The following is a 41,009-nucleotide window of genomic DNA, read 5'->3' on the forward strand; positions in this document are numbered from 1 at the left end:
GCGCCGTTGCTGTTGTTGAGGCCGAGGATCTCCAGGCACTTGTTGTTCATCGCGCTGCGCAGGCTGACGGTGGTGGCCTGAGTTCCCACCGGGCCGGCCAACGCGGCCGACGGCGCGACGGCCGCGGCCCCGACCGTCAAAGCGGCGGCGGCGATCAGCGTGGCGATCAGTCGTTTGGCTGTCATGTCGCTCTCCTTCTTGGCAAGGCTGTTGCGACGACCTTGGCATCGGGGCCGGTGTCGGATCGTTGCCGATTGATTGCCGCGCTGCCAGCAGCCCTGATTTGGTATAGCCAGTGTCTGGATGGGTGGGGTGGTGTGGAGATCCGGCTGTTGGGCCCAGTCGAGGTGCTGGCAGGTGGGCAGGCTGTCGACATCGGAAAGCCGCAGCGGCGCATCGTGCTGGCGGCGCTGGCGGCCGACGCCGACCGGCTGGTCACCACGACGACGCTGATCCGCCGAGTGTGGGGAGACCATCCCAGCGCCGATCCCAGGGCCAGCCTTCGAGCACACGTCAGCAACCTTCGGCGCCTGTTCGAAAGCCAAGCGGGGCTGGGCGATCCGGCGCGGCTGGAGGGAGGTGGCGGTGGCTACGTGCTCCGGATCGGGCCGCAGCAGGTGGACATCTTTCAGTTCAGGCGGTTTCTGCGGGAGGCTTCGCAGCCGGGGATAGCCGTGCCGGAGCAGCTGGCGTTGCTGCGCAAGGCGCAATCGTTGTGGCGTGGCGAGCCGCTGGCGGGATTGAGCGGCGAGTGGGCGCAGGGAATCCGCGAAAGCTGGCGTCTGCAACGCCTTGAGGCGGTCCTGGCCTGGGCACGTGCCGAGATCCGCGATGGTCACCCGGCGGAACTGATCGGACCCCTGTCGGAGATCGTCGCTGATGACCCGCTCCAAGAACGTGCCGTCGCCGCCCTTATGCATGCCCTGTATGCCGCGGGCGACGAAGCTCAGGCGCTGCAACTGTTTCACACCACCAGCGACCGCCTCGCCGACAAGCTGGGCAGCTCACCCGGCACCGACCTGACCAAGGTCCATATAGGAATTCTCAAGGGCGAGCTCGAGCGGCCGGTTTCCCCGCCGACGGCGACAATCGCTCACCGCCAAAGCGCGTCGGCGTCAGAACGCGTCCCTGCGGAGCTGCCGGCGTTGACGGCCGGCTTCGTCGGCCGCGTCAGCGAGCTGGCCAGACTGGATGCGCTGCTGGGCAAGCAGACGCCGGCGACCGTGGTGATCTCCGCCGTGGCCGGCGCGGCGGGGATCGGCAAGACCACACTGGCCATCTGCTGGGCCCACCGGATCGCCGACCGTTTCCCCGACGGGCAGCTCTACATCGACCTGCGCGGGTTCGATACCGAGGAACCGCTGCAGCCCGCCGATGTCCTGGCCCAGTTTCTGGTACGCCTTGGCATTCATGACCTGCCGGTGGAGCTGCCCGCCCGCGCGGCGCGCTTTCGCACCCGTCTGGCTGGCAAGCGGATGCTGGTGGTGCTGGACAACGCGGCCAACAGCGAGCAGGTGCGCCCATTGCTGCCCGGCGCCGGTTCGTGCTGTGTGCTGGTCACCAGCCGGGACAGCTTGGCCGGGCTGGTCGCCAGCCAAGGCGCCCAGCGCATCGACCTGGACGTGCTGCCTCACGCCGAGGCCTGCCACCTGCTCACGGAGCTGATCGGCGGGCGTGCGCAGTCCTCGCCACAGGCTGTGGCCGCGTTGGCCGATCAGTGTGGATGTCTGCCGCTGGCGCTGCGGATAGCGGCCGAGCGGGCGCTCAGCAGACCCGCCATGGCGCTGGCGGATCTGGTGGCGGAACTGGGCGACGAACAGCGCCGGCTGGACCTGCTGCACGCCGATGAGCGCACCGCCATCAGCACGGTGTTTTCCTGGTCCTACCGCCAGCTCGACCCGGCGACGGCCCGCCTGTTCAGGTTGCTGGGCCTGCATCCCGGCGCGGCGATCGACACCTACGCGGCCGCGGCCCTGGCCGGTACCAACGTCCACGACACCCAGCAGATGATCGACACTTTGCGCCGGGGCTTCCTGATCCAGCCCGTGCCGCCGGACCACCTCGGTCTGCACGACCTGTTGCGCGCCTACGCCGTGCGGCTGGCCACCATCCAGGAGACGGCGAACGACATCACCGCCGCAGCGACCCGGCTGCTTGACTTCTACCTGGCAGCCGCGGCCGAGGCGATGGACCTGGCTATGCCCGGCACCCGCCGACAGCGCCCTCGAAACATGGTGCCGTCGGCGGAACTGCCTGCGTGGCTCGACGCTGACCAGGCGATGGAATGGCTGACCACGGAACGGCAAACCCTCATAGATGTCATCCTGTACGCGGCCCGTCACGGCTTCCCGCAGCACGCCACCAGATTCGGCGCTGTCATGTTCGCCTATCTGTTGTGGCGCAACGACCACCTCGCCGACGCGCTCGTGGTCTACGAAGCTGCCCTGCATTCCGCACGCCAGCTGGGCGACCGCGCCTCGGAAGCGGCTGCGCTGCTTAGCCTCGGGCGGCTGTACCACTCCCGGTGGGGACGCCTGCACGACGCGCTCGATCTGCACCGGCAAGCACAGGCGATCATGCGACAGCTCGGTGACCACCACGGCGCCGACCTGATGGCTGGATCTCTCGGGGCGGTGCACCTGTCGCTTGGACAGACCAGGGAGGCAGCCGAACATCTTCAACACGCGCACCGGGCCGCCCTCGGCAAAGGCGATCGCTGGGCCCAGGCCATTCAGCTGGTCAACATTGCCATGCTCGACCGCCTTCACGGCCGCTACAGCGCCGCGCTGATCGGCCTTCGGCGATGTGTCACCATGTTCGACGAGCTCGGCGACCGCACGATGGCTGGCGGCGCGCTCATGAATCTCGCCGAAGTCCTGTCCCTGCAAGGCTTGCACGACGAGGCGCTGCGCCAGGCCGAATACGCTCAGGCCCTGCGCAAGGGCACCTCCAGGATCGGCGAAGGCATGGCCGCGACCACGACCGCGGTGATTCTGGGCAGACTCGGCCAACACGAAAAGGCGCTACGCCATTGCGAAGATGCCCTGGCCATTCATGAGGAGCACGGTTATGTCCTCGGGCAGGCATACGCCCTCGACGGGATGGGCCGGCAATATCTGGCCACCGGCTGCGCCGAACAGGCAGTCACCCGGCATCGCCAGGCCCTCGCAATCTTCCGCGAGCGCAGCATGTGGATCGATCAGACAGCCACCCTCAACCACCTCGGCGCAGCGTTACCCGCCGCGGGGCAGCAAGCCGAAGCGCTGCAATGCCATCGAGAGGCCATCGACATGGCCCGAACCAGCGGCGACCTCTTCCAGCAAGCCAAGGGGCTGCACGGAACCGCGATGATCCTTGATCGTCTCGGGGACCAGCAACAGGCCCAGCGGCAGCTGGGCAAGGCGATAGCGATCTGCGCCCGGCTCGGCTTCCCCGACCCCCACCAAGCCATCCTGCGGTGAGCGCAGGCTACCGGCTCACGTGGCTGAAGGCCAGTGCACCGATCCTGGAAGCTCGCAGGTGTCCGGCACGTCGGCCGGGCCGCACCCTGAGCACGTTCGGTTACTGCGCGCGATACGAGGGGGAAGGAACAGCATGACACGGACGTTCAGGGCTCTGCTCGCGATGCTGGCCGTGGCGGTGGCGGCCGCTGTGTTCGTCGAGGCGCCCGCCGCACAGGCCGCGGATCCCATTTGGAGCTACAGCAACCAGGGCACCGGAAAGTGTATCGACGACACTCCGGCCGGCTTCAGGACCTACAACTGCAACGGGACTAACGCCCAGAAGTGGATCGTGCACTCCTGGAACGACGGCACCGTCCGGTTCCAGAACGTCAACACCGGCCGCTGCATCTACGACGGCAACCAAGGCTTCCGCACGTTGACCTGTAACAGCAGCACGAACCAGAGCTGGTGGGTCGTGTACTGGGCCGACAACACACGCAGGTTCCAGAACCAGGCAACCGGCTACTGCATGGAGGACAGCATCCTAGGCCTGCGCACAGTGAACTGTGACAGCAGCCAGTGGGAAAGCTGGTATCGCCTCTAGGACCTGATTGCACGATCTGTGTGGTACGGGTACCCGTACCACACAGACGCATGGTGCCACGGTTGGCTCGGCTGCCGTCCAGCGGCCAGCATGAATGCGTGCACCGGATTCTGTACGCGCCGTTCTCCCGCCGGGCCTGGCGGGAACTGGCCTACGTGTGGGCCTCGCTGCCCCTGGCCGTATTCGGGCTGGTGGGTGTGTACGGGATGTTCTCGCCGATCGTGCCGCCATCGATCGCGGTCACCCTGTGGATGGCGCGCTGGTGGGGGCGCGTTTACCGGCGTCTGGCCAGGACGGTGCTGCACATCGACATCGAGGCGCCGGAGCGTGGACCGCGCCCGGCCGAGCCGGGGCCGATCGCCTGGATTCTCGCCCAGATAGGCCACGGGGCTAGCTGGCGGGCCGCTGCCTACGCCTTTCTGCGGCTGCCTTACGGCATCCTGATGGTCGGCGTCGGCGCCGGGTTCTGGCTGTGCGCCGCGGCCGGAATTGCTAGTCCGCTGCTCGGGAACGTCATCGTCGGATACAGCCTCGCGCCAGCGTGGCTGGCCTTCGCGATCGGGTTGGTACTGCTGTTCGTTGCGCCGTGGGTGGTGCACGGATTGGTGCGGCTCGACCTGTACCTGATGGGCCGGCTGCTCGGCCGGCGGCTGCTGCGGGAACGGGTCCGCGACCTGGAGCAGACCCGGGCACTGGCCGTCGACAACGCGGCCGCGACCTTGCGTCGCATCGAGCGCGATCTGCACGACGGCGCTGGGGTCCGGTTGGTGGCGCTGGCGATGGATCTCGCGATGTTGCGCGACCGGCTCCGGCAGGAGACACCGGATCTGGCCATCGCCCGCGAGCTGGCCGAAGCCGCCCACACCCACGCCAAGGAGGCCATCGGCGAGCTGCGCGACCTGGCCCGCGGCATCCACCCGCCGGTGCTGGACCGCGGCCTGACCGAGGCGCTGCAATCCCTGGCCGCCCGCAGCCCGGTGCCGGTGGTGGTGAACGTCGCTCTGCCCCGGCGGCCGGCGCCGGCCATCGAGACGATCGCCTACTTCTGTGCCAGCGAACTGGTGGCCAATGTGGCCCGGCACAGTCAGGCTCGACAGGCCAAAGTGGACGTTGTGGAACGGGATGGAGGGTGGGAGTTGCAGGTTTCCGACGACGGCATCGGCGGGGCCGCCGCCAACGCCAATGGCGGGACGGGGCTGTCCGGGCTGGCCGACCGCGTCCGCCCGGTCGACGGCACGTTGACGGTGAGCAGCCCGGTCGGGGGGCCGACCGTGGTCACGGTCCGGCTGCCCTGGCACGCCTAGGCGGTGACCGGATGCGGATAGTGATTGCCGAGGACGCCGCCATCCTGCGCGATGGCATGACGGCGCTGCTGACGATGCGTGGCCACGCGGTCGTGGCGGTCGCCGACGCCGAGGCCCTCTTCGCGCAGATCGAGCTGGATCGGCCGGATGTGGCGGTGGTGGACATCCGCATGCCGCCTTCGTTCACCGACGAGGGGTTGCGGGCGGCGCTGCGGCTGCGCCGGCAGTTCCCGGATCTGGGCGTGCTGCTGTTCTCCCAATATGTGGAGCTGCGCTACGCGGCCGAGCTGCTGCAAGGCCTTTCCGCCCGGGTGGGTTACCTGCTCAAGGAGCGGGTGGCCGACATCGACGACTTCATTGAGGCGCTGGAGCGGATCGCGGGTGGCGGGACGGCACTCGACCCCGAGGTGGTGACGCAGCTGCTCGGAGCCACCCGACGCCGGGAGGCGCTGAACAGGCTGACCCCGCGCGAGCGCGAAGTGCTGGCGTTGATGGCGCAGGGGCGGTCCAATGCCGCGATCGCGGCCAGCCTGGTGATCACCGAGCGGGCGGTGGAAAAGCACGTGACCACCATCTTCACCAAGCTGGACCTTCCCCCGTCCGATACGGACCACCGCCGTGTTCTCGCGGTGCTGCGCTACGTCGGGCCGTGAATCGGTACCCAGAAAGGAGTCTCATTTAGTCCTGGGGCTGGGCCTTGGGGCCGGACTCCGTGCGGGCGGCGCCCACGCTCGCGGCCGTCACACACGCGATCGCCACCACCTGCAGGGGTGTGAGCCATTCGCTGAGCAGGATCGCCGCGACCAGGGCCGCGACAGCCGGTTCCAGGCTCATCAGGATGCCGAAGACCCGCGGCGGCATGGTGCGCAGCGCCACCATTTCCAGACTGTAGGGGACCACCGAACTGAGCAGGCCGACCAGCGCCCCCAGCGCCAGCAGCCGCGGGTCGAGCAGCTGTTGACCGGCCTGCGCCACCGCGAAAGGGGCGATCCCCAGCGTGGCGATGGTGCTCGCCACGGCCAGCCCTTCGACGCCGGCCCAGCGGCGTCCCGTGGCCGCGGTCGACACGATGTACAGCGCCCAGCAACCGCCGGCGACCAGCGCCAGACCGAACCCGATCGCGTCGACCTTGGTGGGGCCGACTCCGAACAGGGTGATGCCGGCCGCGGCCAGGCCCACCCACACCAGGTCGCGGGGCCGGCGGCTGCCGAACGCGGCCACCAGCAGCGGGCCCGCGAACTCGATGGTGACCGCTACCCCGAGCGGGATGCGGGCGAACGACTCGTAGAAAGCCCAGTTCATCGCGCCGAGCGCGAACCCCAGCGCCAGCACCGGCCGCCAGTCGGCGACCGTCCGGCCGCGCAGCCGGGGCCGGAAGAAGGCGAGCAGGATCAGTGAGCTGGTCGTGAGCCGGAGGAACACCATTCCCACCGGGGGAATCTCTGCGAACAGGCCTTTGGAGACCACCGCGCCGAACTGCACCGAGAGGATGCCGATCAGAACGAGCCATACCGGGGAAATGCGGGGCGTGGACACCAGGTCCACTCTAGAAGCCGGCCTCGCCTGGGTTTGACGCGGCGTCAACCGGGAAAAACTGACGTGCCGATCCGACCCTTGGGAGGACACCATGACGATCGCCGGTGCCACCCGCGCCGAGCTGGCTTCGACCCTGCGACGCCAGCGCGCCTACAGCAGTCTGGTGTGGGCGTTGCGTTTCGCCGTGCTCACCGTGACCATGTGCGTGCTCACGGCAATCATGGGTGTCGATACCCTGATCCTGATTGGCCTGATCTGCCCGATAGTTTCGCTCCTGCTGCTCCTAGCGACCATGGTGGCGGTCGTCGCGTCGCAAGCCAGGCCGCAACTGCCCGACGACTCGCTGCAGACGCAGCTGCAGCTGCCGATCAGCGTCATCGCTCTGGCCGGCCGGGACGCGGTCAGAGGCGTGCCCGGCAGCTGACCGCGGGTCAGCGCTCCTGCTCCAGCAGCTGCTCGATTTCAGCGGTGAGCCGCCTGGCCTCGGGCGTGTCCTGGCCACCCTGCCAAGCCAGCTCGCGCAGCTTCTCCTCGATCTTCGGTACCGGATGGTCGAGCTTGTTGTAGCGGTCGAACACGTCATCGTCATGCGACACACCGGTCAGGTCCTTGATGATGTGTTCCGGGACGTTGGTGATGATGTGGTTGGGTGTGCCGTCGTCATCGCGGCCCTCCGCCACCGGTACGAAGTCGATGTGCACCTGGGCCACCCCGTTGTCGCGCTGCAGCACATGCAGGGCGGGCGAAGTGCCGTCCTTGGAGATCTCCCGGTGCGCGACGGTGTGCTCCGGCGGAAAGGCCTCCTGACCCCCGAAGAAGTGCTGGAAGTCGTATCCGAAGGCGCCGGTGTCCTCGACGAACACCGCCGGATCGAGGTTGAGCGGCTCCCGCAACTCCAGCTCGATCCCGTCGGTATTGGCATTCCACGAGGACTTGATGCGCTGGACTCTGGACAGATCGATTCCGGCGTCGTGCATCCGGCGTCCCACGTCCAAAATGGAGCGAAGCCGGCCCGGCTCCATTGTGGCGATCTCGGCTGGGGTGAAAGACCTTTCCAGCAGATCCATCACGTCCGGGGTCACCCCGGCGCGATGCAGGGCCGAAAGCAGGCCGAGCGCCGCGGCGGCGGTGAGGTCGGCCTGCTGTGCCAGCTCCAGCGCGTGGTCGATGGCGCGCTGTGCGGGTGGCACCAGAGCTCTTTTGTCCTGGCCCTGCTCCGGGTCGGTTTCGGGCGCGATGACGTGGCCGAGCACCACATCGAGGCCCTGCCGGTGAGCGCTGTCCACGGCGTCGCGCAATGCTCGCTGCGCCGCGCCGAGCTCTTGCCCGAAGTTGCGCAGCGCATCCGCTGTCCGTTCCGCCTCCTGGGCGCTTCTTTCGACACTGTCGGTGAGCTCGGCGAGCTTGGCGATGGCCACATCGGCCGCGTCGCCCTGCCAGGCGTGCGGCAGCCCGTCCCAGATGTCGCGCAGCGCATCGCTATGGCGCCGATCGGTGGCAGCTTCGCGCCGCCATTGATCACTGAGCTGGAACAGCCCATCTACGTCCGCATTGGACAGATCAACGAATCGGATCATCGCGAGAACCTGTCGCTCGCCTCGTAGTTGTCGGCCGAGGCGACCAGCGCCTGACCCGCGTCACCCACCGAGGGGGTGAGGGCGGTGTGATCGGCAAGCCACTGCTTGGTGCGCCTATCCAGCGCCACGGATGCCGAGAATCCAGCCGGACCCGAGCCCAGCGCGGCGATCGGCTCGGCCATCTCGGTGGCTATGTCCATGACCAGCCGGCCTTGCTTGCGAAGCTCCGCGGGATCGACGTGCCATCCGTTCATGCCCGCCAATGTACCGGCCCGGGCCAAGGCTGCCGATCGCGCGATCGGGTGGGGCCAACCGGTCAAGCGCCCGGCGGACCGGCCGCCGGGCGCTTGGGCGAGGTGGATCAGCCGTAGGCGCGGATGATGGTTTGCTCGATCGCGCTTCCGGCGGCCCCGTCGGCCTTCACCTTCAGCGACACCGCCTGCCCCGCGGCGGGGCGGGGAAGCTGTGCGCTGAACCTTTCCGGGCCGTCCCGGCGCACGGTGACCGTTTGCCAGGTCACCCCGTCATCCAGCGAGACCGACAGGGCGAAGGACGCGATGCGTTGCGGCGACACACCATGCGCCTGCCTGACGGTGAACGACGACCGGCCGTCGACAGGATGGTTGGCCTGATCCAGGGCCAGGGCGTAATCGACCGACAGCAGCGCCAGCGGCGCATCGTCGGTGCCCTTGGGGGCCGCGGAACGGAACGTCCACGCCGTGGTGACCCGGGTGGAAACCGGCAGCGTGGCACCGGCGTCCAGGTCATAGGTCAACCGGTAGGTGCCCGCCGCGGCGGGAATCGTGAACTGGCCGGCCGATCCGGCGAACTCGCCGAGGAGCTGGCCGTCGCGGTGCAGGGTCAGGCTCTGGGTGACCTTGCCCAGACCGCCGCAGTTGAAGCGCTGGTGCTGATCGGCGAGATTGACCAGCTCGACCCGCAATTGTTCACGGGTGCGCCGGATCGGATAGGGCACGCATCCGCTGGTCGACTCGGAGGGGTCGTCGTACCAGTCGGAGTGCAATGGCTGGCGAATCCAGACCTTCTCCTGGCGGCTTCCCGGCGCATAGGTGTGCCTCGCTTCGATCGCGCCCACCGCGTAACTGACTCCGGTGTCGTAGAACGCCTCGTCGACGTACCGGTAGCCGGGGGAGAGGTAATCGATGCGGGTGGGGGGCAGGTTGCCGGTGTCCTCTTCGAGAACGAAGACGCCCGAAGGGCTTACCCCATAACGTTTGTGGTAGGTCTGGCTGCCCTGTTTGTCCAGCCGGTGGAACCGCTGATCGATACGCGACAGCTTCGCCTGCTCGGCCCGGCTGAGGGTGAACGAAAGGTTGCCCGGGATCACGTTGCCGTACCCCTGAATGAGGTCGTAGACGAAGGGGCTGGGCTGGTCGCCGGGGGCGAGCAAACTGAACGAGGCGAACAGATCGAACTTGCCCACGCTCACACCCTGAACCGGGCCGGCGAAGACGCTGTCCCGCGCCGCGTCGGCGCCCCACGCGTAGGCCCATTCCCACCACATCCAGCCGCGCCGCGCGGTCTGCTCGGTGGTGAGCCCAACCTGGTTGGCGACCGTATCGACACCCTCGACGGCCCCCTTGACCGGCTTGGCGTTGGCCGCATCGAGCAAGAGAGCGGTGTCGGTGGTGACCACCACGTCGGGGTCACCGACGATCGCCGCCGCGCCCGTACTGAAATCGATAAACGACGAGATCACGCTGTACCGCCCGGCGGGAACCCGCATCACGACCGGTCCCTCCCACGGGTCCACGTTGGTGCCGTCGTCGAACAGCGCCGGGTCGTCGAGGTTGACGATATGGGCCCAGGCGCTCATGTCGTAGCTCGAGGTCGAGCCGGGCAGTGGGGTGGCCGACAGCGTCAGGTCGACGGTCGGCGGCTCGATGAAGAAGGTCACCGGGGTGGTGGAAACCAGCGCCCCCCGCGAAGTACGGGCCGTGACCACGGCCGTGAAAGAGCCGAAGCGATCGGCGAAGCGGGCCCGATCGACCTTCAGCGTCCTGCCGTCAAAACTCACCGAGCCGGCCGGCGCCGGGCTGCCGCCACGATCGGTCGCGGTGACCTCGAAGCGAAGCCGGCCGCCGGTGTCGTTCCAGCTCAGATCCGTTTGAGCGGTACCGGTCTGGGGATGGGGCAGCACGCCCAGATGCACGATCGGCTGCGCGCTGGTGGCCCCGGTCAGAGCCCGCGCCACGTTGAGCCGGCCCGCTCCGGTGACGTAGGTGTCGGCACCGGGCAACGGGTCGACCGCGCCCACCAAAGCGCTTTTGAGCTGTGCCGGAGTCCAATCTGGATGGCGTTGCGAGAGAATCGCCGCACCGGCGGCCGCATGCGGTGCCGCCATCGACGTGCCGGACAGCGACGTGTAGCGGGAGTCGATGATCCGGCCCAGTCCCGTGCCCGCGGCGCGGGCCGCGACGACCTCCACGCCGGGCGCGACGAGCTCCGGCTTGGCCGCACGCGTGTTGATCAGCGGCCCGCGACTGGAGAACCACGCCACCTGGTCGTCGAAATCGACCGCGCCGACCGTCAGCGCGTCCGCCGCGGCGGCCGGAGAGGTGATGTAGTTGTCGACGCCCTCGTTGCCCGCCGCGATGACGAAAAGCGTGCCGTGCTGGGCGGTCAGCGCGTTGACCGCCATCGACATGGGATCGGTGCCGTCGCTGGGTTCCCACCCGCCGAGGCTCATGTTGATCACCTTGGCACGGGTGGCTGCCCACTCCATCCCAGCGATGATCTGCGATTCCGAGCCGAACCCGTCATCGTCGAGAACCTTGCCCACCACCAGTTGCGCACCGGGCGCCACGCCACGGCGCTCACCCGAGGCAGCGGCGCCGGTTCCGGCGATGATCGCGGCCACATGGGTGCCATGTCCGTGGCCGTCGGCCGCTGTGCCGCCCTCGACGGTGAAGTCGGCCCGCTCGGCGACCTGCCCGGCCAGGTCGGGGTGGGAGAAGTCGGCGCCGGTGTCGAGCACGGCGACCTTGACCCCGCTCCCGGTGAAGCCGTCCGCCCAGGCTTGCGGGGCGCTCACCTGCGGAAGGTTGGGATCCAGCTTGCCTTGCCAGGCGGTCGCCCTAACCCGCCGATCCAGCCGCACCAGCGGGCCTGCTTCCTTGCCGGCCGGCTTGGCCGAACGCTGTGCCCGCAAGCTGTTCAGAAAGTCCAGCCCGCTTCCCTTGGCCTGCTTGACGGCCACCGCGCCGATGCTGGGCAGCGCCTTGGCCGCCGAACGCGCGAGGGGAACGGCGCCGCCGCGCACGATCAGCGGAAACTCCTTGGTGCTCGCGTCGTCGTAGCCTTCTTCGATCAGTGTGGTCACGTCAAAAAGCGCCTCGTCGAGCACCGAGCCGAGCAGCGGGGCCACCTCCGCGGGCACCACCCGGGCATGGCCACGGGTGTCGCAGCTGCGCAGCTGAACCCCACTGGGTTTGGCAGGCTTCACCGAAACCTGCGGACAGCCCGACGCTGCGGTCACGACGGTCACCACATCGCCGGTCAGCAGCGTCACCGTGTACCGCTTGCCGGCCGGCAACGCCCCGCTGGAAACTGTGTTCGCCTCGGTGCCCTGCGCTTCCTGGTGGCCGAGCCCGTACACCGGCAGGGCCGTCAGCACGACAGCCAACCCGAGCAGCAGGAAGCGATGACGTTTCGATTTGCTCATCATGACCGGCGACCCTAGCCACGCGGCGGCGTCTGATGTGCCCGCAAAAATCGTATGGGTGAATCTACAACCGTGACGGTCTCAATTTCGTGTTAGAGCTATGAGGGGAGAAGTGCGGCATAGATCAGGGCATGAGCCCTGGTTGGTGGCCAGGGCTCACGTGGAGAATCGAAGCCGCTACGCCGGGGAAAGGCTCTCCGCGTAGTCGAAGAGGCTCTTGATGTCGTTGTCGAAGTAGGGGCCGTCGAACTGGCCGTTGCCCGGGTTGTCTCCGTGACTGACCACGCTGTTGATGTAGCCGATGCCGTTCTGGTCGTTGTAGTCCTGCAGCCAGGGTCCGCCGCTGGCGCCCCAGGTCATGCCGCACCACATGCGGATCTGCTGGCCGCCCGCCCACCAGGTGCCACTTTGGCAGTACTGCTGGCTTTCGCCGCCGCCCAGATTCTGCGGATAGCCAAGGGCGGTGATCAGGGCGACGTTGTAGCCCCAGTTCCAGCGCAAGCCGTTGCCGCCGACCGTGTCGACGACCTTCAGGCCCCAGTAGCCGCCGTTGAACATGATGGCGATGCCCATGTCCTCGTCCTGGCTGCTGCTGTTGATCCAGGCCGTGCGGGCCGTAAGCAGGGAAGCCGTGAAGGTGCCGAAGGGAATCGACCCGTTGCGGTAACGCGGAACGAACACCCAGTTGCTGAACCAGCCGCCGCCCGCGCCGCTGTGTACACAGTGACCTGCGGTCATGACCAGCCGGCGCTTGCCACTGTTGACGGTGCTGGCTGAGCATCCGGACGGTTGACCATTGGGGAGGGTGAAGTAAACCTTGCCGACGGTCTGTGATTCGTTGAGCTGAATGCCGAAGTCATTGGTGCCGGCCAGGGACGGCAGCGCGGGCGGGATCGCGCCGGGGCGCCCGTTGGGCTTCGGCGTAGGGCCTGTCGAGCTGGGGGTGCTGGTGGACTTCGGAAGGTCGAGGTCCACTGCGGACGCCATGCGCTCTGGCGTCCAAAAAGCAGCTACCTCCTTGGCGACGGTCTCGTTGTTGACCGCGCGCCCGTCGCTGGTACGGGCGACGGAGGTGCTGTTGCCGGCATCGGTGCCGCCGGCGAGCGCGCTGCCCGCCAGGCCCAGCGAGCCGGCGAGGGTGGCCGCGACAATAGCCGCGGCAAGTGCTGGCTTTCTCATGGGAATTTCTCCATCCCTTGGTGCGATTGGGAAATCCCATGGTGGTACGGCGACCTGCGCGCCTACCTTGCGCCAACCTTGCGGCGGCAGGGCCGCTACAGGGGCGGCTCCGCGCCCGTTTGCTCGGCCGCCATGTACTCGGCGTACCAGTCTGGCCAGTTGTCGTCGTGCTGCCCGGTGCGCTTTTCGTGTTCGCCGTGGGCGGCTGCCGCGCGGCGCATCGCGTTTGCCAAATCGTTCACGGTCGCGAATGTGGTCTCGCTGGCCTCGATCCGGCCGGGCAACCGCGTCGTGATCTCCTGCAGTAGCCAGCCGTTGCCATCCGGATCGCTGAACGTGGCAAAGGAGCCATAGCTGGCGCGGTCCGCGGCCGGCCCGTCGACGCGACCGCCTGTGCCAGGCTGAAACTGTGCACCCGGCTGCCCGGCGTGGAACACCTCACTGATCTGCACACCGCTGGCGGCCAGCTCAGCGCGCGCAGCCTCGATGTCCGAGACGACCAGGTACAGGCCTTGGGCGGAACCGGGCGCCGCCGAGGTGATGGTGGTGCCGAACCTGACTCTTGTTGGCCGCTGCGCGGGCGGGCTAATAAAGTTGCGGGCCGAACGGGCCGGCCGATCTGTCATCGGCCTCCACCGCCTCGCTGAGGTGCCGGCCGAGTTCGCTTGCCGCCAGGACCTGACCGCCGGGGCTAACCGCGTCGACCAGATCGGGCAACACCTCCGCGAGCTGCCAGGCGACCTCGTCCGGGCTGCTCTTCGCGTAAACAGCCAGATCATCGAGGACATCCGCGCCGAACGCGGCCCTCACCTGGGCAACCGTCATGGGCAGGTTGGCCACGTCATCTGATAGCCAGCTGCTGTACTGATCGGGCTCTGACGTTCCGGCAAGGTGCAGCACCACCTCGCGCAGGCGTGGCGCACCCGCCGCCGGCCCTTCCGCATGGGTGTGGGCCAAACCGAAGACCACCACCCTGACTTCGGGATCGTCCAGGAGCCGGGACAGTTTGCCGCTGACATCGGTCATGCTCGCGTTCCATCCACTTTTGCGCGGACCGTCGACTCGCGCAGATCGCCCACCGCCAAAGGTACCGCCGCACCCGCTGCGCGCCCGCCAGGTCGGCGAAATCCGCCTACCGCACAAGAGGGCGGGCTGGCGGTAGTAGGCTGGCCATGACACCCAACTCTTGGCGTGGGGAATGATGGCAGCAACCGACATTGACACGTCCGTGCCGCCCAGCGGCCCTGGCTGCGTTGAGTGTGAGCAGGCCGGCGGCTGGTGGCTTCACTTGCGCAGGTGCGCCGCGTGCGGGCATGTGGGTTGTTGCGACACCTCGCCTTCCCAGCACGCCACCGCACATTGGCGCGCCACCGGGCATTCACTGATCCGCTCGTACGAGCCCGGTGAGGACTGGTTCTGGGACTACCAATCCGAGCAGATGTCGGCCGGTCCCCGGCTGGCGTCGCCTGATCATCATCCCGTGGCGCAGGGTGTGCCCGGTCCAGCTGGCCGTGTGCCGGCCGACTGGCAAGATCATCTTCATTGACGTAGGTTGGCCCCGCCCGGATGTGGGCGGGGCCGGTTAGTTTGCGGTTATTACAGGCTGAGCGCCCAGGTGTCGATCCGGCCGACGTCCGCGGTGGCGGCGTCTTGCACCCGCAGCGTCCAGGTGCCGTTGCGCGCCTCGGAGGACAGGTTCACGGTGTAGGTCTGGACGATGTTGTCGGCCGATCCGCCGGCCCGGTTGTGCAGCACGTAGGTGCTGCCGTCCGGGGCCACCAGAGTGACCACCAGGTCGCCGATGAAGGTGTGGATGATGGTCACCTGCACCGTGGAGGCGGCCGCCGCGTTGCCGGTGCAGCCCGCGAGGACGATGGTGCTGGTCACTGTGGAGTTGTCCGGGATGTTCACGTCGGTGCCGTTGACGCCGTTGCAGGCAGGCGTGCCGCCGCCGACCAGGTTCAGCGTCCAGGTGTCGATACGCCCGGTGTCACCGGAAGCTGCGTCTTGCACCCGTAGCCGCCAGGTCCCGTCGGCGGCCTCGCCCGCCAGGTTCACGGTGTAGGTCTGGACGATGTTGTCGGCCGATCCGCCGGCCCGGTTGTGCAGCACGTAGGTGCTGCCGTCCGGAGCCACCAGCGTCACCACGAGGTCGCCGATGAAGGTATGGACGATGTTGACTGCCACGGTCGAGGTCGCGGAAGCGTTCCCGGCGCAGCCGGTGATGGTGATGAGCGATTCCACAGTGGACAGATCAGGCACGGTCACGTCCGTGCCGTTGGTGCCGGAACAGCCCGGGGTGGGCGGGGCGCCGACTGTCCACGTGTAGGCGGCGTTTCCCGTCTTGGCCGGCGAGGAGCTGTCGACAGCCGTCACGTTCACGTTGAATGTTCCGGCGGCCGTGGGGGTACCCGAAATAGCACCGGAGGAAGAATTGATCGACAGCCCCGTGGGCAACCCGGACGCCGACCACGAAATGGGGGCTGTCCCACCGGAAGCGGTGTGATTGACCGGCGTGATTGCGGTGCCGAGCGCGCTGTTCTGGTTGCCGGGGTTGCTGACCGACAGGCCGCTCTGGCAGCCGCCGAGGATGGTGGCGGCGGCGCAGATGTCGCTGGCGAAGGTGCGCACCTCGGTGTAGACGCCGGGGTTCATCGCCTGGGCGCAGCCGATGCCCCAGCTGGTGATGCCGACCTGGATCCATTCGCTGGCGGCGTTGCGTTTGAACATCGGGCCACCGGAGTCGCCCTGGCAGGTGTCCACGCCTCCGCTGGTCCAGTTACCCGCGCAGATCTCCTCGTTGGCGATCAGGCCGGTGTAGGAGCCGCCCGCGCTGGCGCACTGGGTGTCGGTGATGAACGGCACGTCGGCCTTGAGCAGGAATCGTTGCTGCGGACCACCTTGGGTGGCGGCGCCCCAGCCGGCGACGGTGAAGTTGCCGGTGTGCAGCGAGGTGTCGGTGGCCAGCTTGAGCAGCGGGCTGTTGATCGGCTGGGAGATGCGGATGAGCGCCCAGTCCTTGCCGTTGCCGTTGTAGCCCGGCGCAATGTGGATGTAGTCGGAGGTGCGCGTGGTGCGCGCCGGATCCTGCAGATCGACCGCACCCCAAGTCACGCCGACCGAGGTGTTGGGCCCGGTGCCCAGGTTGTCCACGCAATGCGCGGCGGTGAGAATCAGCGTCTGCGTATACATCGCGCCGCCGCATCCCATGGACAGGCGGACCATCCACGGGAACTCGCCTTGCGCGGCGCGGACACCGCCGACCACTTGCGGAAAGACTCCACCTTCTGGGTCGGTGGCGTGGCTGGGCGCGGCGGCGAGCCCGCTGAGCGCCAAGCCCAGCAAGGCGGCGGCTCCAAATCGGATCGCGGCGCCGAAAGGTGCTTTCATGTGTGCCTCCCTTGGTATTCCCGGGGATCACCGGGCTGGGAGGAACGTAAGCGAGCGCAACGGCGAGCAGCAATATGGAAATACTTGACTCAATGCGGTGCCTGCGCGTTCGCCTCACGGTCGGGAATCGGTCGCCGAAATCTGTATCAGAACGCCTTCCGCCCGCCTCACACGGACGCTTTCTCGCTTCTGGACAAGGTCACTACCCGATCGAGCCAGCTGTCGAGGTCTTCATCACCATGGTGTACGACGATGAGGCCGCGCCCTTGGGTGCGCGTTTCCAGCGCCCGCAGCACCTTGCGCCTTCCGTCCGCGTCGAGGTTCGCGAACGGCTCGTCGACAAGGTAGACGTCGGCGTCTTCACAGAGCAGCGCGGCGATTCCGGCCTTCTGCCGCTGGCCCGATGACAGCTCCGACGGCAGCTGGCCGGCCAGACCGCCGAGCCCCATCGCCTCGCGCAGCTTTTCGTCGCCGACCAGCTTGTGCACCGGCAACGGGGGCAGCTCGACCGGGGCTGTCAGACACGCGACCCGTGGCGGCAACGTGACCAGGCCGGTGTCGGGCGCGAGGGTACCGGAGATGATGCGCAGCAACGTCGTCTTGCCGCATCCGTTGGGCCCACGTAGCAGTACATGTTCGCCGGAGCGAAGCTCGAAATCGTCGATCTCGATGGTCGTGCCGTCGCTGTAGGTGACCCGCACCCCGTGCACCGCGACCATGGCTCCCGTGTCGTGGTAAGGCCTCGGGTGCGCGTGGCGCAGCACGCCGATTCGGCGCAGCACGGCGGAGCTTCGGCGAAGCTGGGGAATGAGGTTGATGACGGCGACGATTCCCGTGACCGCCCGCCACAGCGAGTTCACGAAGGCGAGGAAGCCGCCGAACGACATGCGGCCGGCGAAAACAAAAATGGCGCCGACGATCAGGGATGAGGTGTCGCACAGGTTCATGATGAGGTCACTGAGTTTGCGCTGCTTCAATTGCAGCCGATAGTTGTCCAGCCCGATGCCCAGGAATCGCCCCAGCGCGTTGGCATTCACCGCTCGAGCGCCGGGCCGCAGCAACGGCATCCCGCGGATGGCGCGAAACGACTCCAGGGTCCGGGTCAGCTTGTTGATGTAGAACGCCTCGGCCTCGCGTTCCGGGTCGGTGTTCTCCTCGATCCGCTTGGCGAGGCGGTTGCTGATGAACACCAGCGGCGGGACGACGAGCAGCAGGATGAGGCTGGCCTGCCACGACAGGTACAGCAGCACGCCGACGAAAGCGACCGAACCAGTGGCCTGTTTGGCGATGCGCACAGCGATGTCGATGGCGGGCAGCACACCCTGATGCACGTCATGGTGAATCCGGCTGACGTAGGAGGCATTACCGGCCTCCGAGATCCGCCGGCCGTCCTGGTCGAGGGTGCGGTCGAGTAGCTCCATCTCCAGGGACAGCACGAACGTGTTCTCAAACCGCTTGCGCCACCACGATATCCAGTAGGACCCAAAGTTGATGATGAGACCTAGCACCAGGTACGCCAAGCCGAGCAGAAGGAATCTCGCGAAGTTGCCGGCCAGGATGGCCTCGTCGAAGATCTCCTTGAGCAGCAACGGGTGCAGCACGCCTTCGCCACCGCTGAGCGTGGCCTCAAGGGCGACTATCGCCACGACCTGGGGCCGATGCCCTTGCAGGGTACGCCACAGCTCCTTCACCGCTAAATCCCGTCGAGAAGGAAATCCGCCATGCCGCCGACCCTCACCCGATGAAGCAACCGCAGCACGCCCGCCGACCCGGTCATGAGGTCACAGCTGCAGCGCAGCAGCCCTTCGCCCGGCACGGCCAGCGGCGTGAACCCGTCCTGGCGCGCCACAGCGAACCGCTCGGCCGGCTCGAAAAGGAACACCTTCCGGACGTAGTCGAGCTGCCGCAAAGCGGTGTCGCGGTAGCCGGGATCGCGCAGGATCGTGGCCGCGTCCAGCATCGTGTCGGCGATCCCGCACATGCCGAACCCGTAGCCGGGCATGCTGGTGTAGTCGACAGCCAGCCCGCGCAACAGGGCTCGTGCGGTGTCGGTGTCGCCGTAGCGCAGCAACACTTTCGCGACGCCAGCGGCGCCCACCTCGACGTACGGCACCAGGGTTTCCTTGTGTTTGAAGGTAAACGAGTCGCCGTCCCACGGCTGTGCGTTGGCCATCTCCCAGTCGAGGGCGTCTCGCCCCAGCCGCCGGTACGCCTCGTCTCCGGTGACCTGGTGCATCCGCAACAGGAACAGCGCCACGCCGGCCTGGCCGAACCCAAGCCCGGTCAGTGGCCCGTCGGTCGTGAAACTGTTCAGCCAGTAGGCTTGCCGGCCGTCACGCTGAGCGGTGTCGCACAACAGTTTCGCGCACTCCTGAGCCGCCGCCAGATCGTCTTCGGAACGGTCGCGCAGATAGAAATGCAGGTTCGTCATGCCCAGCCCGGCGCGGCCGTAGTAGAAGGTGTAGTCGTCGTAGTGTTCCGCGCGCTGGTTCGCCCGGGTGAGCAACTCCCTTGCCTCGGCCCGCAGCCCGAGGCTGTCGGCCGCCCAGGCCACGCCGGCCAGTCCGTTCATCAGCCCGGCCGGGTACTCAGCCGGATCGATGTTCTTCACGCGGTCGCGCAGCCAGGTTGTCCACTCGGGCTGCAGCTCGATGCCCGAGGATTTGAGCGCCCACAACACGCCGCTGGCCCCAAATCCCAGACTCAGCGGGTTGGTGGTGTGCGCGAAGGGGTCCACCGGGAACAGCGTGGCGCGCTGCACGTCGGCCACGGCCGTGATGAAACCGGCGACCCCGGCCTCCATCTCGGCGACACCGAGGCTCTCCTCGGCGACGGCCCGGCGCGGGGGAACGTCGACCGGGGCAAGCAACTCCGTGTCGCCGTTCAGGATTTCGAGCACGTCTTCCAGCGAGATGCGGGCCTGCGCCAGATCGGTGATCAGGTCGTGGATTCGCGTTGGCCAGCCGAGCCGGTCAATGAATAGCCGGTAAATGCCGAAGACGTCATCACGCAGGTACGACATCGCCGCGACCGGGAAAATGAAGTAGGACATGATGGCCGCCAGGCTGAACAGGTCTCCCTCCATTGCGGAGGCGCCGTTGACGCGCTTGGAGTGGGAGAACCCCGGCGTATACAACTCGACGGGTCCTTGCAGATGCCGGTCGGCCGCCTCGGATTCGTTGAGCCGGCACGACTCCAGGTCGATGACCGTGACCTTGAAGGTCTCCGGGTCGATGAGCAGGTTGGTGGCGGTGAGGTCGCCCAGGATCACCTGCCGCTCATGGGCCGCGTGAATCGCCTGCGCCAGCCCGCGGAAGACCGCGAGGAAGATACGAAGAAACTCTTGCGACTGCGCCGCTTCGAACCTCGGCTGCACGAGCGGGTTGTGCTGAAACAGGATCGTGCGAATGTCAGCCGCGTCGACATGTTCCTCGGCGAGGAAGTGATGTTCCCAGTGGCGGAAGGTGGCGACCGGTGCAGGGAAGCGGCCCGTGTCGGCCAAGCGGTTGAGGAAGGACCACTCGCGGGCGAGAATGTCGACCGCGTCGTGGTCGCGGCGTATGTTGACGTTGGTATGCGGACGGGCCTCCTTCAACACGACGATGCGGTCGCCATCCGCGGTGTCCTCGGCCAGGTACACCCCACCGGCGCTGGAGAACTGGATGGCGTCGGTGACCCGGAAACGTCCCGCGAGCAGCTCGATCTCGTCGGGTTCGGGGTCTGGTTTCCAGTCGGTGAACGGCCACGCCAGCCACCACGGCTGGACAAACCCCGCCCGCCTCTCGTCGGTCACCGGCCCGTCCGGCGCGATGATGTGAGGCACCTGCCTGCCCATGGCGTCGACGGTGTGCGTGTCGCGGAACTGGCCGTATCGGAAGTAAAGCGCCTTGCAGTCGCGGTATCGCATGTCCGACAACACATATGCGCCTTCCACATCGCGCAACCGCAAGGTCAGCTCGGCAAGGCAGGCCCGGAACTCGTCGTCGTCGCGCGGGTAGATCGTGATGAACTTGCCGCTGTTGCCCCGTGCCATGCCCTTGGAGTTGAGCATCTCGAAGATGTTGACATCGAGCGCGATCTTGAAATCGGCGCGGCGCGCGACCAGATAGTCGATGGCCGTGGCGGCGACTTCGTGCACGTTGCGCTGAGTGGCCGACACATGAATCTTCCACCCCTGCGACGGCAGATTCGGATTGAGACGGTGACTCCACCAGATGCCTCCGCGCACGAACCGCGAGCGCACCTCCTCGTCCAGAGCGGAAAGGAAATGGTCCTTTCTCGGCCGGTAGTGGGTGTCGAGCGGATCGTAGAACAGCGTGTCGTTCCAAGCGAACAGGAAACGGTTGACCCATCGTTCGTCGCGCATTATCAATCACCTTTGTCATGAGTCGGAAGGTCCGCACACCCAACACAGCTCGTGTGGGGGGCGCGGAACCCGGCCCCCCACACGAATACACCGTTACGCCTCGGCGGAACCGACGCAGCAGTTGTCGCGGCTGCTGGTGCAGCTGTTGCCGAAGTAGCTGAGGTCCGTGGTACGCGGCTTCAGCGTCTGCAGTCTGAGAATGCTCATGTCGTGTCACCCCCTTTTACGATTCTTGGTCGCTGACAAAGTGATTCTGGGTGCGCCGCTGTCCCGGTGACATGGGCTGAGGACCCGGTCGGCTGGGAGCCTGGCCTGAAGCCGGGGGACAGCTGTCCCGGACACCTGTTTTGATGGCCGTGGGTGAGAATGGACGCGATGATCCGTCGCCTGTTGTCTCCGCTCTACGCCGGCACCACCTACCGGCGTGGCTTCTTTCTGCTGCTCGGCGGGGTCATCGTGCTGCCCTATGCGCAGCTCGGGGTGGTCTTCGCGACGCTGTTGAGCGATCCGCGGACGCCCCGGGCGGCCACCGCGGTCCTGCTGGTGGTGGCCCTGGTCATCGCCTTCGTCCCGGCTGTGCTTCGGGGCACCCGGGTGCTGGAGGTGGCGGCCGCCCGCAGCCTGCTCGGCGTCGACCTGCCGGAGCCCGCGGCGGTGCTGGATCGCGAGACGCGGCTGCGCACCGCGCTGTGGTTCGCCCTGCACCTGCTCACCGGCGGCCTGGTCGGCCTGGTGCTGCTGATCGCGCTGCCGATGGCGTTGGTGTTCCTGGTGTCCCGCTTCGGCATCGGCGACGACCTGCTGGGGCCGCTCGCCGGCATGGGATGGCTGGGGCTGACCGGGGTCGGGTTCGCTCTGCTCGTCGTGCTGGGCTACACCGTGGCCGGTCTTGGTTCGCTGGCCGCCGTCATGGCACCGGTGTTGCTGGGACCATCCACATCGGAAAGGATCGCCGCGCTGGAGGCGCAGGCGGGTCATCTGGCCGAGCGCAACCGGCTGGCGCGTGAGCTGCACGACTCGATCGGCCATGCGCTGACCGTGACCACCGTTCAGGCCGCCGCCGCGGGCCGGGTGCTGGAAACCGACCCGCAGTTCGTCAGGCAAGCGCTGACCGCGATCGAGGAGACCGGGCGCGCCGCGATGGAGGAACTGGACCATGTGCTTGGGCTGCTTCGGGATCCGGCCGCAGCGCGGGGGCCGGCCCGGACACTTGCCGACCTGCACACCCTGCTCGCCGACGCGCAAGCGGCGGGGCTGACCGTCGACGCCTCGGTGGAGGGGAAGATTGACGAGATCTCCGTGGCGGTGTCGCGGGAGGCGTACCGGATCGTGCAGGAGGGGCTGACGAACGCGGCGCGACACGGGCTGGCGAAGCAGGCCAGCGTGCGCGTCGCCGTGAGCGCAGAGGCGCTGTCGATATGGCTTTCCAACCCGGCCGGCGCGGAAGCGGCGGACCACGGCGGGGGCGTGATCGGGATGCGGGAGCGGGTTCGCCTGCTGGGCGGGCGTTTCAGCGCCGGACCGGAGAGCGGCCGGTGGCTGGTGCGGGCGGAGCTTCCCCTGGGCAGGAGGCGCGGATGACCACGCGGGTGCTGATAGTCGACGACGAGCCACTGATCCGGGCCGGGTTGCGTGCCATCGTCGACGCCGAGGACGACCTTGAGGTGGTGGGCGAGGCAGGCGACGGCGCCGAGGTCGCCGCTCTGGTTTCGCGTCATCGGCCGGATGTCGTGCTCATGGACGTGCGATTGCCTTCGATCGACGGCATCCAGGCCACGCGTCGGCTGGCTTCGTCTGGTACCACAGCAAAGGTTTTGGTTATCACCACCTTCGAAAACGACGACTATGTGTATGACGCATTGCGAGCGGGAGCCAGCGGTTTCCTGCTCAAGCGGGCCCGGCCGCAGGAGGTGGTCGAGGCGATTCGTGTCGTGGCCAGAGGCGAGTCGCTGCTATTCCCCGAAGCGCTCAGAAGGCTTGTCGCCGCTAGGAAACGCGATCTGCCGTTGCAGGCCAAACTGACCGAGCGTGAGGCCGAGGTGCTCAGGCTGATGGCGGCTGGCCTGTCCAATGCCGAAGTGGCGCAACGGCTGACGCTGGGCATTGAGACGGTGAAGACACACGTGGGCAACGTGCTGATGAAGCTGGGCGCGCGGGACAGGACGCAGGCGGTGATCGCCGCCTACGAGTCGGGGTTTGTCAGCCCCTCCCTCTAGCGGGGGAGGCCTGTCCCGCTAGCGCGGGAGGTTTTCCCCGGCGATCGCGTCGAAGCTGGGTCTATGACTCGCTATCTCACCATGCTTTGGACACTGACCTACGGTGTCACCGCGCTCGTCTGGACGGTCACCGGCCGGGGATATCCCTTCGGCCCCAACGATCCCGGCAATGACCTCACCCTGCTACGGTTCGTGCCCACAGACACCGGCGCGCTCATTTTCGCCGTGGTGATGCTTGCCATGGCGGCGCTGACGATGGCCATGGGGGGTCGCCTTGCCAGGCCGGCGCGCTACGCGATACTCACTTACGGCTGGCTGGTGGCCTTGGCGCTGCTCGTCATCGTTCCCGACGTCAATGTGCTGGCACTGGCCGGTTACGCACCGATGCTCATCATCGGGGCGCCGTTCGGCTGGCCGCCGGTCCACTTCGATCAGGTCATCAATTGGCCGATCCTCAACCAGCTGTGGTGTGTCCTAGGTGGACTGTTGCTCGCGCGGACTCTCCTGCTCTGGCAACGGCCGAGTTGGCTGGCCGGGCAATCGCCGCTGCGGTGGGCGAAACCGGTGACCTATCTGGCGGCCGCGATTCCGCTGACCTATGCGATGAGCCGGCTGGCCTGGCTCGCTGGGATCCCGATGGGCATTTCCCCCGAGATGCTTCGCGACCTGCGGGAGACCGGCGCGGTGTGGGCAGGGGCGGGGCTGGGCGGCTTCGCGGTCGTGGGAAGCGTGCTGACCCTGGGCCTGATTCAGCGCTGGGGCGAGGTGTTTCCCCGCTGGATGATCGGTCTGGCCGGGCGGCGGGTGCCGGTCATGCTGGCTGTCGTCCCCGCGCTCGTGGTGGCGGTGGCGGTCACCTCGGCCAGCGTCAGCCTGCTGAGCAACGCCCGCGTGTACCGCGTGCTGGGCGGAAGCGACAGCGCTGCCGCGCTGCCGATGCTGCTGTGGCCGATCTGGGGAGCTGCGCTGGCCGCGGCGGCCTTCGCCTACTACGTTCGCCGCCGCTCAGGTCTGCTGAAAACCTGACCGTTGCCGTGTGCTTCGATGGGGTGGTGAATACCGCTGATGAACCATCGAGGATCGTGTCGGCCAGCCGTGAGATTGCCGCGCCTGCCGCGGCAATCTTCGAGCTGATCGCAGATCCGTCACAACAGCCCCGCTGGGACGGCAACGACAACCTGTCCGACGCGTCCACTGAGCAGCGTGTCCACGCTGTCGGCGACGTATTCGTCATGACGCTCACGTCGGGCAATGTCCGGGAGAACCATGTGGTCGAGTTCGTCGAGGGGCACCGCATCGCATGGCGGCCAAGCGAGCCCGGAAAGCCGGCCCCCGGGCATCTGTGGCGTTGGGTGCTGGAACCGATCGAGGCGACGCTCACCCGGGTGACACACACCTACGACTGGACGCAGCTGCAGGATGAGACCCGCCTCGCGCGTGCCCGGGCCACCACCGAGGACAAGCTGCAGGCCTCGCTCGACCGGCTCGCCGCCCTCGCCGAACAGTCCTGAACCCATGTCGGCCGCGCTGGCGACACATCCGGTAAGGCGGGCCGAGTCCAACGGGGAGCCGTTCGACCGGAACGCGTGGTGGGCGCGCATTCCGGCGATCCGCACGGTGCTCACCGACGGCCTGGACCTGCCTGCGGGCGTGACTTTTCTGGTGGGGGAGAACGGTTGCGGCAAGTCCACGCTGATCGAAGGGCTAGCTGTCGCCTACGGCCTCAATGCGGAAGGCGGCTCGCGCTCGGCGCGGCATTCGACCCGGGTGACCGAGTCGCCGCTGGGCGACATGTTGCGACTCGTGCGTTCACCCGGGCGCCGCGCCCACGCATATTTCCTTCGCGCCGAAACGATGCATGGGCTTTACTCCTATTTGGAATCGCTGTCGGGCAGCCCCGATCACGACTTGCATGAGCGCAGCCACGGGGAGGGGTTCCTGGCGTTGCTGGAGCGCAAGTTCGCCGGAGCCGGGTTCTATCTGATGGACGAGCCGGAGTCAGCGTTGTCGTTCACCTCGACGCTCAGCCTGGTGGGCCGCCTGCACGAGCTGGCCCGCCGCGGCGCGCAGGTCATCGTGGCCACCCATTCGCCGCTCCTGGTCACCATGCCTGGCGCGCACCTGATCGCGCTGGACCAGCAGGGTTTGCGCTATGTGGACAGCTGGCGTGATCTGGACATCGTGTCGCATTGGCGTGCCTACCTCGACGATCCAGACCGCTACCTGCGCCACCTGCTGACCAGCGACTCAGACTAGCGGGGGCGGGTTCATGGGGTCGAAGTCGTCATCCTCCTGGATGCTTTCCCGGATTGCTTCGCGGTGCTGCTCCGCCATCCGGTTGAGGTGGCCTCGCAGCAGATCGACATTGGGGGAGCGGCCCTCGAAGACCGCGTCCCAGCTGTCCTCACCGCGATCGATCTTGCGGGCCAGCTCGCGCATGTCGTCGCCCAGCTCGCCGCGCAGGGCGGCCTGCTGCATGGCCTGACGCTCCTGCTCGGTGGGCTGGTTGTTGCGCTTGAACCGGATCAGGTCCTGGGAGGCCTTTTCCAGGACCTGATTCAGCTCTGCTTTGGCGGCGTCGAGGCGCCGGTTGAGGAAGGAGAAGTCCTGCGTCATGCCGGGACCGCGGCCGGGGCGGGGGGCAACGATTCGCGGCTGAAGGAGGCTATCGCCATCTGGATCGTGTCGATGATCAGGTTCAGCATGTTCCAGAAGACCTGGATCACCTTGATCGCGCTCCAGATCATCGTGATGGCTTCCTTCACGGAACTGATCAGTTTCCACTGCCCGTAGAACGGGATCGCCGCATTGGCCAGACCCGCCGAGATCACACTGACGATGGTGCGGATGATGTCGACGACCACCTGGGCCATCTTGACCGCCTCGTTGATCGCGTCGGCAAGATGCTGGGCCATGGTCCGCATCGCCGAACTCTGGTCGGTCAGCGCGGTCGACCACTTGTCCATGTGTGCTATCGCCGCGGCCGCGGCCGTCCCGGTCCAGGTGCCACCGATGTTGACCTTGCCTGAGGCGAGGTTGGCCTCGACGACGTCGAGGCAATTGGCCACCGCCTGCCAAGCACCCACGTGGCGCGCGGCCTTGTCCACATCACCGGCTATCCACCGGGTCACCTCGACCCTCAGGTCGGGGCCGCCGACCCAGGCCACCAGCTCACAAACCTTGTCCAGAATCCAGCCGAACGAGACCTCGGGCGGATCGGGCAGGGTGGCGCCCTGCGAACCCGGGGTGATCAGCTGGGCCGCGGCCGACGCGCCATCGTCGAATCCATTGGCCACACCGTCATCGACGATGGTGGTCGCCTGCCCGGCGACCTGTGCGACATTCCCGGCGACCTGTTCGTCGGCATCGTGATAGGCGGTGGCGGCCGAGCTGAGCGCATCGCGGGTGCTGCCCAGGCCGTCGCTGTCAGCGGACAGGATGTCGTGGAATTTGCCGATCAGCGCGGCATAGTCGCCGGTGATCAGTTCCAGGATCTTGCCGAAGTCGGCATCGGCGATGTGCGTGGTCGCGTAGTCGTGACTGGCATCCATGTCCCCGGACGCCCGGCCGACCTGCTGCGCCCAGCCCCTCAGATCGCCGAGCTCCACCGCGACTTGTGTCATGCCTAACCTCCCAGGTCAGTTGCGCTAATCGAACGTCTCGAAATCAGCCCGCTTGCCAAAGCACCACTATGAGCACCGCCTGAAACAGCAGCACGCCAAGGAACACGGCCCACTGCGACCCGAAGCTCCAGCGTCTGCGCACGGCGACAAAGACAAGCACCGCACCGGCAACCCCACTGATCACCATGGGCACAGCCAGGGCCGGGCGACCGGAGGTGGCCCCGAAAACGGCCGCCAAAACGGAAAACAGGACCGCCCCCCAGATGGCCGCCTCGCGAAGGAATCCTTCAGCCAGCGCAACAGCAGCGGCCCGCAGGAATCCGGCCCAGGCGCCGCGGCGCGCTTGCGGGGTGGCCGCGTTGTCTAGCTGCTCAGCCCGCCGGTGCGCTTCACGAAACAGCGGGCCATCGGCGTCATCGGGTTCACGTCGGCGATCGGACACGGCGACCACTCTAGACTCACCGCATCGATAGCGATACCTCGCCGTTCTGCCTCGATCACCCTGAAGGGATGTGGGATGCCCTTCCCGCGACTCCTGGTCCCGGCCGGATCCGCCTCCGCCCATTGGCTTGCGGCTGTTTTGACGAAATATCCCGGGGCCGGCGAGCGCCGGTCCCGGGATGTGTGACTTTCTTGCTTACGCGGGGGCTTCGAAGGCGCCCACGTCGTAGTCCCTCGGCCCGGCCGGTGCCACGTCGAGGACGGCCGTGCCGTCGATATCGGCGGTGTGGCCACCGAGAATGTTGCAGCGGTCCAGGCTGGACGCGCCGGCGGCCGGCATGTAGTCGGTGCGCGCTGTCGAGGTGAATGTGATGACCGCGACCAGCAGGCCGGGCAGGCCCGACGCGACCGAGCCGATATTGCAGTTTCCAGCGGGCACCGCGACCAGACCAAGGGTGCCGGTCGTGGTCAGGACCCGGCTGGTGGTGGCCGTGGCGGTGTCATCGGTGTCGAGCAGTGCCTCCGTCTGGTTGGCCGATGTCACGCCGACAAGGGTGGTTGAGGTGGTGTCGTGGCCGGTGATCAGCGCCTCGTTCGCCACGTTCGACTCGGTGTTGGAGATGAGCAGCGATGCTCGCACGCTGACCACCGAGTCGCCGAAGGCCATGATGACGGCCGCGTCGAAGGCGCTGTTGCCCACGAAAGCGGTCTGCACGGTGCTGAAATCGCCGCCGGTGGCGTAGATGGCCCCGCCCGTCGTGCCGGCGGTGTTGTCGCGGAACTCGTTGCAGTAGTGCTCTTTGGTGAAGGTGGTGGCTACGCAGGCGCCACCTTCGGTCATGGTGACCGTCCCGGTGCTGCCGATGTACAGGCCGCCGCCTTCAGCCGTGGCGGTGTTGTCCACGATGTGGACGGTATCCAATGTGGACACACCGACGGTGTAGATGCCGCCGCCGACGGTACCGGCCGTGTTGCCCGAGATATCGACCGCGTTGAGGCCATCGCCGTCCGCGTCGAGCGTGGATCCGCTGAAGACGGCCAGCCCGCCGCCGAAGCCGGTGGCGCTGTTGCCCGTCACGTCCGCACCCGCATTGAGGTCCGCGGCCGCGCCTTGCGTGACAAGAACACCCGCACCGTTGCTAGTCGCGGTGTTGAGCGTGACCACGCCGCCGCTGTCGAGCCGAACGATGGTGCCCGCGCCAAGTCCGTAGATACCCCCGCCGAACCCGGCGCTGTTGCCCCTGACCGTGGCGCCCGTGCCCACTGTCACCGTCGAACTGCCCACGGCGTAGATGCCGGCCCCGAGGTTGGCAGTGTTGGCCAAGCCGGTGAAGCCGATAAAGGTCGCGCCACCGGTCGCCGCCAACGTGGAAGCGCCGTCGAGGAAGACACCGCCGCCACGCGACGTCGCGTCGTTGTCGTAGACGTCGGCGTCATTCGATACCACCACTGTGGCGTGGTTGGTGGCGTATATCCCGCCGCCGCTGCCCGCGGTGGTGTTGAGCTCGACGTTGCCCGCGCCGTTGAGCGTCACCGTGCCGTCGTCGACGTAGATGCCGCCGCCGCCAAAGGTCGCGGTGTTGCCTTCGATCTGCGTGTCGTTGACCGAGATCAGCTGGGCCGAGGGGCCGCTGACCCGCACCCCGCCGCCGCCGACGGTGGCCGACGGATTGTTGCCGTTGCGCACGACCGCGTTGTCCAGGGTGGCGATGGCGCTGCCCGACACGTACAAGGTGCCTTCGGCCGCGTTGCCGCCCTCGATGGTGATCCGGTCGAACCTTACGGCCGCGCTGCCGAAGACCTCGACCACCGAGTCGTTGATCGACCCGGCGTTGCGCTGAAGCACGACGTCCGTCGCTGATCCTCCAACCGTTGGCTCGCAGTCGAAGGTACCCTTCACCAGATCGAGATTCTTCGAGATGTTGTAGTCGAGGTTGGCCGTCTGCGCCGGATACGTGCCGGGGGCGATGTAGATGGTCGAGCCCGCCGGCGCCATCGTGATGGCGTCCTCGATCGTGTTGAAGATGCAGCTTATCCCGTCAAGGCCGGCCACCGCCGCGCTGAACTGCGGCGCCCGGTAGTTGCTGACATCCGTATCGGTGATCTCCAGCACGCGGCTGTTGTCGTTGGCGCCCAGGACACCGGTCGTCCAGCCGTTGTAGGTCACGTTCGGATTGGAGAAGTAAGGCACCCGTACACAGGTGGGACAACCGTTTTCGACGTTGGCATAGGACATGATGGTGCGCAGGTTCTCCGCGATGCCGAAGTGGCCGAAGCCGTCCGGTTGACACGGGCTGCCATCGGTGGCGTTGATCGGGTCGTGGTCGGCGCACATGTTGTGCCCCAGCTCGTGCGGGAAGCTCAGGTTTCCCACGGCGCAGTTGTAGTCGACCAATGAGAACGCGTCCGACTCCGCCGGAACCGCGCTGATCGGCGAGTAGGCGACACCGCAGAAGGAGGTCACGTTGCCGATCACGGAGAAGAGGTCGGCGCCGTTGGCGTCGCGGTCGGTGTGCAGGCTGTCCACGATGCCGTCGACCTTGCTGCGGATCGCGCGGATGTAGGCGAAGTCGTCGTCGGTGCCGTCGGCCGCGTTCGGCGTGTAGTTGAGATCCACGATGTTCGTCAACGCCAGCTGCTGGTCGTTGTTGGAGTTGAGGTATGACATGTTCGAGACATTGATCATATCGATGATGTCCGCTTCGGCCGCGGCGACGCTGCCGTAGGCGGCCTGCGCCAGGTCGTCGAAGGCCACCATCACGTCGATGACCGGGACGGCAGCGGCAATCCCCGCGCCCGCAACGCTTTTCGCCACTGCGGGATCGGGTGTGTTGACCCGCTGCAATGCCTGGGCGGGCTCGTCCTCGCCCGGGAAGACCCGGCCGTCCTCGAAGACGAGATGAAGTCCGTTGCCCAACGGTTTTATGCCATATTTCTGGGTACCCTTCCAGATCGACGCATGGACATCGTTGCCGATCACACTGACAATCGCGGTCCCACTGGGTCCGCCGGCCGAGTAGGTGCTGGAAGAAAGTTTCTGGAAACCAGCGCCAGGGCTGGGCGCGACCGTTGTCTGCAGCGGCACGCTGACATCCGCGAAGAGTTCAAGCGTGACCGTTGCGGCGGCCAGTGAGGTGCTCATCGCCTGCGCGTCGATGCCCACTGTCCGAGTCCGCTTCGCGCTTGACGTTATGTCGCGCAGATACGGCGGTAGCGTGGCCGCGTTGACCGCTGCCGCATCGTTGAACCGCACCGTCGCCGACGTCCCCGCGGCCGGCCGCCGGTACGCCACACGTCCAGGCGCGCTGGTCTTGGCCGCGGGCGCCGTGGTCGCGGTGGGGCCGGCGCCCTCACCGCCCTTCTCCACCGTGCCGCCGCGGTTCACCGCCGGTGACTGCGGTACCAGTGGAGCACCCTTGCCCAGGTCTTTGGTCATGGCGAGCTCGCCAATGTTGTTGTCCAGAGCCGCTTTTTCGAAGGCATCCGGTCCGCCCGAGCGCTTGCCGGCGGCATCCACGCCGGTGAACCCGTCGCCCGCGGCCGTCGCGCCACGGCCACCGCCCGGATCGGCGGCGGCATTAGGCACGCTGAGCGGCACGGACACCGTCAGCGCGATCACCACCAAGGTGGTGCCAAATCTTGAAAGATTGCGCATCGTCGCAATCCCCTCTCGCCTAGACGATTGGGGGCGTTCGAGCGAACGCCCGACCACACCGTCGTCGGGGAGGTATTGGTGGAGTCACGGTTGGCTCAGCGCCAGGACGCCGCCGCGGCCACAACTACAGGCCGGGGTACTCCGCGTGGATGTCGCCGTCGAACAGCCGCCAGCAAAAGTCGTTCATGCGCGCCGCGGCCGGGGAGTGCCTGGCAAGGATTCCCGCCACCACCGCCGGCACGTCCTGCGGAATATCGCCGCTCGCGCACCGGCGCACGAAAGCATTGCGTTCGACGGGACCGCCGGTGGCCGGCATGGGTACCCCGCATACCGTGGTGACCAGCCAGTTCACCAGCCGCATCGCCGCGTAGTCGGCATCGTGGCCGACGTTGCGCGCGACAAAATCGCGCTCGGCGTCTGACAGATCGAACCGAGGCGATGTCGCCAGCCCGAAATCGACGAGGTAGACGCGATCGCCGTCGGCCCGCATGTTGTCGAAGTGTCCGTCCATATGCAGCAGCTCATGGCTCCGCAGGAACGCTATGACCTCAAACAGCTGCCGCTCGAACGTCTCGGCCATGCCGATCGGATCATTCAGCCTGTCCAGCAGCGGATCGGAGATGTGCTCAAGAAACAGCACCAGGCTGGACGTGGCGTCAGCCAATTCCTCGAAGCGCTGGCGCACGCCCGGGGCCTCGCCGAATTGGGCGACCACGGCATCGATGTCGAGGTGTTCGGACGCGATGGGTGGGCGGCCGGGCAGCACCCGCCAGTGGTACAGCAACGGGAAACACTCCGCCTCACCGGCCAGGACGCCGTCGGTGACGATCATGTTCGCGGCCAGCTCGCGCCAGGCGCCGAAGCCGGGACCGGCGAGGCTGTACATGCCGTACTGGCAATAGGTCGGGACGTCGAACAGGTTCGCGGTGCTATGTGGATGGGCCAGCTCGCGGTCGGTGATCGGAATCTGCTTGGCGAACACCGGCACGCCATCAACCTCGAACACCGAGGAGCCGCCACCCACGCCCACGGCGCCGGCGGGCGCGGCTTGGAGGAAAGCCGCCAGCTCATCGTCCCTGCGATCGGCGAGCGAGCCAGAAATACGGTCGTGGCGCAGACGCCGGGGGGTGAGCATCGCCCCATCATCGCAGTGGATCTCGCCGACGGCCGGCCCGAAAAAACTTTCGGAGGGTTTGCGGAAGTTTCGCTGCCTCCACGGGCGTGGTGCCTCCATTGATTGCTAGCGATACGTGCTCCACCTAGGGCAAATGTCCCGCAACGTTTCCGGAACTGTTGACACGATTTCCGGAAAGCTGGGATACTTCCCATCCACCGAGGTCGATAATTTTCGCTCCCACATGCTCCGTTCCCCGACCTCGGCAATGCCCATGCCCAGCTGGGCCGGGTAGCGCACCTGCGTGCCATCGCCCGGCAGAAGGGGTACCTCCCATGAATGCTCAACCTGTCTCACCGGACCTCAGACGTATCTGGTCCGGCCTAGGCGTCCGACGCCGAGTCCTCGTAAGCGCGCTCGCCGCACTCGGCGTTGTGGCAGCCGTGGCGGCTGTCCTGCCCAACAACGCTGCCAACGCCGCCAGCACCCTTGGCGCGTCCGCCGCTGAACGCGGCGGGCGTTACTACGGCACGGCGGTCGCAGCGAACAAGCTGAGCCAAACCGCGTACACCAACATCATCAGCGCAGAGTTCAACCAGGTGACGCCCGAGAACGAAATGAAGCAGGACGCCACCGAGCCGAACCAGAACTCCTTCAGCTTCGGTGCCGCTGACCAGATCGTTTCCTTTGCCCGAGCGCGAAACATGCGGGTCAAGGGCCACACTCTGGCCTGGCATGGCCAGCAGCCCGGGTGGATGCAGAACCTGTCGGGTACAGCCCTGCGCAACGCGATGATCAACCACATCACCGGGGTGGCGACCCACTTCCGGGGTCAGGTCTTCGCCTGGGACGTGGTGAACGAGGCGTTCGACGACGGTGGCCAAGGCGCCCGGCGTAACTCCAACCTGCAGCAGACCGGCAACGACTGGATTGAGGTCGCGTTCCGCACGGCCAGGACGGCCGACCCCAACGCCAAACTCTGTTACAACGACTACAACATCGACAACTGGACCGCCCCCAAGACCCAGGGCGTCTTCCGGATGGTGCAGGACTTCAGGAGCCGGGGTGTGCCGATCGACTGTGTCGGATTCCAGGCCCACTTCACCGGCGGATCCAGCTACCCGAGCAACTTCCGCACCACACTGACCAACTTCGCCAACCTCGGTGTTGACGTGCAGGTGACCGAGTTGGACATCACCAACGCGCAGCCCACGCCGTACGCCAACGTGGCCAGCGACTGTCTGGCCGTTGCCCGGTGCACGGGCATCACGGTGTGGGGCGTCCGCGACTCGGACTCGTGGCGTTCCGGCGAGAGCCCGTTGCTGTTCGACGGGAACGGTGCCAAGAAGGCCGCCTACACCGCAGTGCTGAACGCGCTCAACAGTGTCCCGCCGAGCTCGCCTCCACCCTCTTCGCCTCCGCCGAGCTCGCCTCCACCGAGTTCGCCACCACCCAGCTCGCCTCCGCCAAGCTCGCCTCCGCCACCCGGCGGGTGCTCGGTCGCCTTGACCGTGCAGAGCTCTTGGGCCAACGGCTACGTGATTCAGCCGTCGCGGGTCACCAACACCAGCACCAGCCAGATCACCTGGACCGTGACGGTGACATTGCCGGCCGGCCAAACCATCTCCGGGTTCTGGAACGCCACTCAGACCATCAGCGGGCAGACGGTGACCTACCGTGGTGTCAGCTGGAACGGCACCCTCGCACCGGGGGCGTCCGGGGAGTTCGGCTTCCAGGTCAGCAGGCCTAGCGGCAATACCGCGATAGCCACCGCCACCTGCTCCAGATAAACACCCGATAAGACACACCGGCCCCGGGGCGGCAAACGCCTCGGGGCCGTTGCCATGCAAGGGCTGCGGGATAATTCAGGCGACCTGCGGCGGCTGCAGCGGTTAGGTTGCCAGGTGTGAGCAGGATTGTGTCGGTCAACCTGGCGGTTCCGGAGCCCAACCCGGCCAAGGGCGGTCTCACAGGCATCACCAAGCGGCCGGTCGACCACCTGGTCACCGTGCGCGCGCCGGGGCCTAAAACGACCGGGCTGCACAGTGGCCTGATCGGTGACCAGATATTCGACATCGAAAACCACGGCGGCGACGATCAGGCCGTTTACGCGTATGCGCGTGAGGACTACGAGTGGTGGCAGGCGCGGCTTAGCCGGCGGCTGGCCAACGGGCTCTTCGGCGAGAACCTGACGACCGAGGGGGTCGACGTCAACGGGGCGGTCATCGGTGAGCGGTGGCGGGTTGGCCCGCGTTTGGTTCTGCAGCCGACATTCGGCCGCATCCCGTGCGCCACGTTTCAGCACAAGATGGGCGAGCCGCGCTGGGTGAAGACTTTCACCCGGTCGAACCGTCCGGGCGCGTACCTGCGTGTCCTGGAGCCCGGCGAGGTGTGGGCCGGCGATCCGGTGACCGTGGTAGACCGCCCGGCGCACGCGGTGACGATCGCGCAAGCCTTCCGGGCGTACACGACCGAGCCGCAGTTGCTGCCCGCGCTGGTCGAGATCGAAGGGCTGCCCGACGATTTGCGCGAGATCCTCGCGAAGCGGCTTCCGCAGCGCCGCGCAAGCGGCCATTGACGCGCGTCACCACTCTCGCTAGCCTCAGCGAAAGAAAACTATCGACGCGAAATCGAGAAAGTTTCTGGAAACTCGGCTGCCGGGCAGGGCGCCGCCACCTTCAGCCGCCGCCGGTCCGGGCACGGGAGGCGGGAGCATTCCCGACCTCACCCAGCGAGGAATCCGATGATTAGAATGCTGCAATTCAGGCCGCAGTCTGCCCGGTGGAAGCCGGTTCTGGCCGCGGGCATCGCGGCCGTGACTGTGGCCACCGGCCTGGTCGCCGGCGCCAGCGCGTATGCCGCGGCGGGCTGCCGAGTCAACTACGCCGTGCAAGCCCAGTGGCCAGGTGGATTCACCGGCAACGTAGAGATCACCAACCTCGGCGATCCGATCAGCGGCTGGAGTCTGGTGTGGACATTCGGCTCCGGCCAGCGCATCGGCCAGATGTGGAACGCGAGCTACACCCAGCCGGCCGCCGTCGTGACCGCGACCAATATGAGCTACAACGCGGCCATCCCGGCCAACGGGAAGGTGTCGTTCGGCTTCAACGGATCCTGGTCGGGCAGCAACGCGGTGCCGGCCTCGTTCACCCTCAACGGCGTCACCTGCACCGGCAGCCCCGCCACCCCATCGCCGACCCAGTCCGCCACGCCGTCACCGTCTACCTCGCCGTCTCAGTCCCCGTCTCCGCAGCCCAATGATCCGATGCAGATAGTGGTCGCGATGCAGCCGGGTACGAACATCGGCAACACCTTGGACGCCATCCCGGACGAGACGTCGTGGGGCAACCCACCGATCAATCAAGCGTTGCTGGACCATCTGCGCGCGCAAGGCTTCAAGAGCGTCCGGCTGCCGATCACCTGGAGCAACCACCACGGCCCCGGGCCGGGTTACGCCATCGATGCCGCCTGGCTAAGCCGTATCCGGCAGGTGGTCGACTGGGCACTGGCCGACGGCTTCTACGTGATGATCAACCTGCATCACGACTCGTGGCAGTGGATCAACACCTATCCCACCGACCGCGCGAGCGTGCTCGCCCGATACAACGCGCTGTGGACCCAGATCGCGACAGCGTTCCGCGGCCACTCGCCGAAGCTGTTGTTCGAAAGCATCAACGAGCCGCAGTTCACCGGCACCTCCGGCGACGAGCAGAACTACCAGCTGCTCAACGAGCTCAACGCCGAGTTCGTCCGCATCGTGCGCGGAACCGGCGGCGGCAACGCCAGCCGTCTGCTGGTGCTGCCCACCCTGTTCACCAACGCCGATCAGGGTCGGCTCGACGCGCTGCGGACCGCTTTTGCCCAGCTCAACGATAGGAACCTGGCCGCGACTATCCACTTCTACGGATTCTGGCCGTTCTCGGTCAATAACTCGGGCTTCACCCGGTACAACGCCGAGGTGGAACAGGATCTGGTGGGCACCTTCGAACGGGCCGCCAACACGTTGGTAGCCAACGGGATTCCGGTGATTTTGGGCGAGTACCTGTTGCTGAGCCTCGATTACACCCGCCCTGGCATCATCGAGCAGGGGGAAGTTCTCAAGTTCTTCGAAGCGTTCGGCTACCAGGCCCGTACCAAGCGAATCACCACCATGCTGTGGGAAGCCGGCACCGTCCTGAATAGACAGGAGCTGCGCTGGCGCGAACCCGAACTCATGGCACAGGTCACCTCGAGCTGGACCACCCGCTCCGGCACCGCCTCCGCCGACCAGATCTACGTGCCCCGAACCGGTGCCATAGCAGCGCGTGCGCTGACGCTCAACCTCAATGGCACCACGTTCCAAGGGCTTCGGCAGGGCAGCACCGATCTCGTCAGCGGCCGCGACTACACCGTCTCGGGTAACACGCTGACGCTTACGGCGGCGGCGATGACCCGGCTGGCCGGCAACCGCGCCGCGGGAGTCAACACCAACATTCAGGCCCGGTTCAGCCAGGGCGTGCCGTGGCGCATCAGCATCATCAGCTACGACCCGCCCGTGCTGTCCAACGCCACCGGAACCACCTCCGGTTTCACCCTGCCGGCCCAGTTCCGCGGCGATCAGCTGGCCACGATGGAGGCCAAGTATGCCGACGGCAGCGTCGCCGGGCCTTACAACTGGACCTCCTTCAAGGAGTTCTGGACCCACTTCCAGCCCGACTACAACGCGGGCACCATCATCATGAAGCCGGAATTCTTCAATGAGGTCAACGACGGCGCCCGGGTCACGCTGACGTTCCACTTCTGGAGCGGCACGCAGATCACTTATTTTGTCACGAAGTCCGGTAGCTCGGTCACCGGTACCACCAGCTGACCCAGCCGAGAAAGCCAGGGTGCCGCGGAGCAAAGGGTCGCCGCGGCACCCTCCGATGTGGAAGGGAACGACTTGAACACCACCAGCCTGACCGGTGTTTTCACCAACCCGGTGATCGCGGGCATGCACCCCGATCCGAGCATCTGCCGGGTCGGCGAAGACTACTACCTCGCGTGTTCCAGTTTCGAGTACTTCCCGGGTGTCCCCCTCTTCCACAGCCGGGATCTGATGCACTGGGAACAGATCGGCAACGTCCTGGACCGCCCCAGCCAGCTGTTCCTGCCGACGACGATGCCCTCGTCGGCGGGTGTCTACGCGCCGACGCTGCGCCACTACGACGGCCGGTTCTGGCTGATCACCACCAATGTCGCCGACGGCGGCGGCACCATGGTGTTCACCGCGGCCGATCCGGCCGGCCCTTGGTCCGATCCGATCAGAGTGCCCGGTGTCGGCGGCATCGACCCGGACCTCGCCTGGGACGCCGAAGGCCGTTGCTGGTGCACGTATGCCGGGATCGAGCAGGTGCGCATCGATCCCGAAACCGGGCAGACACTGGGGCAGCCGCGCCGGCTGTGGTCCGGCAACCCGGGCGCGCAAGCGCCGGAGGCGCCCCACCTGTACCAGATCGGCGCCTGGTGGTACCTGCTGATCGCCGAAGGCGGCACCGAACGCGGCCACGCCGTGTCGATCGCCCGCGGCCCGGCGCCCGACGGGCCGTTCGAACCGTGCCCGGCCAACCCGATCCTGACCCACCGCGGCACCAACCGGCCGATCCAGAACACCGGCCACGCCGACCTCGTCCAGGCCGTGGACGGGTCGTGGTGGATGGTGCTGCTGGGGGTGCGTCCGGGCGGTGGCACGCCCGGCTGGCACGTGCTGGGCCGCGAGACATTCCTGACCCCGGTGAGCTGGGTCGACGGCTGGCCGGTCGTCGGTGATCTCACCCCGGTCATGGCCGCGCCCTCGTGGCCGGCCCACCCGGTGAGCGCGCCGGCGGCGCGTGACGACTTCGACTCCCCTCAGCTAGGCCCTTGCTGGATTTCGGTGCGTTCCCGCTCTGAGGAGCACTGGTCGCTGACCGACCGCCCGGGGTGGCTCATGCTTCGCGCGCGCGGTAAGTCCTTAGACGACACCGATGTCATGTTCGTGGGCCGGCGTCAACAGCATTTGTCTTGCCGGGTAAGGACATTGGTCGACGCCGCCGAGGGCGTTGGCGGGCTTGCGGTGCGCCTCGACGAGTCGCATCACTACGAAATCGAGGCGGGCGACGGCCGGGTGCGGGTGATGGCACGGGCAAGCTCGCTGCGGTCGACCCTAGCGACTCGGCAAGCGCCGGACGAACCGATCCGACTACGCATCGACGTTCTCGCATCGTCTGACAGTTGGAGCCCCTGCCGCGAGCCCGATCTGCTTCAGATGGGGATCGAGCGCGCGGACGGCACCTTCGACATGCTGGCCCAGATCGATGGCCGCTACCTGTCGACCGAGGTGGCAGGCGGCTTCACCGGCCGCGTGATCGGCATGTACGCCGCCGCGGGCACCATCGCTTTCGACTGGTTCGACTATGAACCCGCTATCCTTGCGCCCTGAGCGGCGCACCGACAATGGAGGGAGCCGGGTTGTCAGCCGAGCCGGTCGACGAAAGCGAACGCCCCCAAGGTGATCCGGCCACGCCGGTGACCATTTCCTACATCGCCGAGTCGGCCGGGGTGTCGATTCCGACGGTATCCAAGGTCATCAACGGCCGCTCCGGCGTCGCCTCGGACACCCGCGCCCGCGTCGAGGCATTAATCAATCAATATGGGTACCGGAAGTCAGCCTCGCCGAGCCGCAACAGGATGATGGAGCTCGTCTTCGACGAGCTGACCCACATGTGGGGAGTCCAGATCATCCGCGGGGTGGAGCAGGTGGCCCGCGAACACCGCGTGGGCGTGGTGCTGACCGAGTTCGGCCCGCAGCGCAGCGCGATCCGTTACTGGATCGACGATGCCCTCACCCGCCGGCCGTCCTGTGTGGTGACAGTCGCCCAGCTGTCGCAGGAGCAGCGCGATCAGTTGCGCGCCAGAGGAATCCCGTTCGTGGTCTTCGACCCGACCGCCGAGCTTCCCGACGACGTTCCCTTCGTGGGTGCCACCAACTGGGCGGGTGGCCGCACGGCCACCCGTCACCTGATCGAGCTGGGGCACCGCCGCATCGCGATGATCGGTGGCCCCGACCGGGTGCTGTGCTGCCAAGCCCGGATTGACGGCTATCGCTCCGCCATGGAGGCCGCCGGCCTTCCGGTGCACCCCAACCTCATGGTGCGCTGCGACCTCACCCGCGAAGACGGCTTCGCCGCGGCATTGACCCTGCTGAACCGTCCCGAGCGTCCAACCGCGATCTTTGCCAGCAACGACCTGCAGGCCCTCGGCGTCTACCAGGCCGCGCGCGCCCTTGGGTTGCGCATCCCCACCGACCTCAGCGTCGTCGGCTTCGACGATCTGCCGATCACCGCCCTGGTCGATCCGCCGCTGACCACCGTTCATCAGCCGCTCACCGAAATGGCGGCGGCCGCCACCCGGCTGGCACTTGCTTTGGGCAGCGGCGAGCGCACGCCACAGATCGGCCTCGAATTGGCTACCAGCCTCACTATCCGGGAGAGCACCGCTCCGCCCGCGAAGTAAATCGTTGGCGCGATGGCTGGTCCGCGCGGCAAGCGGCGCAACGTCGTCGTCTTCCAGCTGGGCCGCCGCGCCGGGATGGATGCGGCCGCCAACGCGACGGCGGATGCACGCGTTCGGCGGGTTGAGCACCGGCTCGGCCGTCGATCCGACTCCGACGATACCGACGTCGTGTGGTGGATCGGTAACCTTGCTCGGATGGACCAGCAGATTCGGCTGCGCGACGGCGATCGGCTGCGTTACTGGGTCACTCGGCGACTGGCCACCGTGCGCCGCGCCGAAAGCGTTGGCGCGTTCACGCCCGCCGACGTCGCCCTACACGATGCGCGCTTCCTCGCCGGACTGCACCGCGACCAGATCGCCGCCGTCGTGTCCGACCTGCGGTCCTGGCGGCGGCTGCGCAACCGGCGCTGACGCCGCCCGAGCCCATGGCCCAGAAGGATCCCCTCCCCGCCCTGCCGCCAGGCAAGGTCTGTGTCGGCTAGATTTCTTTACGCGGCGCCGTTGTGGTTGCTCGCCGTAACCTCCCGGGCGGCACGAAGGCCCGTGCTCCCACACCCAAACCCCCACGCGCAACACGTCACCGCACCACCTTCCGGTCGCGCAGCCGCTGCTGCAGCGCCCGCGGGGTCCAAGAGCACCCCCGAGGTGGTGCAGCGGCTTGTGCAGCCGCCGGTAGGGTGTGCTGCCGCTGGGCTTGCCGCAGCCGCGCGTTGCGCGGCTGGTGCCGGGCTGGTGGGCATTGCTTTCGCCGCACCTTTGCTCTGCACCCATACACGCACATTGATCATGGAGGTGCGTCTATGGGTGCAGAGCAAAGCTCGCAGCAACCCATACCCCTGCCAGCGGTTCCCGCTGTCGATCGGTCGCGCGGAGAAAATCCAGCACACCAACGCGGGCGGTGTGGGGGCCGCGCCAGCTGCACGCCTGCGTCAACAGAGCGAGGCAGAGATGTAGGCGCCACAAGAACAGTAGGCAGCCCGAGGCGACCAGAAAGACCACCGAGAACAGAGCAAGCCCTCGGGCGGGTCCTTGGCGCAACACCGAGCGCACGATTCAGGCTTGCCCCATGTCAGTGCGACACCACCGACCGGGGTCGCCGGGCGGTCCTTGGTCCAACACCGAGTGCACGATTCAGGCTTGCCTCATGCAGTGCGACACCACCGACCGGGGTCGCCGGGCAGTCATTGGTGCGACGCTGGAGTGCACAACCAGGCTCGCCCATATCCGTGTTGCACCATGCCGACCCGGGTCGCTCGGATGGTCCTGGTGTGAGGCGGAGAGCAAGGCTTGGTGCTTCGGGGGTGGCGTCACGCCGCGGTGGGAGGTGTTGGTGCCTGCCGCCCTGAGGTGTGGGTGGTCGGGGG

At 67.1% G+C, this 41,009-nt stretch carries 34 protein-coding genes; 17 read left to right on the forward strand and 17 right to left on the reverse strand.

What is annotated here, in order from left to right:
• The coding region (locus Rhe02_RS40060) for a hypothetical protein (RefSeq protein WP_203913729.1) at positions 1 to 185 on the reverse strand (185 nt) is incomplete at its 3' end.
• A gap of 132 nt (positions 186 to 317) precedes the next feature.
• On the opposite strand from Rhe02_RS40060, the gene Rhe02_RS40065 reads away from it, so the two are divergent.
• The 4 genes from Rhe02_RS40065 (at position 318) to Rhe02_RS40080 (ending at position 6,004) form a co-directional block, all read left to right on the forward strand.
• Positions 318 to 3,461 carry an AfsR/SARP family transcriptional regulator gene (locus Rhe02_RS40065; RefSeq protein WP_203913730.1) on the forward strand — a complete coding sequence of 1,048 codons (3,144 nt, stop codon included), beginning with the start codon at positions 318 to 320 and terminating at the stop codon, positions 3,459 to 3,461.
• Positions 3,462 to 3,594: 133 nt separating this feature from the next.
• On the forward strand, positions 3,595 to 4,047 hold the full coding sequence (locus Rhe02_RS40070) for an RICIN domain-containing protein (protein WP_203913731.1): 453 nt from the start codon (positions 3,595 to 3,597) through the stop codon (positions 4,045 to 4,047).
• Positions 4,048 to 4,145: 98 nt separating this feature from the next.
• Positions 4,146 to 5,351 (forward strand): sensor histidine kinase, encoded by a 1,206-nt coding sequence (locus Rhe02_RS40075; RefSeq protein WP_203913732.1) that lies wholly within the window; start codon positions 4,146 to 4,148, stop codon positions 5,349 to 5,351.
• Between the two features lie 11 nt (positions 5,352 to 5,362).
• On the forward strand, positions 5,363 to 6,004 hold the full coding sequence (locus tag Rhe02_RS40080; protein WP_203913733.1) for a LuxR C-terminal-related transcriptional regulator: 642 nt from the start codon (positions 5,363 to 5,365) through the stop codon (positions 6,002 to 6,004).
• Between the two features lie 25 nt (positions 6,005 to 6,029).
• Here the strand turns inward: Rhe02_RS40080 and Rhe02_RS40085 are convergent, their stop codons facing one another.
• Positions 6,030 to 6,887, reverse strand: coding sequence for an EamA family transporter (locus Rhe02_RS40085; protein ID WP_203913734.1), 858 nt, complete (start codon positions 6,885 to 6,887; stop codon positions 6,030 to 6,032).
• A gap of 91 nt (positions 6,888 to 6,978) precedes the next feature.
• Between Rhe02_RS40085 and Rhe02_RS40090 the strand changes: the two genes are divergently transcribed.
• Entirely contained in the window at positions 6,979 to 7,311 is a 333-nt protein-coding gene (locus Rhe02_RS40090) for a hypothetical protein (RefSeq protein WP_203913735.1), read from the forward strand.
• Between the two features lie 7 nt (positions 7,312 to 7,318).
• Here the strand turns inward: Rhe02_RS40090 and Rhe02_RS40095 are convergent, their stop codons facing one another.
• The 6 genes from Rhe02_RS40095 to Rhe02_RS40120 all read right to left on the reverse strand — a co-directional run bounded on the left by Rhe02_RS40095 (position 7,319) and on the right by Rhe02_RS40120 (position 14,354).
• Positions 7,319 to 8,464, reverse strand: coding sequence for a WXG100 family type VII secretion target (locus Rhe02_RS40095; RefSeq protein WP_203913736.1), 1,146 nt, complete (start codon positions 8,462 to 8,464; stop codon positions 7,319 to 7,321).
• Positions 8,461 to 8,718, reverse strand: a complete 258-nt coding sequence (locus tag Rhe02_RS40100) for a hypothetical protein (protein WP_203913737.1) — start codon at positions 8,716 to 8,718, stop codon at positions 8,461 to 8,463. The genes Rhe02_RS40095 and Rhe02_RS40100 overlap by 4 nt, the downstream gene beginning before the upstream one ends.
• A 107-nt stretch (positions 8,719 to 8,825) precedes the next feature.
• Positions 8,826 to 12,152: a S8 family serine peptidase gene (locus tag Rhe02_RS40105; protein WP_239124356.1), complete on the reverse strand. Its 3,327-nt coding sequence runs from the start codon at positions 12,150 to 12,152 to the stop codon at positions 8,826 to 8,828.
• Between the two features lie 174 nt (positions 12,153 to 12,326).
• Positions 12,327 to 13,328, reverse strand: coding sequence for a trypsin-like serine peptidase (locus Rhe02_RS40110; protein ID WP_203913738.1), 1,002 nt, complete (start codon positions 13,326 to 13,328; stop codon positions 12,327 to 12,329).
• 95 nt (positions 13,329 to 13,423) lie between these two features.
• Positions 13,424 to 13,954 (reverse strand): VOC family protein, encoded by a 531-nt coding sequence (locus tag Rhe02_RS40115; protein ID WP_203913739.1) that lies wholly within the window; start codon positions 13,952 to 13,954, stop codon positions 13,424 to 13,426.
• A complete protein-coding gene (locus Rhe02_RS40120; protein WP_203913740.1) occupies positions 13,914 to 14,354 on the reverse strand; it encodes a YidB family protein in 441 nt (146 codons plus the stop codon). Before Rhe02_RS40120 ends, Rhe02_RS40115 begins: the two co-directional genes overlap by 41 nt.
• Before the next feature lie 175 nt (positions 14,355 to 14,529).
• Between Rhe02_RS40120 and Rhe02_RS40125 the strand changes: the two genes are divergently transcribed.
• Entirely contained in the window at positions 14,530 to 14,874 is a 345-nt protein-coding gene (locus tag Rhe02_RS40125) for a UBP-type zinc finger domain-containing protein (protein ID WP_239124361.1), read from the forward strand.
• 50 nt (positions 14,875 to 14,924) lie between these two features.
• Here the strand turns inward: Rhe02_RS40125 and Rhe02_RS40130 are convergent, their stop codons facing one another.
• The 4 genes from Rhe02_RS40130 to Rhe02_RS40145 all read right to left on the reverse strand — a co-directional run bounded on the left by Rhe02_RS40130 (position 14,925) and on the right by Rhe02_RS40145 (position 21,291).
• On the reverse strand, positions 14,925 to 16,718 hold the full coding sequence (locus Rhe02_RS40130) for a trypsin-like serine protease (RefSeq protein ID WP_203913742.1): 1,794 nt from the start codon (positions 16,716 to 16,718) through the stop codon (positions 14,925 to 14,927).
• Positions 16,719 to 16,885: 167 nt separating this feature from the next.
• Positions 16,886 to 18,409 (reverse strand): ATP-binding cassette domain-containing protein, encoded by a 1,524-nt coding sequence (locus Rhe02_RS40135; protein ID WP_203913743.1) that lies wholly within the window; start codon positions 18,407 to 18,409, stop codon positions 16,886 to 16,888.
• Between the two features lie 2 nt (positions 18,410 to 18,411).
• Positions 18,412 to 21,084: a class III lanthionine synthetase LanKC gene (gene lanKC, locus Rhe02_RS40140; RefSeq protein WP_203913744.1), complete on the reverse strand. Its 2,673-nt coding sequence runs from the start codon at positions 21,082 to 21,084 to the stop codon at positions 18,412 to 18,414.
• Between the two features lie 93 nt (positions 21,085 to 21,177).
• Complete coding sequence (locus Rhe02_RS40145) at positions 21,178 to 21,291, reverse strand: class III lanthipeptide (RefSeq protein WP_203913745.1); 114 nt, start codon at positions 21,289 to 21,291, stop codon at positions 21,178 to 21,180.
• A gap of 168 nt (positions 21,292 to 21,459) precedes the next feature.
• On the opposite strand from Rhe02_RS40145, the gene Rhe02_RS40150 reads away from it, so the two are divergent.
• The 5 genes from Rhe02_RS40150 to Rhe02_RS40170 all read left to right on the forward strand — a co-directional run bounded on the left by Rhe02_RS40150 (position 21,460) and on the right by Rhe02_RS40170 (position 25,556).
• Positions 21,460 to 22,665 (forward strand): sensor histidine kinase, encoded by a 1,206-nt coding sequence (locus Rhe02_RS40150; RefSeq protein ID WP_203913746.1) that lies wholly within the window; start codon positions 21,460 to 21,462, stop codon positions 22,663 to 22,665.
• Positions 22,662 to 23,300 carry a response regulator gene (locus Rhe02_RS40155; protein WP_203913747.1) on the forward strand — a complete coding sequence of 213 codons (639 nt, stop codon included), beginning with the start codon at positions 22,662 to 22,664 and terminating at the stop codon, positions 23,298 to 23,300. The genes Rhe02_RS40150 and Rhe02_RS40155 overlap by 4 nt, the downstream gene beginning before the upstream one ends.
• A gap of 63 nt (positions 23,301 to 23,363) precedes the next feature.
• Positions 23,364 to 24,326, forward strand: coding sequence for a hypothetical protein (locus tag Rhe02_RS40160; RefSeq protein ID WP_203913748.1), 963 nt, complete (start codon positions 23,364 to 23,366; stop codon positions 24,324 to 24,326).
• A gap of 26 nt (positions 24,327 to 24,352) precedes the next feature.
• Positions 24,353 to 24,811: an SRPBCC family protein gene (locus Rhe02_RS40165; RefSeq protein WP_203913749.1), complete on the forward strand. Its 459-nt coding sequence runs from the start codon at positions 24,353 to 24,355 to the stop codon at positions 24,809 to 24,811.
• 4 nt (positions 24,812 to 24,815) lie between these two features.
• On the forward strand, positions 24,816 to 25,556 hold the full coding sequence (locus tag Rhe02_RS40170; RefSeq protein ID WP_203913750.1) for an AAA family ATPase: 741 nt from the start codon (positions 24,816 to 24,818) through the stop codon (positions 25,554 to 25,556).
• Here Rhe02_RS40170 and Rhe02_RS40175 read toward each other — a convergent pair.
• The 5 genes from Rhe02_RS40175 to Rhe02_RS40195 form a co-directional block, all read right to left on the reverse strand.
• Entirely contained in the window at positions 25,548 to 25,916 is a 369-nt protein-coding gene (locus Rhe02_RS40175; protein ID WP_203913751.1) for a hypothetical protein, read from the reverse strand. The two genes, Rhe02_RS40170 and Rhe02_RS40175, sit on opposite strands and share 9 nt — an antisense overlap.
• Positions 25,913 to 26,923 (reverse strand): hypothetical protein, encoded by a 1,011-nt coding sequence (locus Rhe02_RS40180; protein WP_203913752.1) that lies wholly within the window; start codon positions 26,921 to 26,923, stop codon positions 25,913 to 25,915. The genes Rhe02_RS40175 and Rhe02_RS40180 overlap by 4 nt, the downstream gene beginning before the upstream one ends.
• 43 nt (positions 26,924 to 26,966) lie before the next feature.
• Complete coding sequence (locus Rhe02_RS40185; RefSeq protein WP_203913753.1) at positions 26,967 to 27,365, reverse strand: hypothetical protein; 399 nt, start codon at positions 27,363 to 27,365, stop codon at positions 26,967 to 26,969.
• A gap of 195 nt (positions 27,366 to 27,560) precedes the next feature.
• Positions 27,561 to 31,019, reverse strand: coding sequence for a M12 family metallo-peptidase (locus Rhe02_RS40190; RefSeq protein WP_203913754.1), 3,459 nt, complete (start codon positions 31,017 to 31,019; stop codon positions 27,561 to 27,563).
• Between the two features lie 124 nt (positions 31,020 to 31,143).
• The gene (locus Rhe02_RS40195; RefSeq protein WP_239124357.1) at positions 31,144 to 32,154 is read right to left on the reverse strand and encodes a protein kinase family protein; all 1,011 of its coding nucleotides are present in this window, start codon (positions 32,152 to 32,154) and stop codon (positions 31,144 to 31,146) included.
• Positions 32,155 to 32,468: 314 nt separating this feature from the next.
• Between Rhe02_RS40195 and Rhe02_RS40200 the strand changes: the two genes are divergently transcribed.
• The 6 genes from Rhe02_RS40200 to Rhe02_RS40225 all read left to right on the forward strand — a co-directional run bounded on the left by Rhe02_RS40200 (position 32,469) and on the right by Rhe02_RS40225 (position 40,056).
• Positions 32,469 to 33,923, forward strand: coding sequence for a glycoside hydrolase family 10 protein (locus Rhe02_RS40200; protein WP_203913755.1), 1,455 nt, complete (start codon positions 32,469 to 32,471; stop codon positions 33,921 to 33,923).
• A 116-nt stretch (positions 33,924 to 34,039) separates the two neighbouring features.
• Positions 34,040 to 34,711 (forward strand): MOSC domain-containing protein, encoded by a 672-nt coding sequence (locus tag Rhe02_RS40205; RefSeq protein WP_203913756.1) that lies wholly within the window; start codon positions 34,040 to 34,042, stop codon positions 34,709 to 34,711.
• 174 nt (positions 34,712 to 34,885) lie between these two features.
• Positions 34,886 to 36,982 (forward strand): cellulase family glycosylhydrolase, encoded by a 2,097-nt coding sequence (locus Rhe02_RS40210; RefSeq protein ID WP_203913757.1) that lies wholly within the window; start codon positions 34,886 to 34,888, stop codon positions 36,980 to 36,982.
• A 72-nt stretch (positions 36,983 to 37,054) separates the two neighbouring features.
• Positions 37,055 to 38,572, forward strand: coding sequence for a glycoside hydrolase family 43 protein (locus Rhe02_RS40215; protein WP_239124359.1), 1,518 nt, complete (start codon positions 37,055 to 37,057; stop codon positions 38,570 to 38,572).
• A gap of 29 nt (positions 38,573 to 38,601) precedes the next feature.
• Complete coding sequence (locus tag Rhe02_RS40220) at positions 38,602 to 39,645, forward strand: LacI family DNA-binding transcriptional regulator (RefSeq protein ID WP_239124360.1); 1,044 nt, start codon at positions 38,602 to 38,604, stop codon at positions 39,643 to 39,645.
• Between the two features lie 12 nt (positions 39,646 to 39,657).
• A complete protein-coding gene (locus Rhe02_RS40225) occupies positions 39,658 to 40,056 on the forward strand; it encodes a hypothetical protein (RefSeq protein WP_203913759.1) in 399 nt (132 codons plus the stop codon).
• Positions 40,057 to 41,009 lie beyond the last annotated feature (953 nt).

It is taken from the genome of Rhizocola hellebori, assembly GCF_016862955.1.
GTDB lineage: Bacteria > Actinomycetota > Actinomycetes > Mycobacteriales > Micromonosporaceae > Rhizocola > Rhizocola hellebori.

Excerpts from the sequence above, each read along its gene's own strand:
- Rhe02_RS40070 (WP_203913731.1), top strand. The coding sequence starts at position 3,595 with ATGACACGGACGTTCAGGGCTCTGCTCGCGATGCTGGCCGTGGCGGTG.
- Rhe02_RS40080 (WP_203913733.1), top strand. The coding sequence starts at position 5,363 with ATGCGGATAGTGATTGCCGAGGACGCCGCCATCCTGCGCGATGGCATG.
- Rhe02_RS40090 (WP_203913735.1), top strand. The coding sequence starts at position 6,979 with ATGACGATCGCCGGTGCCACCCGCGCCGAGCTGGCTTCGACCCTGCGA.
- Rhe02_RS40095 (WP_203913736.1), bottom strand. The coding sequence starts at position 8,464 with ATGATCCGATTCGTTGATCTGTCCAATGCGGACGTAGATGGGCTGTTC.
- Rhe02_RS40100 (WP_203913737.1), bottom strand. The coding sequence starts at position 8,718 with ATGAACGGATGGCACGTCGATCCCGCGGAGCTTCGCAAGCAAGGCCGG.
- Rhe02_RS40105 (WP_239124356.1), bottom strand. The coding sequence starts at position 12,152 with ATGATGAGCAAATCGAAACGTCATCGCTTCCTGCTGCTCGGGTTGGCT.
- Rhe02_RS40110 (WP_203913738.1), bottom strand. The coding sequence starts at position 13,328 with ATGAGAAAGCCAGCACTTGCCGCGGCTATTGTCGCGGCCACCCTCGCC.
- Rhe02_RS40115 (WP_203913739.1), bottom strand. The coding sequence starts at position 13,954 with ATGACAGATCGGCCGGCCCGTTCGGCCCGCAACTTTATTAGCCCGCCC.
- Rhe02_RS40120 (WP_203913740.1), bottom strand. The coding sequence starts at position 14,354 with ATGACCGATGTCAGCGGCAAACTGTCCCGGCTCCTGGACGATCCCGAA.
- Rhe02_RS40125 (WP_239124361.1), top strand. The coding sequence starts at position 14,530 with ATGGCAGCAACCGACATTGACACGTCCGTGCCGCCCAGCGGCCCTGGC.
- Rhe02_RS40130 (WP_203913742.1), bottom strand. The coding sequence starts at position 16,718 with ATGAAAGCACCTTTCGGCGCCGCGATCCGATTTGGAGCCGCCGCCTTG.
- lanKC (WP_203913744.1), bottom strand. The coding sequence starts at position 21,084 with ATGCGCGACGAACGATGGGTCAACCGTTTCCTGTTCGCTTGGAACGAC.
- Rhe02_RS40145 (WP_203913745.1), bottom strand. The coding sequence starts at position 21,291 with ATGAGCATTCTCAGACTGCAGACGCTGAAGCCGCGTACCACGGACCTC.
- Rhe02_RS40150 (WP_203913746.1), top strand. The coding sequence starts at position 21,460 with ATGATCCGTCGCCTGTTGTCTCCGCTCTACGCCGGCACCACCTACCGG.
- Rhe02_RS40155 (WP_203913747.1), top strand. The coding sequence starts at position 22,662 with ATGACCACGCGGGTGCTGATAGTCGACGACGAGCCACTGATCCGGGCC.
- Rhe02_RS40160 (WP_203913748.1), top strand. The coding sequence starts at position 23,364 with ATGACTCGCTATCTCACCATGCTTTGGACACTGACCTACGGTGTCACC.
- Rhe02_RS40170 (WP_203913750.1), top strand. The coding sequence starts at position 24,816 with ATGTCGGCCGCGCTGGCGACACATCCGGTAAGGCGGGCCGAGTCCAAC.
- Rhe02_RS40175 (WP_203913751.1), bottom strand. The coding sequence starts at position 25,916 with ATGACGCAGGACTTCTCCTTCCTCAACCGGCGCCTCGACGCCGCCAAA.
- Rhe02_RS40180 (WP_203913752.1), bottom strand. The coding sequence starts at position 26,923 with ATGACACAAGTCGCGGTGGAGCTCGGCGATCTGAGGGGCTGGGCGCAG.
- Rhe02_RS40190 (WP_203913754.1), bottom strand. The coding sequence starts at position 31,019 with ATGCGCAATCTTTCAAGATTTGGCACCACCTTGGTGGTGATCGCGCTG.
- Rhe02_RS40195 (WP_239124357.1), bottom strand. The coding sequence starts at position 32,154 with ATGCTCACCCCCCGGCGTCTGCGCCACGACCGTATTTCTGGCTCGCTC.
- Rhe02_RS40200 (WP_203913755.1), top strand. The coding sequence starts at position 32,469 with ATGAATGCTCAACCTGTCTCACCGGACCTCAGACGTATCTGGTCCGGC.
- Rhe02_RS40210 (WP_203913757.1), top strand. The coding sequence starts at position 34,886 with ATGCTGCAATTCAGGCCGCAGTCTGCCCGGTGGAAGCCGGTTCTGGCC.
- Rhe02_RS40225 (WP_203913759.1), top strand. The coding sequence starts at position 39,658 with ATGGCTGGTCCGCGCGGCAAGCGGCGCAACGTCGTCGTCTTCCAGCTG.